The sequence below is a fragment of the Acetobacter sp. DmW_136 genome, assembly GCF_008690365.1.
Classification (GTDB): domain Bacteria; phylum Pseudomonadota; class Alphaproteobacteria; order Acetobacterales; family Acetobacteraceae; genus Acetobacter; species Acetobacter oryzifermentans.
In genome coordinates this window covers 172,322-214,844 of sequence record NZ_VHON01000037.1, presented here as the reverse complement: position 1 = coordinate 214,844, position 42,523 = coordinate 172,322, and the positions used below count along the sequence as shown (strand labels likewise).

At 56.5% G+C, this 42,523-nt stretch carries 34 protein-coding genes and 1 tRNA gene (1 of these 35 only partly in view); 18 read left to right on the top strand and 17 right to left on the bottom strand.

Translation table 11 applies throughout. The features are described 5' to 3' along the window. Nucleotides 1–130: 130 nt before the first annotated feature. The 3 genes from FKW31_RS13020 to FKW31_RS13010 all read right to left on the bottom strand — a co-directional run bounded on the left by FKW31_RS13020 (nt 131) and on the right by FKW31_RS13010 (nt 3,207). The gene (locus FKW31_RS13020; RefSeq protein WP_150178742.1) at nt 131–1,237 is read right to left on the bottom strand and encodes an energy transducer TonB; all 1,107 of its coding nucleotides are present in this window, start codon (nt 1,235–1,237) and stop codon (nt 131–133) included. 80 nt (nt 1,238–1,317) lie between these two features. Beyond that, nucleotides 1,318–2,763, bottom strand: coding sequence for a type I glutamate--ammonia ligase (gene glnA, locus FKW31_RS13015; protein ID WP_003622499.1), 1,446 nt, complete (start codon nt 2,761–2,763; stop codon nt 1,318–1,320). 105 nt (nt 2,764–2,868) lie between these two features. Continuing rightward, complete coding sequence (locus tag FKW31_RS13010) at nt 2,869–3,207, bottom strand: P-II family nitrogen regulator (RefSeq protein WP_003622497.1); 339 nt, start codon at nt 3,205–3,207, stop codon at nt 2,869–2,871. Between the two features lie 238 nt (nt 3,208–3,445). Here FKW31_RS13010 and FKW31_RS13005 point away from each other — a divergent pair, with 238 nt between their 5' ends. Both FKW31_RS13005 and FKW31_RS13000 read left to right on the top strand, forming a co-directional pair. Continuing rightward, entirely contained in the window at nt 3,446–4,621 is a 1,176-nt protein-coding gene (locus tag FKW31_RS13005; RefSeq protein WP_150178741.1) for an aminotransferase, read from the top strand. 72 nt (nt 4,622–4,693) lie between these two features. Further along, nucleotides 4,694–4,769: transfer RNA gene (locus tag FKW31_RS13000), tRNA-His, on the top strand. Between the two features lie 212 nt (nt 4,770–4,981). Here the strand turns inward: FKW31_RS13000 and FKW31_RS12995 are convergent. Beyond that, nucleotides 4,982–7,099: a hypothetical protein gene (locus FKW31_RS12995; protein ID WP_150178740.1), complete on the bottom strand. Its 2,118-nt coding sequence runs from the start codon at nt 7,097–7,099 to the stop codon at nt 4,982–4,984. 384 nt (nt 7,100–7,483) lie between these two features. On the opposite strand from FKW31_RS12995, the gene FKW31_RS12985 reads away from it, so the two are divergent. From FKW31_RS12985 to FKW31_RS12975, 3 genes are all read left to right on the top strand, one after another. Continuing rightward, the gene (locus FKW31_RS12985) at nt 7,484–8,704 is read left to right on the top strand and encodes an NADP-dependent isocitrate dehydrogenase (protein ID WP_063353682.1); all 1,221 of its coding nucleotides are present in this window, start codon (nt 7,484–7,486) and stop codon (nt 8,702–8,704) included. Between the two features lie 164 nt (nt 8,705–8,868). Beyond that, nucleotides 8,869–9,885, top strand: a complete 1,017-nt coding sequence (locus FKW31_RS12980; protein ID WP_006117144.1) for an NAD(P)/FAD-dependent oxidoreductase — start codon at nt 8,869–8,871, stop codon at nt 9,883–9,885. 202 nt (nt 9,886–10,087) lie between these two features. Next, nucleotides 10,088–11,344 (top strand): D-amino acid dehydrogenase, encoded by a 1,257-nt coding sequence (locus tag FKW31_RS12975; RefSeq protein ID WP_006117143.1) that lies wholly within the window; start codon nt 10,088–10,090, stop codon nt 11,342–11,344. 257 nt (nt 11,345–11,601) lie between these two features. On the opposite strand, the gene FKW31_RS12970 is transcribed toward FKW31_RS12975, so the two are convergent. Both FKW31_RS12970 and typA read right to left on the bottom strand, forming a co-directional pair. Then, nucleotides 11,602–11,910 (bottom strand): hypothetical protein, encoded by a 309-nt coding sequence (locus FKW31_RS12970; protein WP_063353680.1) that lies wholly within the window; start codon nt 11,908–11,910, stop codon nt 11,602–11,604. 353 nt (nt 11,911–12,263) lie between these two features. Further along, entirely contained in the window at nt 12,264–14,081 is a 1,818-nt protein-coding gene (typA, locus tag FKW31_RS12965) for a translational GTPase TypA (protein WP_150178739.1), read from the bottom strand. 141 nt (nt 14,082–14,222) lie between these two features. Here typA and FKW31_RS12960 point away from each other — a divergent pair, with 141 nt between their 5' ends. Together FKW31_RS12960 and FKW31_RS12955 are read left to right on the top strand one after the other, a co-directional pair. Then, nucleotides 14,223–14,723, top strand: coding sequence for a hypothetical protein (locus tag FKW31_RS12960; protein ID WP_081461462.1), 501 nt, complete (start codon nt 14,223–14,225; stop codon nt 14,721–14,723). 65 nt (nt 14,724–14,788) lie between these two features. Next, nucleotides 14,789–15,955: an MFS transporter gene (locus FKW31_RS12955; protein WP_150178738.1), complete on the top strand. Its 1,167-nt coding sequence runs from the start codon at nt 14,789–14,791 to the stop codon at nt 15,953–15,955. Nucleotides 15,956–15,968: 13 nt separating this feature from the next. Here FKW31_RS12955 and FKW31_RS12950 read toward each other — a convergent pair whose 3' ends face one another. From FKW31_RS12950 to FKW31_RS12935, 4 genes are all read right to left on the bottom strand, one after another. Continuing rightward, nucleotides 15,969–17,183, bottom strand: coding sequence for an SMP-30/gluconolactonase/LRE family protein (locus FKW31_RS12950; RefSeq protein ID WP_035354156.1), 1,215 nt, complete (start codon nt 17,181–17,183; stop codon nt 15,969–15,971). 143 nt (nt 17,184–17,326) lie between these two features. Then, nucleotides 17,327–18,787, bottom strand: a complete 1,461-nt coding sequence (pyk, locus tag FKW31_RS12945; RefSeq protein WP_006117137.1) for a pyruvate kinase — start codon at nt 18,785–18,787, stop codon at nt 17,327–17,329. 32 nt (nt 18,788–18,819) lie between these two features. Further along, a complete protein-coding gene (locus FKW31_RS12940) occupies nt 18,820–19,821 on the bottom strand; it encodes an SH3 domain-containing protein (RefSeq protein ID WP_150178737.1) in 1,002 nt (333 codons plus the stop codon). Between the two features lie 279 nt (nt 19,822–20,100). Beyond that, nucleotides 20,101–20,913, bottom strand: coding sequence for a molybdopterin-synthase adenylyltransferase MoeB (locus tag FKW31_RS12935; RefSeq protein ID WP_150178736.1), 813 nt, complete (start codon nt 20,911–20,913; stop codon nt 20,101–20,103). 194 nt (nt 20,914–21,107) lie between these two features. Here FKW31_RS12935 and FKW31_RS12930 point away from each other — a divergent pair, with 194 nt between their 5' ends. Continuing rightward, nucleotides 21,108–21,719 (top strand): DUF2939 domain-containing protein, encoded by a 612-nt coding sequence (locus tag FKW31_RS12930; protein ID WP_006117134.1) that lies wholly within the window; start codon nt 21,108–21,110, stop codon nt 21,717–21,719. 124 nt (nt 21,720–21,843) lie between these two features. On the opposite strand, the gene FKW31_RS12925 is transcribed toward FKW31_RS12930, so the two are convergent. Beyond that, nucleotides 21,844–22,074 (bottom strand): DUF3126 family protein, encoded by a 231-nt coding sequence (locus FKW31_RS12925; protein WP_006117133.1) that lies wholly within the window; start codon nt 22,072–22,074, stop codon nt 21,844–21,846. Between the two features lie 79 nt (nt 22,075–22,153). Here FKW31_RS12925 and FKW31_RS12920 point away from each other — a divergent pair, with 79 nt between their 5' ends. The 3 genes from FKW31_RS12920 to FKW31_RS12910 all read left to right on the top strand — a co-directional run bounded on the left by FKW31_RS12920 (nt 22,154) and on the right by FKW31_RS12910 (nt 27,064). Beyond that, on the top strand, nt 22,154–22,807 hold the full coding sequence (locus FKW31_RS12920) for a hypothetical protein (RefSeq protein ID WP_193562081.1): 654 nt from the start codon (nt 22,154–22,156) through the stop codon (nt 22,805–22,807). A gap of 246 nt (nt 22,808–23,053) precedes the next feature. Next, nucleotides 23,054–24,916: an alginate export family protein gene (locus FKW31_RS12915; protein ID WP_006117131.1), complete on the top strand. Its 1,863-nt coding sequence runs from the start codon at nt 23,054–23,056 to the stop codon at nt 24,914–24,916. A 177-nt stretch (nt 24,917–25,093) separates the two neighbouring features. Continuing rightward, on the top strand, nt 25,094–27,064 hold the full coding sequence (locus tag FKW31_RS12910; RefSeq protein WP_150178747.1) for an OPT family oligopeptide transporter: 1,971 nt from the start codon (nt 25,094–25,096) through the stop codon (nt 27,062–27,064). Between the two features lie 150 nt (nt 27,065–27,214). Here the strand turns inward: FKW31_RS12910 and FKW31_RS12905 are convergent, their stop codons facing one another. Further along, entirely contained in the window at nt 27,215–29,557 is a 2,343-nt protein-coding gene (locus FKW31_RS12905; RefSeq protein ID WP_150178735.1) for a hypothetical protein, read from the bottom strand. A 59-nt stretch (nt 29,558–29,616) separates the two neighbouring features. Then, a complete protein-coding gene (locus FKW31_RS12900; RefSeq protein WP_006117128.1) occupies nt 29,617–30,432 on the bottom strand; it encodes a universal stress protein in 816 nt (271 codons plus the stop codon). Between the two features lie 248 nt (nt 30,433–30,680). On the opposite strand from FKW31_RS12900, the gene FKW31_RS12895 reads away from it, so the two are divergent. Then, nucleotides 30,681–31,478 (top strand): alpha/beta fold hydrolase, encoded by a 798-nt coding sequence (locus FKW31_RS12895; protein WP_035354304.1) that lies wholly within the window; start codon nt 30,681–30,683, stop codon nt 31,476–31,478. Between the two features lie 13 nt (nt 31,479–31,491). On the opposite strand, the gene FKW31_RS12890 is transcribed toward FKW31_RS12895, so the two are convergent. Next, complete coding sequence (locus FKW31_RS12890) at nt 31,492–33,150, bottom strand: NAD(P)/FAD-dependent oxidoreductase (RefSeq protein ID WP_006117126.1); 1,659 nt, start codon at nt 33,148–33,150, stop codon at nt 31,492–31,494. A gap of 205 nt (nt 33,151–33,355) precedes the next feature. Here FKW31_RS12890 and FKW31_RS12885 point away from each other — a divergent pair, with 205 nt between their 5' ends. The 6 genes from FKW31_RS12885 to FKW31_RS12860 all read left to right on the top strand — a co-directional run bounded on the left by FKW31_RS12885 (nt 33,356) and on the right by FKW31_RS12860 (nt 40,664). After that, nucleotides 33,356–34,543, top strand: a complete 1,188-nt coding sequence (locus FKW31_RS12885) for a cation diffusion facilitator family transporter (RefSeq protein ID WP_150178746.1) — start codon at nt 33,356–33,358, stop codon at nt 34,541–34,543. 59 nt (nt 34,544–34,602) lie between these two features. Further along, the gene (locus FKW31_RS12880; RefSeq protein WP_089178681.1) at nt 34,603–35,568 is read left to right on the top strand and encodes a cation diffusion facilitator family transporter; all 966 of its coding nucleotides are present in this window, start codon (nt 34,603–34,605) and stop codon (nt 35,566–35,568) included. 124 nt (nt 35,569–35,692) lie between these two features. Next, nucleotides 35,693–37,102 carry a chloride channel protein gene (locus FKW31_RS12875; RefSeq protein ID WP_050793164.1) on the top strand — a complete coding sequence of 470 codons (1,410 nt, stop codon included), beginning with the start codon at nt 35,693–35,695 and terminating at the stop codon, nt 37,100–37,102. A gap of 87 nt (nt 37,103–37,189) precedes the next feature. Further along, nucleotides 37,190–38,194 (top strand): GTP-binding protein, encoded by a 1,005-nt coding sequence (locus FKW31_RS12870; protein WP_063353668.1) that lies wholly within the window; start codon nt 37,190–37,192, stop codon nt 38,192–38,194. Then, nucleotides 38,191–39,246: a WD40 repeat domain-containing protein gene (locus FKW31_RS12865; RefSeq protein ID WP_089178680.1), complete on the top strand. Its 1,056-nt coding sequence runs from the start codon at nt 38,191–38,193 to the stop codon at nt 39,244–39,246. The genes FKW31_RS12870 and FKW31_RS12865 overlap by 4 nt, the downstream gene beginning before the upstream one ends. Before the next feature lie 134 nt (nt 39,247–39,380). Continuing rightward, entirely contained in the window at nt 39,381–40,664 is a 1,284-nt protein-coding gene (locus FKW31_RS12860) for an NAD(P)/FAD-dependent oxidoreductase (protein WP_150178734.1), read from the top strand. 254 nt (nt 40,665–40,918) lie between these two features. Here FKW31_RS12860 and FKW31_RS16075 read toward each other — a convergent pair whose 3' ends face one another. From FKW31_RS16075 to FKW31_RS12845, 3 genes are all read right to left on the bottom strand, one after another. Continuing rightward, on the bottom strand, nt 40,919–41,095 hold the full coding sequence (locus FKW31_RS16075) for a hypothetical protein (RefSeq protein ID WP_162870722.1): 177 nt from the start codon (nt 41,093–41,095) through the stop codon (nt 40,919–40,921). A gap of 41 nt (nt 41,096–41,136) precedes the next feature. After that, on the bottom strand, nt 41,137–41,691 hold the full coding sequence (locus tag FKW31_RS12850; RefSeq protein ID WP_193562080.1) for an Hsp20/alpha crystallin family protein: 555 nt from the start codon (nt 41,689–41,691) through the stop codon (nt 41,137–41,139). 203 nt (nt 41,692–41,894) lie between these two features. Then, nucleotides 41,895–42,523: the 3' portion of an acetoin dehydrogenase dihydrolipoyllysine-residue acetyltransferase subunit gene (locus FKW31_RS12845; protein ID WP_150178732.1), read on the bottom strand. 538 nt of this gene lie beyond the right edge of the window; 629 of the gene's 1,167 nt are visible here — the last part of the coding sequence; its start codon lies off the right edge, out of view; its stop codon occupies nt 41,895–41,897.

Genomic DNA, 42,523 nt, shown 5'->3' with positions numbered 1-42,523 from the left:
ATACAACAGCGCGGCATTGCATCCCAAGAAAATACTGTAAAACACACAAAAAACCGCCTGCATTTTTATAAAACACAGGCGGTTACAGAAGTTTTCACTTCAATACTTTTGGGCTTGATACTTGGACGTATCAGTCCAGCTTAAAGCGCACAGTAAACACATGGCCTTTAACACCATCTGCAACATTGTTACCCGAAAGAGCAAAACGCACCTGCTGCAAATATGTTAGCGCACTTTTTGTAAAATTTGCGCCGCCCATGGTTTTAAGCACCACGCAGTTGGTGGGAGCACCTGCCGCCGTAATATCGCACCGCGCCATCACGCGGCCTTCCAGATTTTTGTTTTCTTCCGCTGCCGGGTAAACGGGGGCTGCCGTGTTGATACGGTTAAGCCGCACAGTTTTATCTACGGCAGACATGGCGTTGATAACGGCGTATTCGTCCTTATCTTCCGTGGTATGACGCCAGTTGTACAAGGTTTCCAAACTTCTGGATAAACCTTCTGTGCCATAATTGAGTGTATAAGCTGCTTGGCCCGGCACCTTAACTTTCACGCTCAACCGAGGTGCTTTGGCAATCTCCTGTGCCGTGGCAATTGGCAGAAAGATACCGAACACTTTTTGCGGCGTGTCATTCGCAAACACCAAGGGAAAATTATAGTGCTGCTTGTTTGGCGTATCTGCCTGTAACTGCACAGAAACACCTGCTGTTGGCTGGTTTTTGGGCCACTGCAAGCCCAGCAGGAACCGGCTATATGTTTGGGAATTGAAGGAAAGCGCCGCGGTATCTACCAGATCCGCCCCTGTAAGCACATACATGCTCATCACCACCAGGCCATTACTTTGCCCATCTGCCGTCAACAGCGGTTGCGTAGGTGCGGGTGCAGGGCGCGAGTAAATAAAGCACGCCTGTAGCGTCTTGGCGTTTTTCAGGCTTTTGGCAATATAATCCTTATCATCCTGCTGAAGCGGCAGTTGCACAGCCAGCTTGCGAATATCCTGCGCACAGTAAACCTCGCCCCATGAGGGAGACAGCGAAGTAACATTGAGCAAGGAAGGCTTATCTGCCGAAAGCGCAGGATTACCTGCACCAGAAGCCGTTGCAGATGCCGGGGGCTGCACCGGCGCAATGGCTTGCGGCGCAGTGGCAACATGCCCACCGGGCACAGAACCAGAAGTTGCACACCCCGCCAGACACAAAAGCCCGAGCGCAGAAAAAATGCGTGTTTTCAATACCATTCAGCAATCCAATACAAAAAAGCGCGGCCCCTAAGGAGCCGCGCCTTTTATTTCCGATATCTTCCCTAAAGGAAAGAAAATCAGACGGAGTAATACATTTCAAATTCAACCGGATGCGGTGTGTGTTCGAAACGGTACACATCATCCCATTTCAGGGTGATGTAGCTTTCGATCTGATCTTTGGTGAACACGCCACCAGCCAGCAGGAACTCATGATCCGCAGCCAGAGCTTCCAGAGCTTCACGCAGGGAGCCAGCAACTGTCGGGATCTGCTTCAGTTCTTCCGGCGGCAGGTCATACAGATCCTTGTCCATGGCATCGCCTGGGTGGATCTTGTTTTTAATGCCGTCCATACCAGCCATCAGCATGGCAGCGAATGCCAGATACGGGTTGGCTGTAGGGTCTGGAAAGCGCACTTCAACGCGCTTGGCTTTGGGGCTTGTTGCGTACGGAATACGGCACGAAGCAGAACGGTTGCGGGCGGAATATGCCAGCAGCACAGGTGCTTCAAAGCCCGGAATCAGGCGCTTGTAGGAGTTGGTGGATGGGTTGGTGAAGGCGTTCAGCGCCTTGGCGTGCTTGATAATGCCGCCAATGTAATACAGGGCTGTATCGGACAGATCTGCATAACCATTGCCAGCAAATGTGGGCTTGCCGTCTTTCCAGATGGACTGGTGAACGTGCATGCCAGAGCCGTTATCACCATAGATAGGCTTGGGCATGAATGTTGCTGTCTTGCCGTAGGAATTGGCAACATTGTGCACACAGTATTTGTAGATCTGCATGAAGTCTGCTGCGCGCACCAGCGTTTCAAACTTGGTGCCAAGTTCGTGCTGAGACTGCGCCACTTCATGGTGGTGCTTTTCAATCGCCAGACCCATTTCGCCCATGGCTGCCAGCATTTCTGCGCGCAGATCGCTTTCGCTATCCACTGGCGGCACGGGGAAGTAACCACCCTTCACACCCGGACGGTGGCCCATGTTGCCTTCAGGATATTCCTTCAGGGATGCATCAGGGCCTTCAATGCTGTCGAGCTGGTATTTGCCATAGTTCGGGCCGGTGCCAAACAGCACGTTATCGAAAATGAAGAATTCAGCTTCCGGGCCAAAAAATGCCGTATCACCCAAACCGGAGGACTTGAGGTACTGCTCAGCCAGCTTGGCGGTGGAGCGCGGATCGCGGTTGTAAGGCTGCCCGGTGGAAGGTTCAATAATATCGCAGAACAGGATCAGCTGCGGACGAGCAGAGAACGGGTCCATCACTGCGGATGTCGGATCCGGCAGCAGAACCATGTCGCTTTCGTTAATGGCTTTCCACCCGCCGATGGAAGATCCATCAAACATGAAGCCATCGGTAAAGCTATCTTCCTCGATGGTGCTGACATACTGGCATGTATGATGCCACTTGCCCTTTGGGTCCGTAAAACGCAGATCCACCAGTTCCACAGAGTGTTCCTGAATCAGATCAAAAACCTTGGCAATTGCAGCAGCCTTGCTGTCACCCGCCGGAGCTGTTTTCTTTACCATGCTCTCTTCACCTAAGCTTTGTCAGCATGCCGCACTTTGCGGGCACGCGGTCTGCGGGAATAATGTACGCGCATCTTAGCGCCCCATACCTACGCATGGAGCGTGTTAGATTGCGTCTTCCCCTCGTTCTCCGGTACGGATTCGCACCACGTCATCCACCGGACTCACGAAAATCTTGCCATCGCCAATGCGGCCTGTGCGGGCCGCTGCGGAAATGGCTTCTACCGCCCGCTCCACCATGGAAGCAGGGCAGACAACTTCAATCTTCATCTTGGGCAGGAAATCAACAATGTATTCCGCGCCGCGATAAAGCTCCGTATGCCCCTTTTGCCGACCGAAACCCTTGGCTTCGATTACGGTAATACCCTGCAATCCAAGCTCATGAAGGGCTTCTTTCACCTCATCCAGCTTGAAGGGCTTGATTATGGCCTCGATCTTCTTCATCGCGCGTCGTCAACACACCATTGTTGTGCCCGTATTTTGGGCCTGTCCGTTCATGATGCCACCCTGCCCCTATAGGCAGAAGGCACCCCATACCGTTACACTTGCACGGCTTGCCCGTGCGGGCAATCAGGCAGATGCAAATTTGTATCGATAAAGCACCAAATCAACTGTTTACGCCAAATGTTTCGGTATCGCGTCTTATTCGCCTCTTTCCGCCAGCGGGGCAAGGAACTTTGTAATGACAAAATTGCTTAACAGGCAGATTGCAAACCAGCCTGTCACTATTTTTACGCTTATGTCCGAGCTGGCGCGCAAGCATAACGCCATCAATCTTGGGCAGGGTTTTCCTGATACGGAAGGCCCGCAGGACATGGTGCAACTGGCCGCAAATGCCTTACTGGATGGGCGCAACCAGTATGCGCCCCTTACAGGCCTGCCAGAACTGCGCGCCGCCGTTGCGGATGCCTCCGCCCGATTCCAGAACATTTCTGTAAATGCCGAATCGGAAGTGGTGGTGACATCTGGCGCTACCGAGGCCCTGGCGGCATCCTTTATGGCGCTGATAGAACCGGGCGATGAAGTGGTGCTGATAGAACCACTTTACGATACCTACCTGCCTGTTGTGCGCCAGCTTGGCGGCATTCCGCGCCTTGTACGGCTGGAAGCGCCAGATTGGGCGCTCCCGCAAGAGGCCTTAAAAAACGCCTTTAGCCCCCGCACCAAAGCCATTGTGCTAAACACCCCCATGAACCCCACCGGCAAGGTGTTTAACGCTGAGGAGTTGGCCTTTATTGCCGACCTTATGCGCCAGCACGATACCTACGCCATTTGCGATGAGGTGTATGAGCACCTTGTGTTTGATGTGCCGCATCTCTCGCTCATGGCCCTACCGGGCATGCGCGAGCGGTGCATTCGTATTGGCAGCGCAGGCAAAAGCTTTTCCTTTACCGGGTGGAAGGTGGGTTACGTTACCGCCCCTGCCCCGCTGGCTGCGGTGGTGGCCAAAGCGCACCAGAACCTTGTGTTTGCCACAGCCCCCAACCTGCAACGTGCCGTGGCCTTTGGGCTGAACAAGGATACCGCCTACTTTACCCAACTGGCGCAGGAGATGGATACAAAACGCCAGATCCTTTCTGCCGGGCTGGCGCGGGTGGGCTTTGGCGTACTGCCCTGCCAAGGCAGCTACTTTGTGATGGCGGATATTACCCCGCTGGCAAACGGGCTGGATGACATGGCCTTCAGCCGCCTGCTCACAGAACAGGCCGGTGTCACCACCATTCCCGCCTCTGCTTTTTATGATGCGCAAAGTGGCACACCCCCGCGCAACCTGATTCGCTTTGCCTTTTGCAAGCGTGAGGAGGTGCTGATTGAGGCTGTGGCCCGTCTGGAACAATGGAAAAGCCGCCAGGGCTGATTTTTCTATATAAAAACGCCAGAAGTGATTGACGAACGACGCAGTTTTCTCTAAACGTCCGCTTGCTGTGCGGCGGACGTAGCTCAGCTGGTAGAGCGCCGGTTTGTGGTACCGGTGGTCGCGGGTTCAAGCCCCGTCGTTCGCCCCAGCATTTTTCCCTTGAAACTTAAAATACCTTACGCACAGCCCCGCATACTGCGTGCACGCTTCCGCCTTATGCTTGCATCTGCGCAACTACCCTGCTGGCTTGCACCTGCTACAACCGGCTGAAGGTTCTGCCGCAGATATTTCCTTGCAATTAAACCCCGAACAAAAAAGCCGATCAGACCAAGCTGACCGGCTTTTGCCAAAACACCCTAATTAAGCGTTGTCCTGCATAAACTGGCGCAGGTCTTGCTCCGAAACCGCGCCATCATGTTCTAACAGTGCATCCTTGCCACCTACATGGTGGGGCATAATCATAAGCGGTGTGCCCTCATCCATGAAGCGTATCCGCAGGTCATTCCAACGTGGTGCAACAAAGCGAGAATAAGCCTGTGCCAGTGCACACTGATCAATGCACCAGTTGCTTGGATTTTCCAGGCTATATGTCCGCTGAACATAATTGTGCAGATACCGCCCGATCTGGGGCAGAAGTTCCGTTTCCCCAAAATAGGACAGGCCCGCACCAAAGCCCCACGGTTCTCCGGCTATCTGTTTGCCTTCATGATTATACGCATACAGCCGGAACCCGTAATCCGAACCGGATTTGAGTTCCTGCCACAAAGCAGGGAAATCGTGCGGGAAGTAGCCATCGCAATCCGCTGTCAGCACTGGGCAATGCCACTGGCCCACAATATGCGGCAGCATAAGGTAACGGATGCACGTATAGGCGGCCTTGTTCGCATGGTTAAGCTGCCCGTGCGTGAAGGAGACATCCATCCCCCTGTCTTTTTCCGAGAAAAAGGCCACCAGATCCCGCATCAAGGTCAACTGCTCATCCGTTGCCCGGTCCACCCCCAAACAAAGGCGGAAGCGCCCCTGTTCTGGATGAGCCTGACACGCCCGCATTAAAGACATGACAAGCTTGGGCACAAAGCGGAAATACGCACTATCGCACCCAAAAACCAAACAGGCATCTGGGGCATCTGCCTCTGCCCGGCCGGGCGCCACACTGGAATGCCAGCTCCAGCCCGCAATGCCCAACTGGTCTGTTACCTGTTGTTCATGCAGGTTATATGCGGCGGCTTCTGGCAACCATGTGTAAACACCGCAATTGTAATCAACAGCCTTGATACCGGAATCTTTGGAAAGCTTGCGGGCCGTAACGTAATGTGGGTCTGCGCTGGCCCGATCCTGATTGAGCCATGCGTAATGGCCTGCCACAATTTGGTTCCAGTATTGCGCCCTGTTCTGGGCCTGATCGGCCTGTACCAGTTGCAGCCGCTCTTCCTGCGTGCTGGCAGAAGCCACTTGCTCAAACTGATATGAATACGCCTGCCGCACATCTTCTGCCCGCAGCATAGAAGCAGGCAAAGGCACCATTAAAAAGTGAAAGGCGGGGTCAAACTCTTCTGTATCCGGCAGTTCCTTCAAGGCAGAAGGCAGCAAAAGCAACGCAGCCTCCCCCTGTGCTGTCCGCTGCACCAGATGTGTGAGCTGTTCGGGTATGGGGGCATCACCAAACCGGCCTTTCAGCGCCAGATTGGCTAAATCTGCGGCCTGCTGGGTCTCACCTTCCCGCAATGCCAGAATAGCGGAAAAGAGATATAAATCTGGCCGAAAATCCTGCAACGCGGCGCACAATACCGCCGTGCGCGCCAAGCCGAATTGCCCAATTTTGGCGCAATTTTTTGCCAGATCCAACAAACAGCCTGAATCTTCTGGGGCTACAAGCAAACGTTGGCGGGCGGCCTGTGCGGCTTGCACAAATGGGCTTTCACCCATTGCCTTTATCTGCGCCGCCAACGCCACCATAAAAGTTTTTTGCACAGGCAATGGGCTTGGTTGCAGAACACTTTCCGGTTCCCGCCCATCGGAAATAATAATGGCATCGCCTTTTTCACGCAGGAAAAGCGTACGCAAATCCCAATTATGCTCGCCAAGGCACAGCTTGAAATAAGAAAACGAAACCCGCTCGGCGGTCTGCTTGCCCGCAATCAGCCATTTCCCCTGCGCCAAACGGGCCAGCAATGGCACATGCTGGCTGAGCACTGGTGCAAAACGCTCCCAATTCTGGTTATGGGGCACCCAACCCAACAAGCCATCTGGTTGGTTCCACATAAACTGCGTACCATTTTTTAAACTTACCAGACCTTTTGCTTCGCCACTTTGTTCAACATGAGGCCGGATATCTGCAAATCCAAGCAGGCTGTTTCCATCAGCCGATAACTGAACCACGTTCCACTGCGGAGAAACGGCCTGTGCAACCGGAATACCCATAAGATAAAAATCACGATGTGCCAGAATGTGCCCGTGAAATGATATAAAAGAAAACATGCCTCAGCTTACCCCGGCTGCCCGTTCCATATGCGGAATCATGATTTTGGCTGACACTTGCATACAGGCGGCCAGCCATTTTCCTTAATGATGCACATAGTTAGCATAACATCTCCCGCGCGGGCACCTCTTGAGCGGTATGGGATAATCCGCCATCCCAGCCCTGACATGTTTGTGATAACAGGGCCTACTCCGCAAAAAACAAAGATTTTTGCCCGCGCATAAGCGCCATTGCGCTTGGTAGCGGCAGTTCTGTCCTGATCGTGAACAGCGCTGTGTTGCATCCCCGCTTATGGTCTCAATTCGCGCACTGCATGATGCCTATGCGTATTCCGCATCTGCGCGCAACGAATGCAAGACACTCTTCGAATCGGATGCAGTATTATGGCTAAAATCAAGGTCAAGAACCCGGTGGTGGAAATGGACGGGGATGAAATGACCCGTATCATCTGGCACTTCATTCGTGAGCGCCTGATTCTGCCCTATCTGGATATTGACCTGAAATATTACGATCTGGGCATAGAAAACCGCGATGCCACGGATGACAAGGTAACAGTAGAAGCCGCAGAAGCCACCAAGCGCTACGGCGTGGCCGTAAAATGCGCCACCATCACCCCGGATGAAGCACGGGTGAAGGAATTTGGGCTGAAAAAAATGTGGCGTTCACCCAACGGCACCATCCGCAACATTCTGGATGGCACCATCTTCCGTGAACCCATTATCTGCTCCAACGTGCCGCGCCTTGTGCCGCACTGGACAAAGCCAATCGTGATCGGCCGCCATGCCTATGGGGATATCTATCGCGCTGCGGAAACCAAAATTCCCGGCCCAGGCAAGGTGACGCTCAACTACATTCCCGAAGATGGCGGTGCGCCCATTACGCTGGATGTGCATGACTTCAAAGGCCCCGGTGTGGCGCTGGGCATGCACAATACCCGTGCCTCTATTGAAGGGTTTGCCCGTGCCTCTCTCGCTTATGGGCGAGACCGCAAGCTGCCAGTGTATCTGTCCACCAAAAACACCATCCTGAAAGCCTATGATGGCATGTTCAAGGATGTGTTTCAGGAAGTGTACGAAAAGGAATTCAAGGCCGAGTTTGAAAAGCTGGGCCTCACCTACGAACACCGCCTGATTGATGACATGGTGGCCAGCGCCCTTAAATGGCCGGGCGGTTATGTATGGGCCTGCAAAAACTACGATGGCGATGTGGAAAGTGACATTGTGGCACAAGGCTTTGGCAGCCTTGGGCTGATGACATCCGTGCTGCTGAACCCCACGGGCGATGTGGTGGAATCCGAAGCCGCGCATGGCACCGTAACGCGCCATTACCGTGAGCACCAGAAAGGCAAGCCCACCAGCACCAACCCCATTGCCTCCATTTTTGCATGGACACGCGGGCTAGCTTATCGCGGCCGCTTTGATGATACGCCAGACGTTGTGCACTTTGCCGATACGCTGGAAAAAGTGTGCGTGGATACGGTTGAAGGCGGGCAGATGACCAAGGATCTGGCACTGTTGGTTGGCAACGGCACCAAATGGCTGGACACGCAGCCTTTCCTTGATGTGCTGGATGAAAAACTCAAGCAGGCTTTAACTAAAGGCTAAGCTTTCTGCCGCACATCTTTATTGTTTTGTCATGTCTGCGTACCCCGAAGCAATTTTTTGCTTCGGGGTGTTGCTTATTCTAGGCCATTGCGCACCAGCCCGTGCTGGCGCAAAACAGAAACTGTATTTTAATGTAACCAGATAAGGGAGCATCACGCCACGCCATGACTGATACGCCAGCAGAAACAGACGTAGCCATAATTGGCGCTGGCCCAGCCGGGCTTTTTGCCGCTTTTCAGTGCGCCATGCTGCGGCTGAACTGTGTATTGATTGATGTGCTGCCAGAAGTAGGCGGCCAATGCGCGGCCCTGTATCCGGAAAAGCCAATTTACGATATTCCCGCCTGCCCCGCTGTAGAAGGCGCGCAGCTTATTGCCCGGCTGGAAGAACAGATTGCCCCGTTTAACATCCCACGCCTGCTAAAACACCGGGTAGAAAGCCTTACGGGCAACCGGGGCAACTTTACACTAGGTACCAACCAAGGCACCACGCTAAAAGCCAAGGCCATTATTATTGCCGCTGGTGCGGGGGCATTTGGCCCCAACCGTCCGCCGCTGGATGGTTTGGAAGCGTTTGAAGATACCGGGGCCGTGCAATATTATGTACGCCGCAAAGCCGATTTTGCAGGCCGCCGTATTGTTATTGCAGGCGGCGGCGATTCCGCGCTGGATTGGGCGCTTTCCTTAAAAGACAACGCCGAAAAGCTCTACCTCGTGCATCGGCGGGACAGGTTCCGTGGTGCGCCAGAAAGCCTGCGCCAGTTGGAAGAGGCTGTAGCTGCCGGGCAGATTGAAAAGGTTGTGCCCTATCAGCTTCATGCCCTGCACGGCCAGAATGGCGCGCTAAAAGGTGTAGAAGTAGCAGATCTGGATGGGGCCACCCGTATGCTGGAAGCCGATGTGCTGCTGCCTTTCTTTGGGCTGGCAACAGATCTGGGGCCTGTGGCGCGGTGGGGAATGGATACCATGCGCTCGACTATTCCCGTCACACCTTCCAGTTGTGAAACCAGCCTGCCGGGCGTGTTTGCCGTGGGCGATGTGGCCACCTACCCCGGCAAGCTCAAGCTGATTTTGCAAGGGTTTAGCGAAGCCGCCATGGCCGCCCATGCCATTTACCCCATTGTAAACCCGGATCAGGCACTGCACTTTGAATATTCCACCAGCAAAGGCGTGCCTGCCTAAAACCAACATCCTTATGGCGGCATGGCTCAAACTGGGCGCAACATGCCGCCGTTTTTTTTAAATCATTTTTTGCTCAGCCCCACTTACGCATACCTCCTTACAGTGTGCGCCATGACCGTTTCCTTACAGGTTCTGGCGTGGTGGGGCGCAGCAAGCTATGGTGGCCGCCTGATCTATTTACCTTTTTTGTAAGGATAAAACCGTGCAAGTCATCATTCTCGGCGCTGGCGTTATCGGGGTGACATCGGCCTGGTATCTGGCCAGCCTTGGGCATGAAGTCACGGTTATAGACCGCCAGCCCGCCTCAGCGCTTGAAACATCGTTTGCAAATGCGGGGCAGGTTTCACCGGGGTATTCCACACCTTGGGCTTCTCCCAGCCTGCCACTTCAGGCAGCCAAGTGGATGCTGCACCCCAAAACCAGCCCGCTGGTTATTCGCAAACGGTTTGATCTGGCCATGCTGCGCTGGATGGAACAGCTTTTAAAAAACTGTAACGCCCATGCGTATGACATCAACAAATCCCGCATGTTGCGCATTGCCGAATACAGCCGCGATTGTCTGGATGCCCTGCGTGCAGAAACCGGCATTACGTATGATGACAGACAGCGCGGGCTGATCCAGCTTTTCCGCACCAACAAACAAATAGATACCGCCCAGCACGATATGCGCCTGCTGGCAGAAGCCAACATTCCGCACCAACTTTTGGCGGTGGATCAGGTTCTGGAGCACGAACCCGGCCTTGCCCATGCCAAACATCTGCTCACGGGTGGGCTGTTCCTGCCCGGTGATGAATCGGGCGATGCGCATGTTTTTACCCAAAGGTTGGCCCGCATGGCGGAGGCCAAGGGGGTGAAATTTGTATATAACACCACCATTCTGGGGCTGGATGCCGCAGCGGACAAAATTATGTCTGTGCGCACCAGTGCTGGGCACTTCCGGGCCGATGCCTATATTGTGGCCATGGGCAGCTATAGCCCGCTGCTGCTGCACCCGTTGCGCGTGCATCTGCCGGTTTACCCCGTAAAAGGCTATTCCCTCACCCTGCCCCTTACGGATGAAACCCACGCCCCCATGTCCACCGTGAATGATACATCTTACAAGCTGGCCATTACGCGGCTTGGCAACCGTATCCGGGTAGGTGGCACGGCGGAGCTAACGGGTTACAGCCAGAAGCTCAGCCCAGACCGGCGTGAAACTCTGGAACTTTCTTTTTCAGAACTGTTTGGTGGGGGAGATCTTTCCGCCGCAACATATTGGACAGGCCTGCGCCCCTGCACGCCAGATGGCACCCCCGTTATTGGCCCTGTGCCCAATTTCAAAAACCTGTGGCTCAACACCGGCCACGGTACGCTGGGCTGGACAATGGCCTGTGGTTCTGGCCGCCTGATTGCAGACCTTGTGCATGGCAAAAAGCCCGATATTCCGGCGCTGGATCTTTCCATCAGCCGGTATAACTAAGCGCACACCGCGCTTATGCGCCACTGCGGCGCAAACCCCGATGGCAGCAAGCTGAATACGCATGGGCTGGCCCCCATAAAGCGGCCTGCACGCCATGCTGATAATCTAGCCCATTCCTAAAAAACACCCTTTGCATAGCACACAAAAAAGGCCGCGGTGGCAGATACCACCAGCGGCCTTTTTGTATTCCGCAGCTTTACGCCACAGCAGGCAGGGTGCACCACGCCTGTAACGCAGTGCCCCTTTCTACCGGGTGATTACTGAGCAGATTCGGAAGAAGAAGAGTCAGCAGTTGCGGCCTTCTTTTTACCGTGGTGCTTACCACCTTTGTGCTTGCCTTTGTGGCCTTTGTGCTTGCCCTTATGAGTAGCTGCACCTTTGCCTTCTTCTGTTGTTTTACCAGCTTCTTCAGCAGCCGGGGCAGCACCTTCTGGGGCCGGAGCGCCAGCTTCTGGGGCGGCGGCAGCAGCCGGAGCCGGAGGAGCAGCTTCCTGAGCGAAGGAAGGAGCAGCAACACCCAGCAGGGCAACGGTGGACAGAGCCGCAAGCAGACGACGAGAAATCATAAAATATCTCCAAAAACCTGTGGTCCAATCCGCCTCATGCAGGACAACCCCGCATCCAGCACATAGACCGGTTTATGTGTTGATTATTATCACGGCAGAAGCATAGCGTCTTGAGCTAAAATTTGTGCAATCTTTGCACATATCATCGCCCCGCCACTTGACAGCCGTAAACCAGCCATATTGGCGCTGGTAAAACCTAAAAAACCGCCCGGTAACAGGCGGTTTTTATAGAAAAAAGCACTTTAAACGCTCTGTATGTGACAAAGTGATGTAACCAAAAAAAATACACCCACACCACAAACGCGCCACACTTACAGGCTGCCCAAACGCTGGGCAGCCCACAAGTTACAGAATCAGTCTGCTTTTTTGCCACGCTTCTTGCGTTCGTTCGGATCCAGATACCGCTTACGCAGACGGATGGCAGATGGCGTTACTTCCACCAGTTCATCGTCTTCAATGTAAGCAATTGCCTGTTCCAAAGACATACGGCGCGGCGGGGTCAGCAGCAGGGCTTCGTCCTTACCGGCAGCACGCATGTTGGTCAGCTTCTTTTCACGGATCGGGTTTACTTCCAGATCATTCTCACGCGAATGCTCGCCAATGATCATGCCCTGATAAACCGTTTCACCCGCATCTACGAACAGCGTGCCACGATCCTGCAATGAGAACAGGGAATACTGGGTGGTTGCCCCGTTTTCCGCAGAGATCAGAGACCCGTTGCGGCGGCCTTCCACGGTGCCTGCATAAGGCCCGTAGTGGGAATACAGACGGTTCATGATACCCGTGCCGCGCGTGTCGGTCAGGAACTCACCATGATAGCCGATCAGCCCGCGGGATGGGATGATAAACGTCAGGCGCACCTTGTCACCACCAGAGGGGCGCATGTCCTGCATCTGGCCTTTGCGGAGGGACATCTTTTCCACCACAACGCCGGAATAGGGTTCGTCCACATCAATGGTGACTTCTTCGTAAGGCTCTTCGCGCTCACCCGTTTCTTCATTGGTGCGGAACAGCACACGCGGGCGGCCGATTGTCAGCTCAAAGCCTTCACGGCGCATGGTTTCAATCAGCACACCAAGCTGAAGTTCGCCACGGCCAGCCACTTCAAACGCTTCGCTTTCCGGGCTGTCTGTTACGCGAATAGCAATGTTGCTTTCGATTTCCTTGAACAGACGGTCACGAATCTGGCGAGACGTTACCTTCTTACCTTCACGGCCACCCAGTGGGCCATCGTTCAGGCGGAAGGTCATGGACAGTGTCGGCGGATCAACCGGAATAGCTTCCAGCGGGGCATCTACTTCCGGAGCAGCAATGGTGTCTGGAATAGTGGCTTCGGACAAACCAGCCACGGCCACAATGTCCCCTGCTTCCACTTCTTCCACACCCACGCGGTCCAGACCACGGAAGGAAAGCAGCTTGGTCAGGCGGCCTGTTTCCACCACGGAGCCATCGGCCCGCAGCACCTTAACAGGCATGTTCACCCTGGCGCGGCCCTGTTCTACACGGCCTGTCAGCACGCGGCCCAGAAAGTTGTCACTTTCCAGAATTGTGGCTGTCATGGCGAAGGGCTTGTTTTTGTCCAGATTCGGGGCGGGCACATGGCGCAGGATCAGCTCGAACATCGGGCTCAGATCTTTACGTGCACCATCCAGCGTTTCATCTGCCCAGCCCTGACGGCCAGAAGCAAATAGCATCGGGAAGTCAAGCTGTTCATCATTTGCGCCAAGGGCTGCAAACAGATCAAAAATTTCGTTGTGCACTTCATCGGGGCGGGCATCGCCACGGTCAATCTTGTTCACAACCACAATGGGCTTCAGGCCACGGGCCAGTGCCTTGCCAACCACAAACTTGGTTTGCGGCAGCGCACCTTCGGCGGAGTCCACCAGCACAATGGCGCCATCCACCATGCTCAGAATACGTTCCACTTCCCCGCCGAAGTCGGCGTGTCCAGGTGTATCAATAATGTTGATACGGGTATTGTTCCAGACAACGGAAGTGCACTTGGCAAGAATGGTAATGCCACGTTCGCGTTCCAGATCGTTGCTGTCCATTGCGCGTTCGGCAACGTGCTGGTTTTCGCGGAACGAACCCGACTGCTTGAGCAGTTCGTCAACCAGAGTCGTCTTGCCGTGGTCAACGTGGGCAATGATGGCGATATTGCGGATATCCATGTAAAGGCCTGATATTCCCTGCGGGCCACGCCACCGCTTTCTGCCTGAAAGGGTGGAGGATGGCTTTGCTAGTGTTTGCTTGGGCAGACAAATAGCCGCCCGCGCGCAGGAATGCACGCAAAATCCTCACCAGTGCGTATCATGGCTGCCACCGGGGGTGGCCGCACAAGGGCCGCACAGCTTGCATTTACCCCCTTATGGTGGTGTGCTTCCGGCCTTGGAACACATTATATTGAAAGGGTTTTTAGCATGGATATTCAGGCCATAGATCAAACTTACAACCAGTTTCAGGCACAGGCCCAACAATCTGCCACCGCCCTGCAAACACTGTGCGGCAAAATGCAAACCGCTGCCGATGGCGGGGATATGCAGGCGCGTGAATGGTTGCTGGATCTGAAAGAACTGGCCCTTTCCCTGCGGGATGAGCAATCTCAGATTATCAATTTGCTTCAGGCTTTGCACACGGCCCTTGCCACGCAGGTGCAGCAGAATGTGGCCCCGCCGCAGCCCTCCGCCCTAAGTTCCGTTAAGCCGGAAGTAGAAAATGTGCTGGATGATGTCATTAACTCCGGCTTTGCGCATTCCTTGGCATCTGGCGCGGGTTTTGGCATTGGCAACACGCTTATCAATAAACTGTTCTAAATACGCGCACGCCTAAGGCGTGTGAAGGCTGGCTCCGGCGCACGCAACCCGCTACAAGCCAGCCTATGCTGCTTCACCCTCCTGCGCGCTCTATTGTCAGCGCCGCCCCTACTCTTTCCCTTACTGTTGTAGGGCTAATGTTTGGGCTGGTTATGGGGCTGGGTGCGCCCCTGTTTACGCTGGAAATGGTGGATCTGGGGTTTGGCACCGGCATGATTGCCGCCAACACCATGATGCACGCTATCGGCTCCTTGGCCATTGCGCCATTTATTCCGCGCATCAGCATAGCTTTAGGCTCCAAACGGGCTGTTACGCTGGCTTTGCTAACAAGCGCTGCCACGCTGGCCCTTTTTCCGCTGTTGCCATCCATCTGGGTGTGGTTTGGCCTGCGCACCGTGCTGGGGGCCGCGTGCGAGATTATTCTGGTGCTTTCTGAAAGCTGGCTGAACCAGATTACGCCAGACCACGCCAGAGGCCGCGTGATGGGGCTTTACAGCACGCTGCTTTCCGTTGGCATTGCCGCAGGCCCTGCCTTGCTAACGGTAACAGTAACAGTAACGGGCCGCACCAGCGCCCTACCCTTTGCCTGCGCCAGTATTGCCCTTTTGGTTACCACCTGTTTGGTTGCCGCGCCGTGGCTGCCACATCCGCCTCTTACGCCCCCGCAACGCCCCAGCCTGCTGCGCTACCTGCCTTTGGCCCCCATAGTCATTGCCGCCACGTTGCTGATTGCCATGCTGGATTCGGCAGCTACCTCTTTTCTGGCCCTCTACGCCATGCACTCCGGGTGGTCAGAACATGCGGCCACACTGTTGCTGAGCATCATGCTGCTGGGGGCCACGGCGTTTCAGATTCCCATTGGTTGGATAGGAGACCGCACAAGCCGCCGCTGGCTTCTGGTCTCATTAGCCGGGTTGGCTGCGGGGGGCGCGTTGTTGTGGCCGGTCGCCATTCACCACATTGGGTTTGCCCATGTGTTGCTGTTTGCTTGGGATGGCGTGTTTGCCAGTATTTACACAGTAGCCATGTCTGTGGTGGGAGACCGCTATAAAGGGGGCGATCTGATAGCCATTTACACCCTCAGTTCCCTGGCATGGGGCGCGGGGGCGTTTGTTGGGCCTGCGCTGGCGGCCAGTTCCATGGCGATAACCCCAGATGGCTTGGCATGGTTTGCCGCCGCTGCCTGCGCGCTGTTTGGCCTGCTGCCCTTACTGCTGAAAAAAAGCGCTTAGCCCCTCTGTTTTCTCAGGCTGGGGCTGCGCCTTGGGTGTTCACCTGCAAGCGATAGAGCGAATCCCCCGCGCACATAAACAGCCAATCCCGCTTGGGGCCGCCAAACGTAAGGTTAGAAACGCTTTGCGGTAGGCGAATACGACCGATAAGATGCCCTTCGGGGTTGAACACAAACACCCCGCACAGCCCCACCGGCCCGCTAACGCCGCACCAGATATTGCCATGCACATCGGCCTTCATGCCATCTGGCCCCATCTGCACGCCTTCAAAACGCATGTTGGTAAACAGGCGCGGGTTGGAAAGCGGCAGTTCTTCCTTGTGCAGATCAAACACATGCACGGCCTGATCTCCATCATGCCCATGCCCGCCCGGCTGCTTGCCAGAGGAAACAACATAAAGCCGTGAAAAATCGGGCGAGAAGCACAAGCCATTGGGGTTGGGCAACTGTGCCTGCGTAAGCACCACATCAAGGTGGCCCATTGCATCTACACGGAAGGTATGATCAGCCTGCCGCCGCGTGCCACCCAATGTTCCAATAAGTTCTTCCCCTATTTTCCAGCGGATATGCCCATCTGGGTTGGCCTCACCACCCGGCATGTCGGCATGGCCCTCGGCCACGTTGTCTCCATACCCCGGATCGGTAAACCAGATGCTGCCATCGGGGTGGGCTATCACATCATTGGGGGAGTTGAGGGAGTGGCCCTCAAACTTATCTGCCACCACATGGGCAGACCCATCATGTTCCCACCTAATCACGCGGCGCAAAAAATGCTCGCACGTAATCTGGCGGCCCTGATAATCAAACGTGTTGCCGTTAGCGTGGTAGGATTCCGGGCGGAAAACCGTTACCTCTCCCGTTTCCCACAAATAGCGGTACTGCTGGCTTGTCACCACATCGCTGAACAGCAGATACCGCCCTTGAGAGGACCACGCAGGCCCTTCCAGCCATGTGCCTTTATTCCATACCCGATGCAGGCCAGCATTGCCGTACAACAGATCCCGAAAGGAGCGATCAATCACCAGCACATCGGGGTCTGGCGTATAAACGGGAGGAGCATTTGCCCCCCATTGGCGTGGTGGATTGGTGGTAACATCGGGCGGGCGCACGGTATCGGGCAAAATCTCATCCGCCCCACGGGCCAGCACCGGGGCCGCCACGGTTGCAGAAAGCGCGGTTATGCCTTTAAGCATTGCACGTCTTGCCAGCCTGCTACGTGGGGGTGCCATTATGCCTCCTGCGTTTACCGGACAATCTTTGCCGTATGGAGCGGGTGCATACTGCCTTGGCCCTGCACTGTCACCCCTTTGCTGTGGCAACCCCTTTGTGCAAAGGCAAAGGGCCATTGCAAACCCTTTGCCCTACACGGGTTTCAACCAATACGCGCCACACGCAAAAGGTTGGTAGAACCGCTTACGCCAAAGGGCACGCCAGCGGCTATCACGACGGAATCACCTTCCTGCCCTATGCCAGCACGGTTCACGACATCCAGCGCTGCTTCCACCACATCTTCCACCGTGGTTGTGGGTTTATGCGGCGCGCTTACAAAGGCCCGCACGCCCCACACCAACGCCAAACGCCGGGCAGATGTGTGCGTGGGGGTAATACCCAGAATGGGGCATGTGGGCCGTTCACGCGCAATACGCAGCGCCGTGGGGCCACGGTGCGTATAAGCCACAATGGCCGGAGCCTTGAGCGTATCCGCCACCTGCTGCACGGCGCTGGCAATGGCATCGGCCACATAATCTTCTGGGGCCAGACGGGCGGCGGCCATGTGGGCCTGCCAACCGGCATCTTCTTCCACCCGCCATAAAATACGGTTCATAATCCGCACAGCCTCACGCGGATATTTACCCGCCGCAGATTCGGCAGAAAGCATCACCGCATCTGCACCATCAAACACGGCGGTTGCCACATCCGATGCCTCGGCCCGTGTGGGGGTTGGGGCGGAAATCATGCTTTCCAACATCTGGGTGGCCACCACAACGGGTTTGCCCAGCCTGCGGGCCGCACGAATAATGCGCTTTTGCACCAGCGGCACGGTTTCGGGCGGGAGTTCAACGCCCAAATCTCCACGCGCCACCATCACCGCATCAGACAGCGCCAGAATGGCATCCAGATTTTCAACGGCCTGCGGTTTTTCCAGCTTAACCAGCACGGCGGCGCGTTCACCCACCAGCGCGCGGGCCTGCGCCACATCCTCGGCCCGCTGCACAAAGGAGAGCGCTACGTAATCCACCCCCAGATCCAACGCAAAAGCCAGATCCTTGCGGTCTTTTTCTGTAAGAGCGGGAATAGGCAGCGCCACATCCGGCACGTTCACACCTTTATGGTCAGAAAGCGGGCCACCTACATCCACCCGCGTTTCTATCCAGTCTGGCCCTACCTTTTCCACCACAACAGCCAGCTTGCCATCATCCATCAGCAGGCGGCTGCCGGGGCGCACGGCACTGATAATTTCTGGGTGTGGCAGATTAACGCGGTGTTCATCCCCCGGTGTGTCAGACAGATCAAACCGAAAGGCCGCACCGGGCTGTAGGGTTACACGGCCTGCGGCAAAACGGCCCACACGCAGCTTTGGCCCCTGCATATCAGCCAGAATACCAATGGGAGTGCCCAATTCTGCCTCTACCTGCCGCACAATGGCATGGCGGGCGGCATGATCTTCATGCGTGCCGTGAGAAAAGTTAAAGCGGAACACATCCGCCCCGGCCAAAGCCAGATCGCGGATGGTTGCATAATCTGAAGAAGCCGGGCCGAGTGTGGCCACAATTTTAGTACGGCACGTTTGCGCCTGTTCTGCACCCGCACCCTGTTGTGTGGATTCAGCCATGTCTGTTTCTCCTTCTAGTCCGCCGGGGTCTTTCAGGAGGGGTTCACGGCCTCATCAGCATCTACACCCCAAATGGCCTTACGCGGCACCCAGCCATTATACTGTTTGACGGAAACCCTGCACCACGCAGACCCCGCCGCACATTCCTTAACAGAGCCTACCGCACCGGGTTTCAGCACCGCTACAACGGGGGCATCATCGCTGGCACTTGCGCGGAGCATAACAGCACCCGCAATGCTTTTGGCATCATCCAACGTGGGCACTGTTTCTACAACGCGCGTATCCATGTGGCCGGATGCGGGAATTTTTTCACCATTCTTGTCTAGCTTGGGGGCAATAGGAGTATCATCCCCCGGTGGTTCACCCGGCACCAGAAAATCTCGCCCGCCCGCAAGGGTGGCCTGCTGCATCCAGCCTTTCTGGCCTGTGGGGTCTTCTACCAAACGCCACACATCAAATTCACGCTCGATACGTATTGGCATCCCACGGCGATGATACACCCAGATAATGGGGAAGCGCTGCCCCGGCCCGGCACGCATGTTCACTTCATCCGCCCGCAATGCCGCATAACGTGGCAGCGGCAGGCCCGTTACGGTGCCTTTTGGGGGTTCTGGCGCGGCATCTGCCGGAGGTGTGGCCGGGTTTGCCGCATCTGCTGCGGCAGTGCCAGCGGCTACGGCACCCGCCCCCACTGCGGCACCGGCAGCAACCGTGGCGGCGGGGTGGTGCTTGGCGGCCGCCGTGTGCGCGGCCTCGTGCCCTGCGGCATGGTGCTTTTTATGATGCTTGCTCTTTTTAGCGTGCTCGGCCTTAGCATCGGCGCTGTCTGACTTGGCGGAAACCTTTTTTCCGGCTTTGGCAGAAGCACCCTCATGCGTGGCTCCGGCATGATGAGCGTGGTGGCTGTGCGCCGTGGTTTTTTTCTGCTCTGCCGCATGGGCAGAAACCGTGGGAACACTGGCAAAAGCCACGGCACAGCCTGCCGCACAGGCCAGCAGGTGAAGCCGGAAAATAGAAGAGCGTGTGAACATCATGCCTGCATCCCTGCCAAGAGAGACGCGCCGGGGCAAGAGGCATCGCTTCTTATCCCATGCGCGAAGGCAGATAAGGTGGCATACCCTGCCCTGCCAAAGCTGCGGCAAATCTAAGCCAAACCTTACATTCCCGCCAGACATGCCCTGCATACACGCCCTATGCCCAACATGCCATGCTGGTGCAGCCCTAGTGTGTCAGGCCTGTGTTTTTTGCCGCTGTAACGTGCCGCGCATGCACGTGGTATCAGGAGTCGCAAGCATGTGTGCCGGTGCACCGGTTTACCCGGCTGAAGGTGCGGCCTGTTGCTGGGGCGTGCAGGCCTGTTCCACCCCCATGCCGCTGCAAACAGGGCAGTTGGGGTCTGCCTCCAGCATAATGGTGGTAAAGCGGGTGCGCAGGGCATCCCACATAAGCAAACGCCCGGCCATGCTTTGCCCTATGTTCAAAAGCTCCTTCAGGGCTTCTGTGGCTTGCAGCGTGCCCATAACACCCGTTACGGCCCCAAATACCCCGGCCTCACCACAGCTCAGGCCAGAGGCTTCACCATCGGTTTGTGGGTAAAGGCAATGGTAACACGGGCCGCCACGCCACGGGCGAAAAGTGGAAAGCTGGCCCTCAAACCGCTGCACGGCGGCAGAAACAAGCACTTTGCGGGTTTTTACGCAGGCAGCGTTTACCACGTAACGGGTGGCAAAGTTATCGCACCCATCACACACCAGATCGTACTGGCTTATCAGCCCTTCCGCCGTGGTGGCATCCAGCCGCTGGGGGTATGTTTCTACTACAATACCGGGGTTAAGCGCCTCTAGCGTGGCGCGGGCAGAATCTATTTTCCTGCGCCCCACATCGGCCGTGGCATGCAGGATTTGGCGCTGAAGGTTGGAAAGCTCCACCACATCATCATCCACCAGCCCGATGCGCCCCACACCGGCCGCTGCCAGATACAACGCTGTGGGTGACCCCAAGCCCCCCGCACCAATAATCAGCACGGAAGCCCCTTTCAGCGCCATCTGCCCGATTCCGCCAACCTCAGGCAAAAGAATGTGGCGAGAATAGCGCTGGATCTCGTCTTCAGAAAACTGCGAAATCATGGTGGGGCGTCCTGAAAAAAAGTAAAAAAGACAGTGAACCGATCGGTCAGAATGGCGTTAAACAGCCAACATGCTTTGTGTTGCGGCAAAAATCACGTTTTTGTAATAACAACAAAAACATGACATGTTAGTGTGCATCAGAGGTATGCTTCTGTTATAGTAACCTGCAAAATCAACATAAGAGGAATGCAAACATGATATCCCTTCCTCAGTTCGGGCAGCCTGCCCGAGCAGCCAGTCTGACCCCGCGCCAGACCGCGCGGGGGATATGTGTTGCCTCAGCCGTAGCGGCACTGGGTGTATATCTGGCTTCCCCTTTTGTAACGCTGTGGAGTGTGGGTTCTGCCCTGCACACCCACGATATGGCGGCCCTTGGGCAAGTGATTAACTGGGGGGCGTTAGATGCCTCCATCAAGCACCAAACGCTTAATGGCCTGCACCTTATCCCTGCATCGGACGATCTGCCCGAATTTGGTGAATCCTTTGCTGCCACGGCTGTTTCCAACGCAGTGGATACCACGGTAACGCAAAACAATCTGGGCATGCTGGTAGATCAGGCCATTCCGGCGGCTGTGCCTGTCAGCCAGCCCAATATTTCCTTCGCCTCTCTGGCGGCTCATGCGTCCGTAAGGTTTGCACGGCTTGATCAGTTTGTGGCGGAAGTGCCCCTGCCAGGGCATGAGCGTGAAACACCCCTGCGCATTGAAATGCGGATACAGGGGTGGCGCTGGAAAATTACCAATGTGGAATTCCCCACGGCGCGGGCTCCAGTGCTTCAGGCCTCTGCTGCGCCATCCAACGCCTGAACTCTAACCCGCCTGCACCCTAGCGTATATGTGGGTGGCCCTTATAAAAAAGGCCACCCACCCGTAGGCGGCAGCGTACTGCCTGCCTACGTATGAAGTGGCCTTGCAAGCCGTTGCGCCAGATTTATTTGGCGGCGGGCAGGTCTTCTTCCAGCACCACAATATTTACGGCGTAGGACACATCACCATCTTCATCATCACGATGAATGGTGCCAATCACTTCACCATCTGCTGCCAGTTCAACAGACATACCTGCACGAGGTGCGGGGTTGATTGTCAGCTTTTCGGAACCCAGCAGCCTGCGCAGAGCTGTCTGAAGCCGGGTGATTTCTGAAGGAGATATGGAACCGCTCATGTCATTCTTTTCCTGCTGGCATAACTTTGCGCCAAAATAAGGCAAACCGCGCAGGCATGGGCCACTCCGCCCGAAAACGGTGGAGCAACCGGGCACTGGCGCGGTCGCCTTTCCGATCTGTGGCCCCGCTATAGGACAACCACCCACGCTGCCGCAACCTTTCCGCAGCATTGCCCTGCCGCCGCCACTTTCTGCTGTGCATGTCACTTACTGGTTAGAGGAGGATCTGCCCTTGCGTTTCTTGCGTGCTCTTGTGCCGATGCTTTCTGCCTGCGTGCCTGTTGGAATGTGCCTTTTTGCCCTGCAACATGCGCCACCACCCCCGATGCAACCAGAACGCACAGCCCATATTCTCAACATGGTGGCACATGATGGCGCGGCCCACACAGCTCAAGCCCTCTCCCGCCAAAAAGGCTGGGCGGATGTGCAGCACGCCGTAACCTCTGGCCAGCCAGATGCCGCGCGCCTTGTGCCCGCGCTTTTGCCATCCGCAGATTCGCACACAACGCGTACACTTTACAAAACCATGCAGGCCGCCCTGCCCAAGCACCCGGCTGTTGTGCTGGCTGCTACCAAGCAAGGTACATCCATACAGGCAGATTTGCAGGCTGTATGTTCCCCCATAGGCATGAGCCACACATGGCGCCAACAAGCCCGCCAAGCAGTGGCCCATGTGCATGATGTTCATCTGTCTGACCGTGCGCAACGGTGCCTAAACAGGCTGGATGGCTGAACACTTTTTTGTTTATTTCTTAAATCAGTTTTTATGAAACCCTGACGCTGGCACAAAAACCCAAGAAATACTGCCAGTTCCAGCCGGTCTATGCGCGCCTTTTCAGCCGCAAATGCTACACAAGCCAGAAATGCACCACACGCAATTTAGATATGACCTGAGCGCGTGAAGTGATAACATCCAAATATTAGATATTCATTATTAGAATATCTCCCAAAAAAAATAACAAGAAGCGAACCCCGGCCCATGACCGCATACCCCGGATTTTCTCGTCCCGGACAGGCCATTGCCGCCGTTTACTGTCCGGCTTTTTCTTCTCCTGCCCTCCCTGCCCGCACGCCTGTTTATTGGCCTGCCTTTGGCCTGCACGCCCTGCTTGCAGCCTCTGCCGCCGGATTTGCGGTGTGTCTTGCCCCCTACGCTACAGCGGCAGAAACAGCCCCTAACGCCGCGCATCTGCATTACCCGCACACACCTGCCGTTGTGCGCACAACACCAACCACTGTTGTGCCCGCCAAGGAAGCACCAGCAGAAGTCACATCCTCTGCCACTCCTGCCGCCAAGCCGGGGTTTTGGGATAATGCACGCCTGCTGCCCCCACTCACCAGCCGACCAGAAGCATATGGTCAGCCGCAATCTTTGGAGCTTTCCCCCTTATCTACCGCCCTGCTGCACCAAGGGCCGTGGGGGGTATTTAACGCCAATACCGGGGCTGCCGCAGGGTTTGGCACCGTGGGGTATTATGCTGTTTCGCGGTGGGCGGAGGATTGGTCCAGCCTGCGGGACAAGCGCAACCGCATAGATGCCATGGATGCGCTGAAATACATTCCCTTCAATCAGGAAGGAGATATCTACCTGTCCTTCAGCGGCAACTTCCGCCAGCACAACTTTTATGATCAGCGTGCAGGATTTGGCACCACCAAAAAAGATCCTGCCTATCGCAACAACTTTCGCTGGAATCTGGGTGCAGACCTGCACTTGGGCGAGCACGTCCGCCTGTATGGGGAGCTGATGAGCGGGCAAGCCGCAGGTGTAAACTACTATGGCTATGCCGGAGGCCGCTGGCGCAGCAAGCTGGATGCCCAGCAGGCGTTTGTAGAAGTGCGCGGCAAAGTGCTGGGCGCCACCGTAGGCGGCATGGCCGGGCGCATGACCTTTTTGGATGCCCCCCCATATTTTACGGCAGGAAGCGTGTACCCCACCCTGCCGTATTCATGGAACGGCCTGCGCGGCTATGCCTTTTGGAAGAACTTTCGCGTAGATGGTTTTTATCTAACCCTAACAGATAACAGCCCGCCCATTGCCTTCCATGATACCGTGGGGTGGAGGTCTCGCCTGTTTGGGGCTTACACATCCTACGCGCTGCCCAAGTTCTCGTTTCTGGGCAAAAACAGCCAAGTGTTTGTAGATAGCTTTTACTACGGCATTATTCTGGCCAGCAGCGCTCTGCCCACAGCAGCAGGCGGCAGCATTGCGGGTTCTACCCACCGTGATACGCCGGGCATGCGCGTATGGGGTAACGCCGGGCCTGTTGAATTTTCTGTTGGCGGCATGTGGCAGGGGGGAGAATTCCGCGCGGCCAAAAGCGGCCCCACACGGCCTGTTTCTGCTTATTCCATCAACGCCACACTCTCATGGCGCTTTGCCAAATGGGCGGGGCATCCGGCTGTGGGGATTCAGGTGGATGATGTTTCTGGCGGCAACATGAACAAAAGCCAGAGCAGCAGTTGGGGCAGCTTTCTTTCACCCTACGTGCCCAGCGCCTACTACCTGGATATCAGCACCTATATCGGGCAATCCAACATTATTGATGTAGGGCCTATTGCCACGGTTTCCCCCACCCCCAACACCACCTTGCTGATGAAGGTGCCCGTGGTGTGGCGCAACAGCAAACAAGATGCCATTTATGCCAGCGGCACAGCCTTTTATAACCTGCGCCCACATGGGGCCTATACGGCCACTATGCCGCAGGCCAGCTTTACGTGGCGTGCCACGCGCCACATTACGCTAAGCGTTGATGGCGAATATATTTTTGCTTCCAAAACCATGATTAACGCGGGCGCATCCTCCGGCGCGTTCGTGCAGAGCAACTTGGAACTTACCTTTTAACCCTCGCTTTTGTGCCCATTGGGCCACAGCGGTACAGACAAACTGCCCCGTCCATCGTAATGCTTGCAGCATATACAAACCAGACGGGGCAGCCCCATGCGCCACGCATGTCCTGCACATGCATCCATCGGGCCGCCTTGCCACAGCCAGACCAAGCAAGCAGCCCGAGGCCCCAGCATGACGCCATCCCCCACCCGCCGAGAACTCACCCTGCGCGGGCTTGTGCTGGGCGCACTCATCACCATCGTTTTTACTGCTTCCAACGTGTATCTGGGCCTGCGTATTGGGCTTACGTTTGCATCCTCCATTCCCGCTGCGGTTATTTCCATGGCTGTGCTGCGGATGCTGGGCGGCGGCTCCATTTTGGAAAACAATATGGTGCAAAGCCAAGCCTCGGCAGCGGGCACGCTTTCTTGCGTGTTTGCCACCTTTCCGGGGTTGGTTATGGCGGGGTATTGGCAGAACTTTCCGTTCTGGCAAACGGCGGGGCTTTCACTCGCCGGAGGCATATTGGGCGTGCTGTTTACAATTCCACTACGGCGCGCACTGGTTACAGAAAGCAGCCTGCCTTACCCAGAGGGCGTGGCTGCGGCAGAAATTTTGCGCGCCGGGGCAGAAAAAGGCCATAGCCACGGGCTGCGCGCCCTTATTGGCGGCGGTGTTATTGCCACGCTTTTTTCATTCGCCAGTGCTGGGCTGCGGCTTTTGGCCGATACACTCACCCTTACAGCCACCGCTGGGGCTGCGGTGTTTCAGTTTTCCGGCGGGCTTTCCCTCGCTCTTGTTGGGGCAGGCTATCTGGTGGGAATAGCTGGCGGGTTGGCCATGCTGCTGGGCTGCATTCTGGCGTGGGGCATGGGTGTGCCATGGTTAACGGCCCATTTGCCCAACCCGGAACATCTGGCCCCTGCCGCCTTTGCGCATGATGTATGGCTGCACAAGGTGCGCTTTATTGGTGCGGGGGCCATTGCCGTGGCCTCACTCTGGACATTGGTGGAACTTATGCCGCCTGTGCTGCGTGGCCTGCGCGCCATGTTGACAGGCCGCGGCCAAACGCTGGTGCCCGATACAGAGCGCGATATGTCTGGCCGCAGCATGGGGCTGTTGCTGCTGCTTTCCGCCGCCATGCTGGCTGGGCTGTTTGCGTATTTTCTGGCCCCTGTTGCGGTGGGGTTTTGGCCTGTTGTGGCCGCTGCTGTGCTGTTTTGCATTGTGTTTGGTTTTATTATGGCGGCAGCTTGCGGCTATATGGCGGGCATTGTGGGGTCTTCCTCCTCCCCCATATCGGGCATTATCATTATTGGCGCTGTGCTTTCCGCCCTGATGATACTGGCGCTGGAAGCCTTGGGCCTTACCCCCACCAGCATGATGGCCGAGGGGCAAAAACTGGCCACGGCGTTTACCATTTTGGTGCTTTCGGCCATTACGGCCACGGTGGCCATTTCCAACGATAACCTACAAGATCTTAAAACCGGGCAGCTTGTTGGGGCATCGCCATGGAAGCAGGAAGTGGCGCTGATTGTAGGCTGTGTGGTGGGGGCTGCGGTTATTCCACCTGTGCTAAACCTGCTTTATCAAGCCTATGGTTTTGCTGGCACCATGCCCCGCCCCGGCATGGACCCCACGCATGCGCTTTCCGCCCCACAGCCTGCGCTTATTGCCATGATCGCCAACGGCATTTTTACGCACTCGCTGGATTGGAGCATGCTTTCCATTGGCATGGCGCTGGGGGCTGTTCTGGTAGGGGTGGATCAGCTTTTGCGCCGCCGCCATATGGCGTTGCCACCTTTGGGCGTGGCGGTGGGGCTGTATCTTCCTGCCTCTGTTAGTATCACGTTGGCTGTTGGGGCTATTCTGGGTTGGGGGTTAAAACACCACATCAAAACCCGCAGGGCACAGAAGCACCAAACAGAACCTGCTGCCAACGCCGCCATTGGCACCATGCTGGCTTCTGGCTTTATTGTGGGGGAAAGCCTGACAGGTGTTGCGCTGGCCGTGCTTTCTGGCGCGTTGGGGCAGGATGATGCGCTCTCCATCGCGCACTATGTGCCTGCAAACCTGCCGCCTGTGTTGGGCACTGCTGCTTTTGTGGCTGTCTGCTGGTGGTTTGCGCGTAAAACCCTGCAAGCTGAAACACAGGGGCATTAAATGCGGCCTACGCAAAAGGCTTACCCCGGCAAGGGCGCACAACACGTAAACACCCTTTAAAATATGCGGCGGGTGGAGCGCGCTACGTTCTGTTTGGCAAACCTGTAAGACATTCAAAGGAACGTTACAGCCTTATTGGCTTTTTTCTTTTTAGAAATCAGGGCTTTTTCGTTTTTGTCTGCGCCTAAAGCCCAATCCCAACAACCCCAAGCCAAACACCAGCCCCGCCCAGCCCCACGCCATACCGGGTGGGATAAAGGAAAAGCAAATATCCGCGCCCCCTTTTGGCAAAGTGATGCGCTGGAACAGGTTTTCTTCATACCCAATAGCGGCTTCCTGCCCGTTGATGCGCACATGCCAACCGGGCAGCATAAGTTCGCGCCGAATAAGTAGGGCAGCCGTGCGGCAATGTGTGCGGAGTACGGTGCGGGAGATTGGGTAGATCTCGCAGCCCTCTGCGGTCTCAAAATACGGGGCGGGATGAGGCAGGCGGTACAGATCATTCGCGGCACTGCTGTAAAGCAATTGCAGACGTTTTTCGGCGGGGGCCTCCTGCTGGCCCGGCAGCACCATACCATGCGGCACAACTGCCAGAGCCACGCCCAAGCGTTCCAGAACCTCCGGCTTTTGGCCCAGAACATCCTGCAAAAAGAAGTGCCCATTCGGGGTGTTGGGCGTAATGCCATCAAACGTAACGGGGTTAAGGTTTGCGCCAAAATCCTGCTGCAAACGGGCAATCCACGCAGCAGGCATGGGCACGCCGTTGTGGTTGAGAGAGGCCAGCCCAAAATACGCACCATAATTGGGAGCCAACCCGCCGAGAGATACAAACCTGTTCAGCCCGATTTGTGCCTTCATGGTGTTGATAAACGTGGCATCTACCGGCAGCACGCTGCGGGTGGAGAGTAGCGGCACGCAAAACAGAAAAAGCGCTTCTGCCACCACGGCACTTGCCAGAACAGCACAGCGCCACCGCGCCAAAACCGGCAATAGCAACGCGGCAAGGCACAGTGCCACCAATGCACCACCTGCCAGCACAGAGCCAAAAGCATAAAAGCGGGAAGGCACAGGCCCTTGCGCAAAGCCCCATAAATCGGCCCGTGCGGGGGCGTTCCAGCGCCACACGGCATAGGTGGACAGCAGCAGAACACCACCGGCACACAGCGCAGGCCATGCGGATATCAGCCAGCTTTTGACACGTTGTTTTGCAACACCCGCGCCCGCCTGAGCACCAATATTGTGGCACACATCATCCAGCCCGAAGGCGGCTAGAAGAATAAGCGTCATTTCCTCCATCGGGTAGCAAAAGCGATGAAAAAACGTGAGGGCTATACCGGGTATCATATCCATAAGCGGGGCTATGCCGGGCAGGTTGGCCTGCTTGCCCACACAAGCCACAAAATAGGCCGCCAGCATAATACGTGCCGCCCGGTCTCGCCGCCCCCATAGGCCCAGAAGTGCCAAAAATGGCAGCACAGCCCCCCAATATCCGCCAACACTCCACCATGCCTCGTACCGAGAGGCCGGGCCGTAAAAAATGGGGCCATTGATGTAAGGAAACAGCGCCATAGCCCAGCATGTGATGGGCTGGGTGATGGAAATACCCGCTGCGTGGTCTCCCACCCACGCATGGGGCAAATAGGTGGCAAACGCCACAAGCTGCGGGGCAGCTAAAAGCAGGGCCGTGCTGCCGCCAACCGCAATGGCGGCGGCAAACGGTGCGCGTGCCCCCGCAGGCTGTTGCGCCAGACGCAAAAAAGCCCAGCACAATACCAATGTGCCCTGCAAAAACGCGGTTTCGGGAAAGCTGGAAAGCACCATGCCCCCCAAGCCAAGGGCCAGCAGGCCCCAGTTACGCATACCGGCCCAGCCATGTGCCGTGCCACGCAACACCTCCACCCCCAGCAAGGCCAAAGGCAAAAAGGCCAGCGGCTGGCTTGGCCCATCCGATGCCCACGCAAACGTGCCGTTAAACGCCCACAGCACGGCACCGGCCAACACCACGCGCGCATCCAACCCCAGCTTGCGCAACAGAGCGTACATGCAAAAACCTGCCAGAATTTGCAGCGCAATTTTAAGCAGCAACAGCCCACCGGGCAGGCCTAAAAGCAGCACAAAAGGCAAAAAGAACGCGCCGGGCTGATACTCCCCCGCCAACGGCATGCCCACGCCGCTATACGGGTTCCACCACGGCAAAACACCATGCCGCCAATCTGCTGCGGCCAAGTGGCCCAATGCCTGCACAATAACACCCGCGCAGCCATCTACCCACCCCGGCAAACCGGGTAACATGCCGCCTTCCAGCCAGTTGCGCCGCGTTTGCGTGCCTGCCGAAAGCACAGAAATAGGGTCGGACGTTGCGCCACCCCACAGCATCGGGCCCAGAAGTTCTGGCAGATGCACCAGCACAGGCAGCAATGCCAGCACAACCACGTGCCATACAGGCCAATGAGCACAAAACCGATGGCGGGCAAAAAAAGAAAAAGCGGGCATATGCCCGCCTTAGCAAAGGGGAAGCCGTATTCCTACACAATACGCCCCTTGTATGTGCGTTAGTGCTGCAAAAAGACCGGCACATCCGGGTGGGCCAGAATATAATCCGTAGCACTGCCCATAAGCCGATTATACAGCATGCTGTGCTGATACCCGCCTATCACCAACAAATCCGCCCGCCGGGCATCTACCTCACCCAGAATGGATTGTGCGGCCTTGCTGGCATCATCACTTGGATTCATCTCCACCCGTTCGGGCGTAATGCCGGGCAAGATATCCATCGGCATGGGGGAAGCCGGTGTTTGCAGCACATCCACCTGTTTGGCCTGCGCCAGCAATACGCGGGCAGAAGCAAACGCCTTGCGGCAACCCTCCGTATCTTTCCATGCCATCAGAATATGGTCCCCACTTGGGCGATCCCAAAAAGGTGGCACAAACAGAACGGGGCGGCCTGTTTGAAAAATGGCTGAACGGGTAGCCAGTTTTTTCTGGTCACTATCCCGGCTATCGGGAAAGTTCATAATCAGCAAATCGGCATCCTTGCCATAACCGCTGATAATTCTGTCCACCGTAATTTCGGGGTCCAGCCAGTTTACTTCCACCTTGCTTAACCGTTCTGCGCCAGAACCATATTCCTCCGCCAGCCAGCGGTGGAAAATTGTGTGCAGGCTATCAGCCCATTCACGCTGGTTTTCGCGCAGCACGGCAGCGCTTTCATCTGTCAGACCCATATTGCCCAGCACCTGCGTAGGGGGTTCCCGCGCGGCCAGAACATCCATGCGGTTGCCGTTTACGCGGGCCAGAAACTGTGCGGCCATGTTCAGCAGTACTTCCGCCTGATCCTGCTGGCTGAGAATAACAAGACATCTCTGCATTGCTTGCGCTCTCCCGTTTTTATCTGTGGCGTGTCACCACGCACACCTATGGTGGGCCAGCGCCAGAAAGCATTCACACCAAACGTGCCCGCCGGCTAAAGGGTTGCCCATCGCCCCAACTGTGCCACGCCTGCCCTCTCTCTGGAAGGTGAAGAAAAAACATGCCGCCCCCTCTCGCATTTCGGGGCAAAGCGCGGCACAACCGCAAGGATAACACCAGCCCTTACGCAAAAAAGGATACGGCCACCGTGTTGCTGAACGTGATTGAACGCGGCCCCGATGCCCCCTCTCCCCTGCCGCCGGTTGTGCTGTTGCACGGGCTGTTTGGCCGTGCGCGCAATCTGGGTTTTGTACAACGTAAGCTGGCCGCCACCCGCCAAACGCTGGCAATGGATTTACGCAACCACGGCAACAGCCCCCACGGCCCCATGAGCTACCCCGCCATGGCGGAAGATGTGCTGGAAACCATGCACCATCATGGCATCAAAAAAGCCTTGGTGCTTGGCCATTCCATGGGTGGCAAAACCGCCATGATGCTCTCCCTTATTCACCCACAGGCCGTGCAAAGCCTGCTGGTGGTGGATATTGCCCCCGGCCAGGGTGGCTTTGCGCGGATGGATCTGCCGCCGGGGCTGGATAAGCTGGTTTTTCCCCCGCATCTGGATTTACGCAGCGCGGATGAGCTGTTGCGCCCGCTGATAAGCAATGATGCCGTGCGGCAATTGATGATCCAGAACATCCGCATGGGGGATAACCCCGGCTGGGCCATTGGCATGCACGATATTCTGGCCGGAATGCCCGCCATGATGGGCTGGCCCACATTGCCCCCTAGTGCGCAATATAGTGGCCCCACGCTGTTTATTCGGGGGGAAACATCACCCTATATTCAGCCCACCAATTACCCACAGATGCGCCATCTGTTCCCGCACTATCGGTTGGAAACAATCAACGGCGCAGGCCATTGGGTGCATGCAGATGCCCCGCGCCGGTTTATGGAACTGGTGGAAGAATTTGCCACCCAGACAGAAGACGCCTCCACACCCTGAAGGCGCAAAAAACCTAACGGGGTGGCAGTGTGGCTGGCTTGCCTGCCAGATTAAGGGCCACGGCCTCCGCAATGCGGATACCATCCATAGAGGCAGAGAGAATACCACCCGCATAACCTGCCCCTTCACCCGCCGGATACAGGCCCGGCGTGTTGATAGACTGCCCGCCCTCATTCCGTGGAATGCGCAAGGGGGAGGATGTGCGGGTTTCCACCCCGGTCATCACCGCGTCTTCCATGGCAAAGCCGCGGATCTTACGGTCAAACTTCGGCAGGGCCTCACGCAGGGCTTCCACCACAAAATCGGGCAGGCATTTTGAAAGATCGGTGGGGGTTACGCCCGGTTTGTAGGAGGGCACAACATCCCCCAACGTGGTAGAGGGGCGGCCTGCCAGAAAATCTCCTACACGCTGGGCGGGGGCACGGTAATCTCCGCCTCCCAGTTCAAACGCCTTGCGCTCCCATTGGCGTTGAAAGGCCATGCCCGCCAGCGGGTCATCCGGGTAATCCACACCGGGGCGCAGTTCCACCACTATGCCGGAATTGGCGTTACGCTCGGCGCGGGAATACTGGCTCATGCCGTTGGTAACCACCTGCCCTTCTTCCGAAGTGGCCGCCACCACGGTACCGCCGGGGCACATGCAAAAGGAATACACACCCCGCCCATTGCTGGCATGATGCACCAGCCGATATTCCGCAGCGCCCAGAAGCTCGTTTCCCGCGCTGGGGCCAAACTGCGCCACATCTATGACCGATTGCGGGTGCTCAATCCGCACCCCAATGGAAAACGGCTTGGCCTGCATGGCCACATCTTCGGCCTGCAACATGGCAAACGTATCACGCGCGCTGTGGCCCACGGCCAGAATAACGTGATCGGCGTGTATGGTCTCACCCTCAGCCGTGCGCACACCTTCTACCGCGCGGGTTTGCGGGTTAAGCACCAACCCATCCACACGGGTTTGAAAACGGTATTCCCCACCTGCTTCCTCTACCTCGCGCCGAATATGCTCCACCATGGAAACAAGGCGGAATGTGCCAATATGCGGGTGGGCCAGATACAGAATATCCTCCGGCGCGCCAGCTTTTACAAACTCCTCCAGCACCTTGCGGCCTAAAAAGCGTGGGTCTTTAACCTGGCTATACAACTTGCCATCAGAAAAGGTTCCGGCCCCGCCCTCACCAAACTGCACGTTGCTTTCTGGCGTAAGTTCAGAGCGCCGCCATAGGGCAAACGTATCCACTGTGCGCTCACGCACCACCTTGCCGCGTTCCAGCAGCAGCGGGCGCAGGCCCATGCGCGCCAGCACAAGGGCGGCCATAAAGCCGCACGGCCCGGCACCTATAACAATAGGGCGCTTGTAACCGGGCTGAGCAGCCAGTTCTGCCCCATTAGCAATAGGGGGCACCCATTCCATGTTGGGGGATGGCTGCACGTGGTTATCCTTGGGGTGGGCGGCACGGTAACGGGCCAGCACGGCGGCCTCGTCCCTTACGGTGCAATCCACAGCATAAACCAGCTTAATGGCCACCCGCTTGCGGGCATCGTGCCCACGCTTGAACACGCTGTAATGCTCCAACGCATCTTGGGTAATGTTCAGCCGCTCGCAGATTGCCTGTGCCAACGCCTGTGGCGAATGGTCTAGCGGAAGCCGTAATTCGGTCAATCTGAGCATGCGCTGTGCCCTTACCTTTCAAACAGGCGTGAAAAAATTCTGCTCTTTCCCTAAGCTGCTCTGCCGTGTGGCGCAATATTGGCGGTGTGGGTCACAAAAAAGATGTTGCCCTTCCCTGCCATCCTTAGCAGACATAGATAAGACAGACCGGGTTGGTCCTGTTGGTTTGCCCCTGCCCAGCCATTATTGTTCCATTCATTCAGGAATACTTCTTCCCATGCCTTCGCCGCACGATCATATGCCATCTTCCCAGCCTGCGGATTCAGCCTGTGGTCATGCACACCACACGCCGGGCCAACCAGACGCGCACAGCCATGCAGAAGCCTGCACCGCAGAGCATGATCACGCAGCAGATGCGCACACCCACGCGCATGAATGCAGCGCAGAAGAACATGACCACGCCCATGATGATCACGCTGGGCATGATGACCATACCGGGCACAACCATGCTGCGGGTGGAAGTTGCGGGCACAGCCACGGTTTTGGGCACGCCCATGTGCATACGCCAGCCTCCTTCGGCAAAGCGTTTGCCATAGGTATTGCGGCCAACAGCCTTTATCTGGTGGCCGAAGCGCTGTGGGGCTTTTTCTCGCACTCGCTGGCACTGCTGGCCGATGCGGGGCACAACCTTTCCGATGTGCTGGCGCTGGCGGCGGCATGGATGGCCCAGCACCTTTCCCAACGCTCGCCCTCGCTGCGGTTTACGTATGGGTTGCGGCGCTCATCCATTCTGGCGGCACTGGCCAACGCGCTGGTGTTGATGCTGGTAACAGGCGGCGTAGCGTGGGAAGCCATTACCCGCTTGTTTGACCCCGCCCCCGTAGCTGGCAAAACCATGATGATTGTGGCCGCCCTTGGCATTGTGGTGAACGGCGCCACCGCCCTGCTTTTTGCCTCTGGGCAGAAGGGAGACCTCAACATTCGCGCGGCCTTCATGCACCTTATGGCGGATGCTATTACCTCCCTTGCCGTGGTGATAGCAGGCGGTTTGGTGCTGCTAACGGGCCTGAACTGGATAGACCCTGCCATAAGCTTGGCCATTTCCATTGTTGTGGTGGCCAGCACGTGGTCTTTGCTGCGGGATTCCTTGGATATGGCGCTGGATGCCGTGCCCCGCGCGGTGGATGCCGGGGCCGTAGAAGGCTTTTTGCGCACCCTGCCCGGTGTGGCGGATCTGCATGATCTGCACATCTGGCCCATTAGCACCACGGAAACAGCGCTAACGGTGCATTTGGTGCGCACCTCCGCCACGGTGCAGGAAAGTGATACCGCCCTGCTGGAAAAAGCCGCTGCCGCCCTGCGTGAACGCTTTGGCATTGTGCACCCCACCTTGCAGATAGAAGGCGCAGATTATGCCCCATCCTGCGCCTTAACAGACCCGCACACCGTCTGACACGCCTTTCCCTTTCCCGCGCATTTTATGCCGCCACGCCAGCCAGAATTGTTGTTTACGTGCCAGAACTTCCCTTGCCCTCCAGCAATCGTGGCATTGCTGTTGTTAGCCTTGGTGTTAGCTTTGTCGCACTGGGGCTCAAATACGCCGCCTATGCCACCAGTGGCAGCATTGCCCTGTATGCCGATGCGCTTGAAACCATTATTAACGTGGTAGCCGCCGCCGGAGGGCTATGGGCGCTAAGCGTGGCTGAAATGCCAGCAGATACCAACCACCCCTACGGCCACCACAAGGCGGAATATCTTTCTGCCGTGGCAGAAGGCGCGCTGGTGGTTGTAACAGCTTTTGTTATTGGGGATGAAGCGGTGCATGGCTGGCTGCACCCCAACCCACCACAGGCCCCATGGCTGGGGTTGGGGCTGAACGCCCTTGCCACCGTGGTTAATCTGGCATGGGGGCTTATTATGCTGCGGGTGGGGCAAAAGCGCCGCTCTCCCGCCCTTGTGGCAGGCGGGCAGCATGTGCTTTCCGATGTATGGACAGGCGTTGCCCTTGTGGTGGGTGTTACCCTTATTCCGCTTACCGGCTGGGTGCGGCTGGATGCTATTCTGGCAGGGCTTTTGGCCATAAACGTGCTGCGCGTAGGCTGGGAAGTCATGCGCGAATCTGTTTCCGGGCTGATGGATGAAGCCCCCGAACCCGAAACAATGGAAGAAATTCGCACCATTATTGCCGCCAACGGCAAAGGGGCGATTGAGGCGCACGATATCCGCACCCGCATTGTGGGGGCTGTTACGTTTTTAGAGTTCCATTTGGTGGTGCCCGGCGCCATGAGCGTTAACACCGCGCATGATATCTGTGACCGCATAGAAGCTGCCCTGCGCGCCAGCATGGGCAGCACGCTGGTGCATATTCATGTAGAACCAGATACGCACGCCAAGCACGAGGGCATTGTGTTCTGGAAAGGCCCGGCAGAAACCTACCCCACACCCGCTGCACGGCCCGATAATGGGGCCAGCGCATAATAAAAGCGGCGCGTGCCATAAATATTCGGCACTAAAGAACTATCGCCTCTTTCATGTTGTGTATGAAATGCTACACTCGGTTGCATCCTTTTTCCTACCCTTTATGCCTTTACGGATGCCGCCCATGTCTGCCAGCGTGTTCCCCACGACTGAATCCCTTCGTCATTTGCGAGAACATGCCAAAGCGGGCACCGTAAACTGGCGCAGAAAATTTATTTACTGGTCTGGCGCCATTATGGTGGGCGTGGTGGCCGTAGGCTTTGCCGCACTGGCCGATGCCGCCGCCCATGTGCGAGACCATATTTTAAAAATAAGCCCGTTGCTGATGTTGCTGGTAACCCCCGGCGGGCTGGCACTTTCTACATGGCTAACGCGCACATGGTTTAGGGGCGCACAGGGCAGCGGTATTCCGCAGGCCATTGCGTGCATGCACCTTAATAACAATGCCATTGTAGATAAGGTGCTGGCGCTGCGCATTGCCTTTGCCAAAATTCTGCTAACATGCCTTGGGCTGCTTTCTGGCGCATCCATTGGCCGAGAAGGGCCAACCGTGCAGGTGGGGGCTTCCATCATGCATACGGTGGGCCATTATATGGGCATTACAGATATTACCCGCCAGCGTGCGCTTATTAAAGCCGGAGGGGCCGCAGGTGTGGCCGCCGCCTTTAACACTCCGCTGGCTGGCATTGTGTTTGGCATTGAGGAACTGGCCCACTCCTTCGAACAACGCACCAGTGGCACCATGCTGACATGCGTGGTGATTTCCGGCGTGACAGCTATCGCACTTGTGGGCAACTACACGTATTTTGGGCACACCTATTCCTCCGTGCCGGTGGGTACAAGCTGGCTGGCCGTTCTGGCGTGCGGCATTATTGGCGGGCTGTGCGGGGGTGGGTTTTCTGCCCTGCTTGTGCGCATATCTCGTGGTATTCCGGGGGCTTTTGGGGCGTTTATTACGCGCCATCCGGTTGCGTTTGCAGCCCTGTGCGGGGTGTTGCTGGCCCTTATCGGCCTGATTTCTGGCGGCATGACATACGGCACAGGCTACGTGCAGGCGCGTGACATCATTATGGGGTCAGACCAGTATTCGGCCTCATTTTTTGTGCTGAAACTGCTGGCCACCATTGTATCTTACTGTTCGGGCATTCCCGGTGGGCTGTTTGCGCCCTCGCTTTCTGTGGGTGCAGGCATGGGTGGCTGGGTGGCGCAGTTTTTGCCCCACACCGCACCGGGGGCCGTGGTGCTGCTGGGCACCGTGGCCTATTTTGCAGCGGTTACGCAATCTCCGCTTACCGCCACGGTTATTGTCATGGAAATGTGCGATAACCAGCAGATCACCCTTGCCCTGCTGGCCAGCGCCTTTCTGGCCTTTGGCGTTTCCCGCACCCTGTGCAGCCATGCCTTGTATGGTGCGCTGGCCGTGCGTTTTGTGCGCACCACCGCCCCCAAACAAAACAGCGCATCTGTTGTTACAGCCACAGATACAGCACGCCAGGCCTCTCGCGGGCAGTCTTCCCCCTCAAAGCAGGGCTGATCCGCCGGTTGGCTTAGGTTCTGGCCTAGAGCGCTATTGCACCCTATATGTTGCAACAGTTGTTTGTACTGGAAAGGTTCATTCCCGATGTCCGATGCATCTTCAGCGCCTGCAAGCGCCGCCGCGCCCGATAGCCGCATACCGGTAACCGTGCTGACCGGCTTTTTGGGCGCGGGCAAAACCACGCTGCTCAACCACATCCTAACTGCCGAGCACGGCCGCAAATACGCCGTGGTGATTAACGAATTTGGCGAACTGGGCGTGGATAACGATCTGGTTGTGGATGCAGATGAAGAAGTGTTCGAAATGAACAATGGCTGCATCTGTTGCACCGTGCGCGGAGACCTGATCCGTATTTTAAACGGGCTGATGAAACGGCGCGGCAAATTTGATGGCATTATTGTAGAAACCACCGGCTTGGCAGACCCTGCCCCCGTGGCCCAAACCTTTTTTGCCGATGAAGATGTGCGTGCAAAAACCAAGCTGGACGCCGTGGTAACCGTGGTGGACGCCAGCAACTTCCTGACCACGCTAAAGGAAAGCCCCGAAGCGCACGAGCAGGTTGCCTTTGCAGATGTAATTATCCTGAACAAGACAGACCTTGTAGATGCCGCCGAGCTAAAAACGGTGGAAGACGCCATACGCAAGATCAATGCCGCAGCGCCCATCTACCCCGCCAAAAAAGGCAACGTAAAGCTTACAGACGTAATGGACCGCGGCGGGTTTGATCTGGAACGCATTTTGGAAAACGCCCCGGATTTTCTGGAACACACGCCAGAACATCACCATGAAGGGGATATTACCAGCGTTTCCCTTACCGTCAAGCAGCCCTTAGATGCCGGGCGCTTTCAGGCATGGGTAAGCGCATTGTTGCAGGAAAAAGGCGGAGATATCCTGCGCACCAAGGGTATTCTGGATTTTGCAGGCCAGCATGATCGTTTTGCTTTTCAGGCCGTGCACATGATGGCGGATGGAGACAACATCGGCCCGTGGAAGAAAGATGAACCGCGTGAAAGCCGCCTTGTGTTTATTGGCCGCAACCTCAACCGGCCCCAACTGCGCCGCGGGCTTGAAAGCTGCATTGCCGCATGAGCACCGAGACACAAAGCCTACGCGGCCTTATTGAAAAACGCGGCGCCCATCTACAGGTGGAAGGTGAAATTACCGCCTGCGCCGCCACGCGGGATAACAGCCGCTTTGCCTTTACCACGGGTGAAGGTGATGTGGTGGTGGTACACCGTGAAGACCAGCTTACGCCAGAGGCATGGAACACCTATGCCGTGCATGATGGCCCTGCCCTTTGCCTTTCTGCCGATACGCTGCCCGATTGCTTTTTAACGGGGGGTGATGATGGCCGCCTGTGCCGCCTTGATCCATCTGGCGAGATTGAGGAACTGGGCAAAGGCCGCCGCTGGGTGGAACATATTACCACCTATGTAGATGCCAAATCTGCCGTAATTGCCGCCGCTGCGGGCAAAAATGTAGAACTGCGCGATGCCACGGGCCGCACTGTAACCCGCACGCTGGAACACCCCACCACCGTGGGCGGCATTGTGTTTGACCCCAAAGGCAAGCGCATTGCGGTTTCTCACTACAATGGTGTTTCTGTGTGGTTCACCCAATCCAAAGATGGCAAACCCCGCCAGTTGGAATGGAAAGGCAGCCACCTTGATATTGCCATGCACCCGGCGGGTGATGCCGTTGTAACCGCCATGCAGGATAATGACCTGCACGGTTGGCGGCTGGCAGATGGCCACAACATACGCATGAGCGGATACCCTACCAAGGTGCGCTCGCTCTCCTTTTCCAAAAACGGCAAATGGCTGGCCACCAGCGGTGCTGACATCGTTGTGATGTGGCCATTTTTTGGGGGTGGCCCTATGGGCAAACCGCCCATGGAACTGCCGGGCGCAGGCGGTGCGCTGTGCACCCGCGTAGCCTTTCACCCAGAGCAAGAGGTTGTGGCCGCTGGCTTTGCAGATGGTACCGTTGTAATGATGGAACCATCTACCCAGCGGGTTTTGCCCGTATCACTGGGCAAGGCGGGGGCCATTACGGCGCTGGCCTATAGTCCAGATGGCTGCACGCTGGGTTTTGGCACCGAAGAAGGTGTAATTGGTGTGGTGGATTTAGCCGCTTCCTAATTACGCCCGCTTTGGGCATCAAAACGGCGCGTACCACGGTAGAACACAATAAACGGGTGCGTGAGATCAACAAGTAGTGGATTGCACGGCACTCCTCCGCACCGCATGGTGCGGAGCAAGGGGGATATTGTGGGATGAGTGATCGGTTTAGGGTGGTTATTGTTGGCGGCGGTGTTGCAGGCATGGCTATTGCAACGCGGCTGGGCAATAGCCTTGGGCGCTCCGGCAAGTTAGATATTACGTTGGTGGACAAGGGCTTCAGCCATGTGTGGAAGCCCATGTTACACTGCTTTGCTGCGGGCACAGCCAGAAACGAGAATGACCGCATCACCTTTATCTCCCACGCTGCGGCGCATGGGTTCCGCTTTTGCTATGGTGAAATTGCCGGGATAGACCGCGCCGCCAAGCGCCTGAAGCTGGCCCCGCTGGAAGAAGAAGACCACGAGGTGCTGCTGGATGAGCGGTATCTGGATTACGATGTGCTGATTTTTGCCATTGGCAGCCGTGCGAATGATTTTGGCACACCGGGCGTGGTGGAAAACTGCATCTTCCTAGACAACATTGTAGAAGCCAATAACTTTAACGAGCGCTTCCGCCATGCGGTTATTCAGGCCTATGGCCGAGGATCTCCGCTGGATATTGCCATTGTTGGCGGAGGCGCTACGGGCGTGCAGCTTGCGGCTGAACTGCACAAGGCGCTGGATATTGGCTCTTTGTACAACTTCACGCCTGTTACGCCGGAAATGCGCGTAACATTGTTAGAAGCCGGGCCGCGCATTTTGCCTGCCTTCCCCAAAAATGTATCTGCCGCCGCGCAAAAGCAGCTTGAAGCGCTTAAGATCAAGGTGCTTACCAGCACAATGGTAAGCGGTGCGGATGAACACGGCTTTATGCTTAAAGATGGCACCCGTGTAGATGCACAGTTTCGCGTTTGGGCGGCGGGCGTAAAAGCCCCCGATGTTACCCGCCAAATGGATGGTTTGGAATGTGGGCGTGGCGGCCAGTTTTTGGTGCGCTCCAATTTGCAGACCACGCTGGATGACAGCATTTTTGCTGTGGGGGATTGCGCCTTTATTAGCGATAGCCCGTTGGCCCCCACCGCACAGGTGGCCCGCCAGCAAGCACACCATCTGGCACGCTATCTGCCGGGCTTTATCTTTAACAAAAAGCCTGTGCCTGCCTTTAAGTTCAGAAACCGCGGGGCCATTGTGGCCTTGGGGGATTACAACGGCTGGGGCGCATTTGCAGATGGCAAAACCTTTGGCGGCGGCTTTATGCACGGCCTTAGCGCGCGTTTGGGCCATATGGCGCTGTATCGGCAACATCAGTTTGAACTGTATGGGCCATTCCGCGGCATGATTGCCTGCTTTACGGATTGGCTGGATGGCTTTGTGCGCCCACCCGTGCGGATGGACTAAGCCACACTTTACACCGTTTATAAAAAAGCATTCCCGCACCGGCCTGTTGAAAACATCAGCCAGTGCGGGAACCTGATAACGCAAACCTGCCACACAGGGGCGGCCCACCCGTATAAGGGCCAGACCAGGCAGGTTCACCGCATCCTGCCTGCCCCTGTATTTTTAAAGCGCCCGCTTTGTGTGTTGGGTAAACCCCACAATGCGGGCCTTTATACACCCTGCCAACAGCAACACCTTTCTATCCGGCTTCTTACTTAGTCCAGATACTTGGCCTTGCCTTCGTTCAACTGGGTAATGAAGGAATCACTTGTCATTTCCTCCACCTTGCCTGCGCTGTCCTTCAGCCGCACCTTGCTGTCACCATCATTGATAACGCCCAGCATTTCGTATTTGGTGCTGCCGATCTGTACTGTTTTGTTTTTCGTGCTCATAAATCTATCTTTCCTAGCGGGGTTTTAAGGTTCCGCTGTTTTCAGCCTGCCTTAATGGCAATCTGGCGTTCTGCCGGTTTGGCTTCTGCTTTTTTGGGCATGGTTACTGTCAGCACACCGTTTTTAATGCTGGCAGAAATTTTATCCATATCCACATCTTCGGGAATAGCAAAGGAATCTTCAAAAGCAGCAAACTGGCGGCCCGCAACGTGGTGCTTTGTGCCTTCTGCCAGTTCGGGCTTTTTCTTTTCGCCGCTAATGGTCAGCAGCCCGTTGGCTGTGCCCAGCTTGATATCATTTTCAGAACAACCCGGCACTTCCGTGGCAACCACGTAGGCGCTAGCGTTTTCTGTAATATCGGTTGCGCCCAAGCGGCTTGTAGCGGCGGCTGCCCCTTCTGGTGTTTTAAAATCTTCAAACAAACGGCTCATTTGCCGCTGCAGAACAGAAAACGGATCCGCCCCCCGCACCGTGCCAACAGGAACACGCACAACTGGGGAGCGGCCTGTATTCACGTAACTGGTCATTTTATCCTCCTTGTTCTGGCACAAGGGCCCGGCACGCGGCGCCCTTGTGATCACGCTTAGGAGTATCACCGCTTTCTGATCGCCTCTCCCTTGATCCAGATCAATTTCATGCACCCGGATTCAGCGTGCCGGAAATGCGTGCATGTCATAACATGGCTTCCCATATCTAAAGAACAATGCAGCGTTTTTAACAAACAATATGCAGATGCCCTCTACACTTTATGTATAAAAGGCATCTGCATTACAGGGCATGTTGGGGAAAGCTTGGGGTATTAGGCTGTGGCGTCCATCCGGGCCATGCTCAGCGCGGCTTCGGGGTCTTTTACAAACACGGCAATGGCTTTGTTCATATCTGTTGCACGCTCAAGCTGCGGCAGATGGCCTGTTTCTTCAAACACTGTCACCGGTATGATATCCGGAAGGCCAGAGGCGTTGGAGGCAGAAAGAATTTCATCTTCCTTGCCCCAGAAAATCTGGGTAGGTGTTTCGGCTCCGGCCAGCACGGAGCGCAGATCATCCGCCTGATGCCCGTTAGGGAAGCACGCCTTGGCAATAACGTGCAGGGCATCCCGCGCGCCATCCAGCCTGCGGGCACGCAGCACGGCATCCACCATTTTGCGGCCAACAAGTGCTTTGTTATACACCAGCATTTGCAAAACAGCCTTCATATCCCGGCTGCTTTCACTATCCACAAAAGCGCTAATGAAATCTGCATTCACATCCTTGCCCAGCCCGACGGGGGCCAGCAGGTTTAGGCTGGCAACCTGCTCTGGATGGTCTCGCAGCAAGGTCAACGCTATGCCGCCCCCCAAAGAATGGCCCACCACATGGGCTTTTTCTATCTTGAGCGTTTGCAGCAGGTCACTCACCACACCGGCCAGAAACGCCAGCGTGCCTGTGC

Bases quoted from the DNA above. Each gene is read 5' to 3' on its own strand.
- FKW31_RS13020 (WP_150178742.1), bottom strand. From the start codon at position 1,237: ATGGTATTGAAAACACGCATTTTTTCTGCGCTCGGGCTTTTGTGTCTG.
- glnA (WP_003622499.1), bottom strand. From the start codon at position 2,763: ATGGTAAAGAAAACAGCTCCGGCGGGTGACAGCAAGGCTGCTGCAATT.
- FKW31_RS13010 (WP_003622497.1), bottom strand. From the start codon at position 3,207: ATGAAGAAGATCGAGGCCATAATCAAGCCCTTCAAGCTGGATGAGGTG.
- FKW31_RS13005 (WP_150178741.1), top strand. From the start codon at position 3,446: ATGACAAAATTGCTTAACAGGCAGATTGCAAACCAGCCTGTCACTATT.
- FKW31_RS12995 (WP_150178740.1), bottom strand. From the start codon at position 7,099: ATGTTTTCTTTTATATCATTTCACGGGCACATTCTGGCACATCGTGAT.
- FKW31_RS12985 (WP_063353682.1), top strand. From the start codon at position 7,484: ATGGCTAAAATCAAGGTCAAGAACCCGGTGGTGGAAATGGACGGGGAT.
- FKW31_RS12980 (WP_006117144.1), top strand. From the start codon at position 8,869: ATGACTGATACGCCAGCAGAAACAGACGTAGCCATAATTGGCGCTGGC.
- FKW31_RS12970 (WP_063353680.1), bottom strand. From the start codon at position 11,910: ATGATTTCTCGTCGTCTGCTTGCGGCTCTGTCCACCGTTGCCCTGCTG.
- typA (WP_150178739.1), bottom strand. From the start codon at position 14,081: ATGGATATCCGCAATATCGCCATCATTGCCCACGTTGACCACGGCAAG.
- FKW31_RS12960 (WP_081461462.1), top strand. From the start codon at position 14,223: ATGGCTGCCACCGGGGGTGGCCGCACAAGGGCCGCACAGCTTGCATTT.
- FKW31_RS12955 (WP_150178738.1), top strand. From the start codon at position 14,789: ATGCTGCTTCACCCTCCTGCGCGCTCTATTGTCAGCGCCGCCCCTACT.
- FKW31_RS12950 (WP_035354156.1), bottom strand. From the start codon at position 17,183: ATGGCACCCCCACGTAGCAGGCTGGCAAGACGTGCAATGCTTAAAGGC.
- pyk (WP_006117137.1), bottom strand. From the start codon at position 18,787: ATGGCTGAATCCACACAACAGGGTGCGGGTGCAGAACAGGCGCAAACG.
- FKW31_RS12940 (WP_150178737.1), bottom strand. From the start codon at position 19,821: ATGATGTTCACACGCTCTTCTATTTTCCGGCTTCACCTGCTGGCCTGT.
- FKW31_RS12935 (WP_150178736.1), bottom strand. From the start codon at position 20,913: ATGATTTCGCAGTTTTCTGAAGACGAGATCCAGCGCTATTCTCGCCAC.
- FKW31_RS12930 (WP_006117134.1), top strand. From the start codon at position 21,108: ATGATATCCCTTCCTCAGTTCGGGCAGCCTGCCCGAGCAGCCAGTCTG.
- FKW31_RS12925 (WP_006117133.1), bottom strand. From the start codon at position 22,074: ATGAGCGGTTCCATATCTCCTTCAGAAATCACCCGGCTTCAGACAGCT.
- FKW31_RS12915 (WP_006117131.1), top strand. From the start codon at position 23,054: ATGACCGCATACCCCGGATTTTCTCGTCCCGGACAGGCCATTGCCGCC.
- FKW31_RS12910 (WP_150178747.1), top strand. From the start codon at position 25,094: ATGACGCCATCCCCCACCCGCCGAGAACTCACCCTGCGCGGGCTTGTG.
- FKW31_RS12905 (WP_150178735.1), bottom strand. From the start codon at position 29,557: ATGCCCGCTTTTTCTTTTTTTGCCCGCCATCGGTTTTGTGCTCATTGG.
- FKW31_RS12900 (WP_006117128.1), bottom strand. From the start codon at position 30,432: ATGCAGAGATGTCTTGTTATTCTCAGCCAGCAGGATCAGGCGGAAGTA.
- FKW31_RS12890 (WP_006117126.1), bottom strand. From the start codon at position 33,150: ATGCTCAGATTGACCGAATTACGGCTTCCGCTAGACCATTCGCCACAG.
- FKW31_RS12875 (WP_050793164.1), top strand. From the start codon at position 35,693: ATGTCTGCCAGCGTGTTCCCCACGACTGAATCCCTTCGTCATTTGCGA.
- FKW31_RS12870 (WP_063353668.1), top strand. From the start codon at position 37,190: ATGTCCGATGCATCTTCAGCGCCTGCAAGCGCCGCCGCGCCCGATAGC.
- FKW31_RS12865 (WP_089178680.1), top strand. From the start codon at position 38,191: ATGAGCACCGAGACACAAAGCCTACGCGGCCTTATTGAAAAACGCGGC.
- FKW31_RS12860 (WP_150178734.1), top strand. From the start codon at position 39,381: ATGAGTGATCGGTTTAGGGTGGTTATTGTTGGCGGCGGTGTTGCAGGC.
- FKW31_RS16075 (WP_162870722.1), bottom strand. From the start codon at position 41,095: ATGAGCACGAAAAACAAAACAGTACAGATCGGCAGCACCAAATACGAA.